Raw genomic sequence first — 43,642 nt, 5'->3', positions numbered from 1 at the left:
CGAGGCTGCGATCTTCCCAGAATCAAAAGATCGCAGCCGCGCTTCGCTCGGCAGCTCCTACAGGTCAAGTGGGAGCAAAGCCTATCGCCACAATGATCCGAGCCCTATTCCAGTCTTCCCTGACTAGTTGTACGATGACAGACGAGCCTAGATGCTCGAACTCCTGATACTTACAAAAACAAGGAAAGACCCATGAAAAAAGCATCATTGCTGATCGGTTTCGTTTGCCTGTTCAGCGCCTACGTAGCCGCCGCGCCCGCATCGGCTGAGAAGGAAGTGGCCGAAGCTGTCGACCACCTGACCCAGGCCATGCTGCACAAGGACATCCCCCAGCTCCAGGCCTTGGCCGCCGAGAACCTGACCTACGGCCACTCCAGCGGCAACATCCAGGACAAGAAAGCCTTCATCAACGACATCGAGACCGGCAAGAGCGCATTCAAGACCCTTGAAATGCAGAACCAGAAAATCACCGTCTCAGGCGACGTAGCCATGGTTCGCAACCACTTCTCCGCCCAGGCGCTCAAGGGCACCGAAGTGGTCCCGACCGAAATCGAGAACTTCCAGATCTGGCAGAAGCAGAAGAATGGCAAGTGGCTGCTGATTGGTCGGCAGGCGTTTCGGTTCTAACAGTCGGACATAAACCTCTGTGGCGAGGGAGCTTGCTCCCGCTGGGTCGGTCCGACGCTTCGGGCGCAGCGGCCCCAAGATTTTGCGGTTGCTGCGCAACCGAGCGGGAGCAAGCTCCCTCGCCACGGGGATCTGGTGAGGCGGGCCGTTACTTCAATCCGCCGCCCACTGTTGCCGATGTTCCAACAGGAAATCCACAAACGCCCGCACCCGCTGCGGCACGTACCGGCCGTGGGGATATAGCAATGTGAACGGCCGCGAGCGCCCTGCGAACGGCGCGAGCACTTCCACCAGTCGCCCGTCCGCCAATTCCTGTTCGACGATAAATCGGTAGGTCTGGAACAGCCCGGCGCCATTTTTGGCCAGCGTCACCCCGCCCAGCACATCGTCGGAGCAGCAATACCCGCCCTGCCCGAACACTTCCTTCTCCTTGCCCTCGACATTGAACAACCAGGAAATTCGACGACCACTGCTGGGCAGTTCGAACTGGATGCACTCGTGCAGGTCCAGGTCTTCCAGCGTTTGCGGCGTGCCGACCCTGCGCAGGTAGTCCAGGGAAGCGACCACCGCCAGTTTCGCGTCTTCCAGCAAACGGGCGATCATCGAGGAATCCGGCTGGGCCCTCACCCGAATCGCCAGGTCATAGCCCTCGGCAACGAAATCGATATTACGGTTGCTCAGGTGAACGTCCACGCTGACCTGCGGATAAAGCGCGCGAAATGCTGGCAGCAACGGCAGGATCCGGTGATGGCCGTAGGTGGTGGGCACACTGATGCGCAGTTGCCCGGACGGCACCGATTGCGCGCCCATGACTTCCTGCTGCGCTTCGACCAGTTGCGTCAACGCCTGGCGGCATTGCTCGAAAAAGGTCCGGCCGGCATCGGTGAGGCGAATGCTGCGGGTGGTGCGCACGAATAGCCGCGACCCCAGGCGCTCCTCCAGACGAAAGATCGAACGGCTGACCGCTGCCGGAGTGACGCCCGCTATCTGCGCCGCAGCCGTGAAACTGCCCGCCTCGGCCGCCAGGCAGAACAGTTCGATACTGCCTAACTGCAAGTCTTCGAAGTGACGCTTCATGATTCATTACACCGCGTATCAACTGAAGATTCCCGATGCCTGTTTATCAGGCCGTGGCGTATAAATACAGTGGTCCTCGATTGCGCGGAGTCTTTCCTGCGCACATTTCGTCAACTGGAGTGCAACATGCCTTTCGTCAATGTTCGTATCACCCGCGACGGCGTCACCCGCGAGCAGAAAGCCCAGGTCATTTCCGAAATCACCGAAACCCTGCAACGCGTGCTGGGCAAGGACCCGCACCTGACCCATATCGTGATCGAGGAAGTCGACACGGATAACTGGGGGTATGCGGGCATGACGACGACGGAGTACCGAAGTAAACCCAAGGAGTGACACTTCGCCTTGCCGAGCCCGGTCCGAATGACCGGGCTTTTTTCTGCCTGCCAACCTGCGGCCTCTGTGGGAGCGAGCTTGCTCGCGATAGCGGCAGGTCAGCCGGCTCACATATGGCTGATTAAATGCCATCGGGAGCAAGCTCGCTCCCACAAGGAGTTGTGTGGATTCGATGGATTGATTACACCAAGTATCAACTCAAGTACCAGACCCCCCATTTATCAAACCCAGGCGCATCAATAACCTGATCACAACCAACGCCCAGACAGGCGCAGCGGTTCCAACTCAACGTGATCAGGAGTCAACATCATGAGCAATCAGAAAACCGTCATCATCACCGGCGCTTCCAGCGGTATCGGCCTTGGCCTGGTCAAGGCGTTCCTGGCCCGCGGCTACAACGTGGTGGGCAATGCCCGCTCCCAGTCCGGCCTGGACGATGCGGCTGGCCAGCTCGGTCATCCGGCAAGCTTCGTCGGCGTGGCCGGTGACATTGCCGATCCGGCGACGTCGACCGCCCTTGTCGGCAAAGCCATCGAGGCGTTCGGCGCGGTGGATGGGCTGGTCAACAACGCCGGTTTCTTCCTGCCCAAACCCTTCGTCGAATACAGCCCCCAGGACCTGGAATCGCTGCTCGACACCAACCTCAAGGGCCTCGTCTACGCCAGCCAGGCTGCTGCCGCGCACATGATCAGCCGCCAGCAGGGTTTCATCATCAACATCTCTGCCTCGGTGGCCCTGCAACCGAACATCCAGGTGCCGGCAGCGCTGCCCGTGCTGATCAAGGGCGGCGTCAACCAGATGACCCGCGCCCTGGCGCTGGAATTGTCGCCCTTCAACATCAAGGTCAACGCCGTGGCGCCCGGCATCATCGACACGCCGATGCATGACCCGGCCCACCGCGACTTCCTCAACAACCTGGCACCTGCCGGCCGGGTGGGCACCATCGACGAGATCGCCGAAGCCGTGTTGTACCTGGCGGGTGCCGATTTCACCACTGGGGCGATCCTGCCGGTGGACGGCGGCATGAGCACCGGCAAGTGGTAAAAACACAAAACCCCGAAGGCAGGACCTTCGGGGTTTTTCATGCAGCCTTGAATCTACAGCGTGTAGGAGATCCCCGCCTGCACCGTTCGAGGTGCGCCCGGGTAGGCGTAGACGCCACCAAACGCGCCCTCTTCGTAATCGGCGTCGAACAGGTTCTTCAGGTCGAGGTTGAGGCGGATGCGCTCGTTGACCTTGTAGTAGCCGAGCAGGTCGACGACGGTGTAGTCGTCCATGGTGAAGGTCGTCGCCGCCGTGTTGCCGGCCCGCTCATCGACATATTTCGCACCGAGTCCCACGCCTAGCCCTTTCAAACCGCCATCCTGGAACTCATAGACGTTCAACAGGCTGAAGCTGTTCCTGGGCACGTTGAGCAAAGGAGTGCCGGTGGGGATGTTGGCGTCCTTGGTCACTTCGGCGTCCACATAGGCGTAGCCACCGATGACGCGCCACTCCGGCGTCAGGTTGCCCGCCACGTTCAAGTCGAAACCACGGCTGCGCACTTCGCCAGCGGCGACGTTGAAGGTCGAGTCCAGCGGATCGGGCGTCAGCACGTTGCGTTTTTCGATCTGGTACACCGCCGCATCGACGCTCAACTGGCGATCCAGCGCCTCCCACTTGACGCCCATTTCGTAGGACTTGCCTTCTTCCGGCTTGAATCCACCGCCCTCGCGGCTGGCGCCATTGTTGGGTTTGAACGAGCGGGCGGTGTTGGCGTAGACGGCCACCGTGTCGGTCAGGTCGTAGATCACGCCCAAGCGCGGGGTGACCGCGTTGTCGGTGACTTCCCAGTTCCGGCTGCCGGGGCGTGCCTGAGGCACAAAACTTTCATACTCATGCTCGAACCGCTCGAAACGCGCACCGGCCAGCACCTTCAAACGCTCGGTCAGCGCCACCTGGTCCTGGACGAATACACCGAAGGTCTTGAGATTTTCCTCGTCATCGGTCGGCGTGCGGGTCAACGCCGGGCGCGGCTGGCCATACACCGGATCGAAGATGTCGATCGGATAGGCGCTGGCGCCGGCGGCGGAGCGTCGGATGATCGACTTGTAGTCGTAGTCTTCGTACTCGACGCCGGTCAGCAGGGTGTGCTCGAACCCGCCGGTGGAGAAATGCCCAGTGAGGTTGAGCTGGGTATCACGGTCGGTCCATTCCAGCTTGCGGTAGTTGAAGTTGCGGCCCAGGGTGCGCCCGTCGGCGGCGATGCCGTTGCCCTCCACCGCGTTGCCCTGCAAGGTGCCGTCTAGCCACTGGGTGCCACCGGCCAGGGTCCAGTCGTCGTTGAGCATGTGCTCGAAACGCACCTGCAGCATGTTGTTGTCGTTGTGCAGCTTGCCGGCGTCTTTTTCACCGAAGAACGTATCGCGGGACGCGGTGCCGCGCTGGCCGGCGTAATGCGTCAGCCCACGGTCCAGCGGCGCATTGTTGCGCATGAAGTCGCCTTCGAACGTCAGGCGCGTGGTGTCGTTGACCTGCCAACTGACCACGGGAGCGACGCCATAACGCTCGGTCTCGACGTGATCGCGGAACGTATCGCCGCCCTCTCCCACCACGTTCAGGCGATAAGCCAGGCGGCCTTCTTCATCCAGCGGACCCGACGTATCCAGGGTGCCGCGACGCATGCCCTGGTCGCTGACCTGGCTGCCCAAGGTCACCGTGCGTTCGGCCAACGGTTGCTTGGACACCACGTTGAACGTGCCGCCCGGATCGCCACGGCCATAAAGCATGGTCGCCGGGCCACGCAGCACTTCCAGGCGCTCGATGGTGTTGGCATCGGGCATGTTCGGGTAACCCCGGTTGATCGGGAAACCGTTGCGGTAGAACTCACCCGTGGTAAAGCCGCGCACGGTAAACGTGGTCAGGCCCTGGCCGCCGAAATTGTTACCCCGGCCGACGCCACCGGCGTAATCGAGAGCGTCTTGCAGGCGCGTGGCGCTGAGGTCTTCGACGACGTCGCGGGACACGACCGAAATCGACTGTGGGGTTTCATGGATCGCGGTGTCGGTACGCGTGGCGCTGGCCGAGCGCGTCGCGTGATAGCCCTTCACGGGGCCCTGTGCAGTTTCGAAGTCCGAGCTGCCGACGATGTCGGTGGCCTGCAACTCCAGTGGCGCCCTGGCCGCCGTGCCGGGTTCTTCTGCCCAAGTGGAAATGGAATAAGCCTGGAGCACACACAATGAAACGAGTATCCGACGCATCGACACACAATCCTGACGAAAGAACGCCGGCCCCCGGGGCCGGCAAGAATGTGTCGCGAAAGATACAGTAACTCATTCCTATTTGACATCTATTCCCATTAGTACTGCCATTCCAACTGTGGATTCCAGGCCGATCTGCCTGAAAAATGCCTGGGCCCGTGCGTCCTGGGTAAACGCGACGTTGAGCCGCAGCCAGTCACACGCCTGCCCTTCCGGCAGGAATGTGGAACCCTGGGACAGTTGGATCTGCAACTGCTCGGCAATTTGCCGCACCCGTTCGGCCGGCACATGCCGGGGCCGGGCCCAGACGAAGAGTCCTCCACTCGGCTCGGCAAACACCTCCCAGTGAGCCGGATCAAGCAGGCGCAACGTGCTCGCCATCTGCTTGTTCAAGCGCACGCGCAAGCGCTGGAGCAGCTTGCGGTAAGCACCGTTGGCCAGCAGCGTCGCCACGACGTTTTCCGCCAGCAATGAACAGCCGATGCCGGTCACCATCTTGACTTCAGCCAGGCGCTTGATGACTTCGGGCTGCGCGACCACGTAGCCGATGCGCAACGAGCTGGACAAGGTCTTGGAAAAACTCGCCAGGTAGATCACCCGGTCCAAGGCGTCGAGGGATGCCAGGCGCGACGTCGGGCCGTTCTGGAAATCGGCGTAGATGTCATCCTCGATAAGGCGAAAGTCGTGCTGCGTCGCCAGTTGCAACAGGCGATAGGCAACGCTGGGGGCGAGGCTGGTGCCGGTGGGGTTCTGGTACATGCTGTTGATGAAGAAATAGGCCGGCTTGTGTACGCCGAGCAAGCGTTCCAGGCTGGCGATATCAGGGCCTTGGGCGGTCCTGGGCACCGCCAGGGTCTTGACCCCGTGCAGCTTCAGCAGGTTGAACAGGTTGTAGTAACCGGGGCTTTCCACCAGCACCAGGTCGCCGGGCTTGAGGAGCGTGCGTACCAACAGGTCCAGGCCGTGGCTCGCGCCCTGGGTGGTGAGGATCTGCAGCGGATCGACGTGAATGTCGATCAGGCCCAGGCGCTTCTGGATGTGCAGGCGCAGGTGAGCCGAACCCAGCGGCGTGCTGTAGTTGAACAGTGCCTGATTGTCGCTGCGCACCACCTGGCGGATCGCCTGGCCCAGGTCCGTGTCGTCGCGCCACGCGTCCGGCAGCCAGCCGCACCCCAGCTTGAGTTGCGTCGATTCGTTATCGAACAACCGCCAGCCTACCGCGTCGTCGATCTCCGGAGCCGAAGCCACGGGCATCTGCTGGGCCACGAAAAATCCCGAACCGTGCCGGGACTCCAAGACGCCACTGGCGACCAATTGGTCGTAGGCCTTGATTACGCTCGACAGGCTCAAGCCGTTTTCAGTCGCCAGTTGGCGGATCGACGGCATGCGGGCACCCGGGCGGATGCCATGGGTGTTTATCCACTCCGTCAGACTGACAACCAGTTGCCGGACCAACGAACCCGTGGCGTTGCGATCGATGTTCAGGTCCATGGCGCGGGCTCTCGGCTAAGTGTTTTCGAATTTTCGGCGAACAGTTAACCATAAAAGCCCCGCGTCTGTTCCTTGTTTGCTCTCGGCCCCACCGGGATAGTCCATCCAGACTCCACCCCCTCAAGGAACCCCTCTTGGACATACAGCAACGACACTCATGGGGATTGGCGTTCGGTCTTTGCCTGATCACCCTTGCCGTCAATCTCCAGGCGCCGCTGTATACCACCTATGCGCAGCTTTCCGGTTACGGCGCGGGCGCCACCGCAGTGGCATTTTCCGGTTATGTATTGGGCGTGTTGCCCGTGCTGCTGGCGTTCGGCGGACTGGCCGACCGGGTGGGCCGCAAACCCTTGATCGTGACGGCGCTCTGCCTGTCGATGCTGGCGACGTTGATCACGGTGATCTGGCCGAACCTGATCGCACTGGGCGTGGCGCGCCTGATGATGGGCATCGGCACCGGCTTGGCTTCGGCGACGTCCACCGCCTACATGGTGGAACTGATGCCGACATGCGATGCCAGGTCACCGGCCAACCGGGTCACGGCGAGCACCTCCCTGGGTTTCGGCCTGGGCGCGGCGTTGACCAGCCTCTTCCTGTTCCTCCACCACAGCGTCACGCCGGGCAGTTTCTGGTTGCAGTTGGCGTTGGCTGCCCTGGCGATCATCGTGGTTGCGCGACTGCCGGACCCCGCCCCCAGAATCAAGCACGCAGCGATGTTGCGCCTGCCGTTGTTCCCGGCCGGCAGCCTGCCCTACAGTTTTTCCATGCTGCTGGCCTGGGCAACTTCCGGGCTGGTGATCGCCATCCTGCCATCGGTGCTTGCCGCCCATGACTTGCAACGCTGGTCCGGCCTGTCGACCTTTACCGTCATCAGTTGTGGGCTGATCTTCCAGCCTTGGGTGAAACGCATGCAACCGGCCAGGGCCACGGGATTGGGGTTGTTGGTCTTGCCATTGAGCTACGCGCTGCTTGCCTGGGGCGCGAGCCAGGGTTCGCTGGCCGCCGTGTTGCTCGGTGCGCTGGGCGCCAGCAGTGCGTGCTACGGCTTTTTGTACCTGGGTGGATTGTCGGCGATCACCGCCATGGCCGGTGCGCAAAAAGCCCGGGTCAGCGCGGGATTCTTCCTGTTTGCCTATGTCGGGTTCAGTATCCCGGTCGTGGTGACCGGGTGGCTGGTCGACCGTTTCGGCGCTGACGTGGCGCTCGCGGTGTTTGGCCTGGCACTGCTGGCAGGCGCAACGATCACCGGGCTGCGCATCGTCCGGACAGAGGCCTTCGTCGCCCAACCTTCCCCCAGCTGACAAAGTACTTTGTGGCGAGGGGATTTATCCCCGCTGGGGCTGCGAAGCGGCCCCCAACCAGACACCTCCATATGCCAATAAGGTTGAGGTCGTTGCTTTTGGGGCTGCTGCGCAGCCCCAGCGGGGATAAATCCCCTCGCCACAACGGCAGACGTTACTCGACATCGCGATAGCCGGGTCGTATACCATATCCCCCACCTAAGCCGAACGACCCGCCACCGTGACTTTATCCAAGTTCAACCTGCCCGACCTGGGCAACACCCCGTCCACTTCGGAAATCATCACCCGTCACCTGCGCGACGCCATCGTGGCCGGGCATTTCGCCGAGGACGAGCCGATTCGCCAGGATGACATCGCCCGCCAGTTCAACGTCAGCAAGATCCCTGTGCGCGAAGCGCTCAAGCGCCTGGAAGCCGAGGGCTTGGTGATGTTCCAGCGCAATCGCGGGGCGATGGTCACGCGGATTTCCGAGGCGGAACTGGCGCAGATGTTCGAGGTGCGGATGCTGCTGGAGGACAAGGTATTGCGCTTGGCGATTCCCAACATGACCGAAGCCACCTTCGCCCGTGCCGAAAGCATCTGCCAGGAGTTCATCGGCGAGGACGACGTCGGTCGCTGGGCCGAGCTGAACTGGCAATTGCACGCCTGTCTCTATGAGCCCGCGCAACGGCCGTTCATGGTGAGCCTGATCCGCTCGGTCCACGACAAGCTCGAGCGTTACCTGCGTATGCAGATGAGCCTGTCCGCCGGCAAGGAGCGCGCCGACCATGAACACCGCGAGATTCTCGACGCCTGCCGCGCCAGGGATGTGGAGCGCGCGGTGAAATTGCTGGACGAACACATTGCCGGCGTCTGCAAGACCCTGTTCGAGTATTTGCCGTCGAGCCGGTGATTTCTTGGGACTGTGCTGATTTCGTCATCACCGACGGATAAATCCATCAAGCCGCCGGCCCCGGCGCGCGCCACGCTTGTGTCCACTTATCTGAATGGACGTGGCGCCATGAAACGCATCACCGTGATCGACTCCCACACCGGCGGCGAACCGACCCGACTGGTGACCGATGGCTTTCCCGACCTGGGCCAGGGCAGCATGGCCGAGCGCAGGCAGCGCCTGGCCGAGCAGCACGACGCCTGGCGCACCGCGTGCGTGTTGGAACCCCGCGGCAGCGATGTGCTGGTGGGCGCGTTGCTGTGCGAACCGGTGGATCCGGCCGCCTGTGCCGGCGTGATTTTCTTCAACAACAGCGGCTACCTGGGCATGTGCGGCCACGGCACCATCGGCCTGGTCGCCTCGTTGGCCCATCTGGGCCGGATCGGCCCCGGCGTGCACAACATCGAGACGCCGGTGGGCACGGTGCAAGCGACATTGCATGAGGATCGCTCGGTCAGCGTGCGCAACGTGCCTTCCTATCGCTATCGCAAGGCCCTGCGCCTCGAAGTGCCGGGCATTGGGCCTGTGTCCGGCGATGTGGCGTGGGGCGGCAATTGGTTCTTCCTGATCGCCGATCATGGCCAGCGTGTGGCGGGCGACAACCTCGACGCACTCACCGCCTACACCTTCGCCGTGCAACAGGCCTTGGAACAGCAGGGTTTTCGCGGCGAGGACGGCGGGCTGATCGATCATATCGAGCTGTTCGCCGACGATCCCCAGGCCGACAGCCGCAATTTCGTGCTCTGCCCTGGCAAGGCCTACGACCGCTCTCCCTGCGGCACCGGTACCAGCGCCAAATTGGCGTGCCTGGCGGCCGACGACAAACTGCAACCCGGGCAGATCTGGCGCCAGGCCAGTGTCATCGGCAGCGAATTCGAAGGATCTTATGAGCGTTCGGGCGAGCGCATCGTGCCGACCATTCGCGGCCGGGCCTACATCAGCGCTGAAAGCACATTGATTATCGAGCCGGACGATCCCTTCGCCTGGGGCATTTGTCCGTGAGCGAAGGCCATGTCGCAGACGTGATCGTCATTGGCGCCGGTATCATCGGCGCGGCCTGCGCCCGCAGCCTGGCTCAGCGCGGTTTGCAGGTGCTGGTGCTGGACGCTGGCTGGCACGGTGCAACGGCGGCCGGCATGGGCCACCTGCTGGTGCTTGATGACAACCCGGCGGAGCTGGCCTTGAGTCAATATTCCCTGCGACGCTGGCGAGAGTTGGCGCCTGCGCTGCCCGATGCCTGTGCCTGGCGCAACAACGGCACTTTATGGCTGGCGGCCAATGCCGAGGAAATGGCCGTCGCCCACAGCAAATACCTGAACCTGATGGCCCATGGCGAGGCCTGTGAACTGATTGGCCGCGCCACCTTGCAGCAGCGCGAACCGGAACTGCGGGCGGGCCTGGAAGGGGGGCTGCTGATCAAGGGCGACGGCATTCTCTACGCCCCCGCCGCCGCCCGCTGGATGCTCGATCACGTCAATATCAGCCAGCAACGCGCCGAGGCCAGCGAAGTGGACGGCCACCGCGTGCGCCTCGCCGACGGGCGTTGGCTCAGTGCCGAAGCTGTCGTGCTTGCCAACGGCATCCAGGCCACCGAGCTGTGCCCGGAGCTGCCGATCGAACCCAAGAAGGGCCATCTGTTGATCACCGATCGCTACCCCGCCACCGTCACTCACACCCTGGTTGAGCTGGGTTATGTCACCAGTGCCCACAACGCCAGCGGGCCGTCGGTGGCATGCAACATCCAACCGCGCCCGACCGGACAACTGTTCATCGGCGCTTCGCGGCAGTTCGGCAGCGTCGATCCAGCGGTGGAAGGCTGGATGCTGGCGAAGATGCTCAAGCGCGCCGTGGACTACATGCCTGGCCTGGCGCACCTCAACGGCATCCGCGCCTGGACCGGTTTCCGCGCGGCGAGCCCCGACGGCTTGCCGCTGGTGGGGCAACACCCGCAGCGCAAAGGCCTGTGGCTTGCGGTGGGCCATGAAGGGCTCGGCGTCACGACCGCACCGGCCACCGCTGACCTGCTGGTTGCCCAGCTCTTCAATGAAACGGCACCGCTGGCCGCGCAACCTTACCTGCCGCAGCGCTTCCTGGGAGAACCGGCCCATGCCTGAAGCCCCGCATATCACCCGGGGGGCGGGGGTGGTGGCACCGGGGGGGGCGCGAAGCGGTCCTGTTTTGGGTCTGCTGCGCAGACCAGCGGGAGCAAGCTCCCTCGCCACGGGATCGGTGCATCTTCTCGAGATCCGCTTGACCAAGGAGTATCGGACCCATGCCTGAGTTATTCCTGGATGGCCGCCCGCTCTCGGTGGCCAACGGCACCACCGTTGCAGCCGCGTTAGCGTTGGGCGCCGGCGGCTGCAGCCGAACCTCGGTGACCGGCCAGCGGCGCGCGCCTTTGTGCGGCATGGGTATCTGCCAGGAATGTCGGGTACTGATCGATGGCCGCCGGCGCCTGGCCTGCCAGACCTTGTGCCGCGACGGCATGCACGTGGACACCCGACCATGACCGAGTTTGCCGACATCCTTATCATCGGCGCCGGGCCCGCCGGCATGGCTGCGGCCCTGGCCGCAGCCAGCAGCGGCGCACGCATCGTGCTGCTGGACGACAATCCGAACCCTGGCGGACAGATCTGGCGCGATGGACCCCACGCCCACTTGCCGGCCGAGGCGCGACACATGCGAGAGCGCTTGCGCGCCTGCGCCAACGTGCACTGCCACGCAGAGACCCGGGTCATTGCGATCGCCGGCGACAAGACCTTGCTGGTGGAAAATGCCGAGCAGGGTTGGCTGATCGCTTATGACCGCCTGATCCTGTGCACCGGTGCCCGGGAATTGCTGCTGCCCTTCCCCGGCTGGACGCTGCCCGGTGTAACCGGTGCCGGCGGCTTGCAAGCACTGATCAAGGGCGGCCTGCCGGTGAGCAACGAGCGACTGGTGATTGCCGGCAGCGGTCCACTGTTGTTGGCGAGCGCAGCCACGGCAAGACGTCACGGGGCCCAAGTGCTGCGGATCGCCGAGCAGGCCAGCCGCACCGCAGTTGCCGGATTCGCTGCGCAACTGCCCCGCTGGCCGGGCAAGTTATGGCAATCCTTCGGCCTGCTCGATGCTCACTACCGCACCGGCAGCCATGTGCTGGAAGCCTTGGGAGGGGACAAGCTCGAAGGCGTGCGTCTGCTGCAACAAGGCAAGACGGTGGAGTTGGCCTGCGACCGTTTGGCCTGTGGGTTCGGGCTGATCCCCAATACCCAGCTGGGCCAGGCGCTGGGGTGCGCGCTCGACGGACAGGCGCTTGCGGTTGATGAACGCCAGGCCACCACGCGGGACGACCATTACGCCGCTGGCGAATGCACCGGTTTTGGCGGCAGTGAACTGGCCTTGGTTGAAGGCGCCATTGCTGGTCATGCCGCCGTGGGGAATACCGCTGCAGCCGAGCGCCTTTGGCCTGGCCGTGCGCGATGGCAGGGTTTCGCGCGGGCATTGAACAAGGCCTTCGCCCTGGACGGCCGTTTGAAAAGCATGGCGCGGAGCGATACGTTGGTCTGTCGCTGTGAGGATGTTCCTTACGGCGCCTTGGCCGGCCACGGAAACTGGCGTGAAGCCAAACTGGCCAGCCGCTGCGGCATGGGCGCCTGCCAGGGCCGGGTGTGCGGCGCCGCCCTGCAATACCTGCTCGGCTGGACACCACCCATACCCCGCCCGCCCTTCGGCCCGGCGCGAATCGAAACCTTGCTGAACCTGGAAGAAACCCCGCCCACCTGAACCCACAGACTCTTCTGTGGGAGCGAGCTTGCTCGCGAATGCGTCGGCACATCTGGCATTGATGCAAGCTGACCCACCACTTTCGCGAGCAGGCTCGCTCCCACAGGGATTTGAGGCGGACTTTTGAACTTTGCAGGCATCGCAGACCCCATGTGGGAGCGAGCTTGCTCGCGAATGCGTCGGCACATCTGGCATTGATGCAAGCTGACCCACCACTTTCGCGAGCAGGCTCGCTCCCACAGGGATTTGAGGCGGACTTTTGAACTTTGCAGGCACCGCAGACCCCATGTGGGAGCGAGCTTGCTCGCGATGGCGGCGTGACAGACAGCACATTTTCGACTGACACTGCGCCATCGCTCCCACACAAAAGACGACGCCGGTCATGCACCCCTCGCTCACCTCCCTCGCCCCCTGCGACCTCGACACCCTGCTGCGCAGCCTGCAAGCCATCGCGCCGTTGCTCGATACCCTCTCCGACACCGTGTTTTTCATCAAGGACAACCAAGCCCGCTACGCCTTCGTCAACCAGACCCTCGCCCGGCGTTGCGGCTTCAAGCACTGCAATGACCTTGTGGGCCTCACCGCCGAGCAGGTATTCCCCGAACGCTTCGGCCCGCTGTACACCGAACAGGATCGACGCGTGCTCGCCAGCGGACGGGAGCTGGCCGACCAGCTCGAATTGCACCTTTATTACGGCAACCAGCCGGTGTGGTGCCTGACCCACAAGCTCGCCTTGCGCGAGCCCTCGGGCCGGATCGTTGGCCTGGCCGGGATCTCCCGTGATTTGCAATCGCCACAAGCCAGCCATCCAGCCTTCCAGAAACTGGCGGCGGTGGATGCGCATATCAAGCTGCACTTCGCCCGTCCCATCAGCCTGGCGGAACTCACCGCCATTGCCGGCTTGTCGGTGGCGCAATTGGAGCGGCACTGCAAGCGCATCTTCCAACTCACGCCCCGCCAGATGATTCACAAGGCGCGCCTGGAAGAAGCCTCGCGACTGTTACTGGAACCGGATTTACCCATCACCGAAATCGCCCTGCGCTGCGGCTACACCGATCACAGTGCGTTCAGCCGCCAGTTCCGCGCGCTGACGAGCCTTTCCCCCAGCCAGTACCGAGAAAACCAGCGCTGACGTTGTTCCTTTACAGGGCAGCCTCTCACGCACTGCTCCCATCTGTAACACCGTCATTCTGCCCCGCTCGCCTGGCACCACCGGAGCAGTTCCAACAATTGCCCAATTATCAAAGCCTTACCTGAAACCGAGCTTGCAGCATAAAACAGGCACGTCGATTGCTTATCTAATATCGTATACGAAATCCTCAATACGATATCTCACCGCATTTATTCGACAGCGAGGCCTTTATGAAAAACCGTGCATTAGCCGCAGCCCTCAGCGTTGTCCTCTTTCCCCTGATTGCCCTTCCCGCCCATGCCGACAAGCTCGACGACATCATCGGCTCGGGCAAGCTGCGTTGCGCCGTCACACTGGATTTTCCGCCCATGGGCTTTCGTGATGAAAGCAACAAGCCGGCGGGGTTCGACGTCGACTATTGCAACGACCTGGCGAAAATCCTTGGCGTAGACGCCGAAGTGGTGGAAACACCGTTCTCCGACCGCATCCCCGCGCTGCTTTCCGGCCGCGCCGATGTCATCGTTGCCTCCACGTCCGACACCCTGGAGCGGGCCAAGACCGTCGGCCTGACCGTGCCCTACTTCGCCTTCCAGATGGTGGTATTGACCCGCGACGACACCGGCATCAACAGCTACGCCGACCTCAAGGGCAAGAAACTCGGCAACACCAGCAGCACCTACGAAGCGATCGCCCTGGAGAAGGACCAGAAGAGTTGGGGCAGCGGCAGTTTCCGTGCCTACCAATCCCAGAACGACACACTGCTGGCCGTGGCCCAAGGGCACATCGATGCCACCGTGGTCACCAACACCGTCGCCGCCGCCACCATCAAGTCGGGCAAATACAAGGGGCTGAAAATCGCCGGTAATGCACCTTACGTCATCGACTACGTGTCCCTCGGCGCCAAGCGCAGCGAGTATGGCCTCATCAACTACCTCAACCTGTTCGTCAACCAGCAAGTGCGCACCGGTCGGTACAACGAGCTGTTCGTCAAATGGGTCGGCACGGAAATCCCACCGGCCAACCTGACCGTGCCGCAGGTCTACTACTGAGGAGCGCGGTATGCCAAGCACGCCTATCTGCTTGCAAGGTCGTAGCCTGGTGGAGGGTGCCGCCCAGGGCACCCTGCTGTTCGCTGACGTTGGCCTGAGCTTTTGGGGCGGAGTCGATCCGGCCTCGGGCGAAGTCATCGATCGCCATCACCCCCTCAGCGGCCAGCGCCTTGCGGGTCGGGTGCTGGCGATTCCCAGCGGACGCGGTTCCTGCACCGGCAGCAGCGTGCTGATGGAGCTCATCAGCAACGGCCATGCGCCAGCCGCCCTGGTGCTGGCCGAGGCTGATGAAATCCTTGTTCTGGGCGTGCTGGTGGCCGAGGTGATTTTCCAACGTTCGCTGCCAGTGTTGTGCATCGGCCGCGAGGCATTCGAGGGCTTGCGAGGTCAAGGATTCGCGCGCATCGAGGGAAGTTGCCTGACGTTGTCCGGGCGCCGGCCCAACGATCAATGGTACGCGGCGGATATCCCCTCGCAACCGATAGCACCCTCCACCGTCCGTCTGAACGAACGGGACCAGGCGTTGCTTGACGGTGCATACGGCAAGGCTGCAAAAGTGGCAATGGGAATCGTCCTGCGCATGGCCGAGATCCAGGGCGCCGATGAACTGCTGGACATCACCCAGGCGCACATCGACGGCTGCATCTACACCGGCCCGGCCAGCCTGCGGTTTGCCGAACAGTTGGTGCAGTGGGGGGCGAAAGTGAGCGTGCCCACGACACTCAATTCGATTTCCGTGGACCAACGTCGCTGGCGCGAATTGGGTGTCGACCCGGCATTGGGCGAACCGGCCAGCGCCCTGGGCGACGCTTATATGGCCATGGGCGCGCAGTTGAGCTTCACCTGCGCGCCCTACCTGCTGAACACCGCACCCACCGTCGGCGAGCAGATCGTCTGGGCCGAATCCAACGCAGTGGTCTACGCCAACAGCGTGCTAGGTGCCCGAACGCAGAAGTACCCGGATTTTCTCGACATCTGCATCGCCCTGTGTGGCCGCGCGCCGTTGGCCGGTTGTCATCTCGATGATCAGCGCAAGGCCGGGCTGATCGTCAAAGTCCCCAGGCTCGATTCAATGGATGACAGCTTCTACCCGCTGCTGGGCTATCACATCGGCAGCCTGACGGGCCGACGCATCCCGCTGATCCAGGGGCTGGAAAACACCGCGCCCAACCTCGACGACCTGAAGGCTTTTGGCGCGGCGTTCGCCACCACCAGCGCGGCGCCGCTGTTCCACATCGCCGGGGTGACGCCGGAGGCCATGGACCCGGCCGCGGTGCTGGATCGCGACGCCGTGTTACCCACGGAAACCGTCAACATGGCGGGATTGCTCGCCAGCTGGCGCGAGCTCAACAGCGCCCGGCACAGGCATGTGGATGTGGTGTCCCTGGGCAATCCGCACTTTTCCCTCAGTGAATTCGCCGCCTTGGCAGGACTGTGTGCGGGGCGGATCAAACACCCCGACGTGGTCCTCGCGATCACCTGCGGCCGGGCCGTGCTGGAGCAGGCGCGCCAGGCCGGGTACCTGGAGGCGATCCAGGTCTTCGGCGCAACGCTGGTCACCGACACCTGCTGGTGCATGCTGGGCGAGCCGGTGATCCCGCCGGCCGCTACCACCTTGATGACCAACTCCGGCAAATACGCGCACTACGCACCAGGCCTGGTGGGACGTGGCGTGCATTTCGCCAGTTTGGCCGAGTGCGTCGAGGCCGCCTGCACCGCCACGGCCAGCGGCGAGCCACCGCAATGGCTGCAACCCTCCGCGGCCAAGGGGAACCCGAGCCATGTTTGACTACACGTTCCAATGGCGCCCGGCGCTACGCGCCCTGCCCGATATGCTCGCCGGCGCCTGGGTCACCTTCGAGACCGCCGCGTTGTCGATGATCTTCGGCGTGCTGATCGCCCTGGTCCTGACGGTGATGCGCCAGGCACGCCATCCGCTGCTACGTGGTGTCGGCAACGGCTGGGTATCGATCGCCCGTAACACGCCGTCGTTGTTCCAGATCTACATCCTCTACTTCGGCCTCGGCTCCCTCGGGCTGCACGTCAGTTCATGGTTCGCCCTGCTGGCGGGCATTACCTTCAACAATGCCGGCTACCTGGCGGAGAACTTTCGCGGCGGCCTCAAGGCCGTGCCGGGCACGCAGATGCGTGCCGCTCGCTCCCTGGGCATGAGCGCGTTCCAGGCCTACCGGATGATCATCGTCCCGCAACTGCTGCGCATCGTTTTCTACCCGCTGACCAACCAGATGGTCTGGGCGGTGCTGATGACGTCCCTCGGCGTGGTGGTCGGCCTGAACAACGACCTCACCGGGGTGACGCAGGAATACAACGTCAAGACATTCCGCACCTTCGAATATTTCGCCCTCGCGGCGGTGCTCTATTACCTGATCGCCAAGCTGATCGTCGGGCTGGCCCGACTGTTGTCCTGGCGCTTGTTTCGTTATTGAGGAGGGCTGGTCATGTTTTCTACAAGCCTTACCGTCAACGACCTGTTGTATCTGCTCGAAGGTGCCTGGGTCACGGTGCAGTTGACCGCCTGGTCGATCCTGCTCGGCACCCTCGCCGGCTTGCTGTTCGGCCTGTTGCGGGCGCTGTTGCCCCGGGCGAGCCTGCCGCTCGCGTGGGTGTTGGATGCGTTTCGCAGCGTGCCGCTGCTGATCCAGTTCGTGCTGTTCAACTCCCTGAAGAGCATCGTCGGCCTGGACCTCAGTGCCTTTGCCGTCGGTTGCATCGTGCTCGGTGTCTACGCCGCCGCGTATTTCACCGAGATCGTCCGGGGCGGCGTGCTGGCGGTGCCGCTGAGCACCCGGCGGGCCAGCCGGTCATTGGGACTGAGCTATTTGCAGGACCTGCGTTTCATCGTCCTGCCGATTGCCACCCGCGTTGCCTTTCCCGGTTGGTTGAACCTGGTCCTCGGGGTGATGAAAGACACCGCGCTGGTGATGTGGATCGGCATCGTCGAGCTGCTGCGGGCTTCGCAAACCATCGTCACGCGTATTCAGGAACCCCTGCTGGTGCTGTGCATCGCGGGCCTCATCTACTACGTCATGAGCCTGGTGGTCGCCCGCCTCGGCGCTCGCCTGGAAAGAAGGTGGCAGGAAAATGATTGAGATCGAAAACGTGCATAAATCCTTCGGCAACCTCGAAGTGGTCAAGGGCGTCAGCCTGACGGTGGACAAGGGCGAGGTCGTGTCGATCATCGGTGGCTCCGGTTCCGGTAAATCGACCCTGCTGATGTGCATCAACGGCCTGGAGCCGATCCAGAAAGGCAGCATCCGCGTAGACGGCGTGGAGGTCCACGACAGCGCCACCGACCTCAACCGGCTGCGGCAGAAAATCGGCATCGTCTTCCAGCAATGGAACGCCTTCCCCCACCTGACCGTGCTGGAAAACGTCATGCTGGCGCCGCGCAAGGTGCTGGGCAAGAGCAAGCAGGACGCCGAGGCGCTGGCGGTCAGGCAGCTTGAGCACGTGGGCCTCGGGGACAAGCTCAAGGCCTTCCCCGGCAAGCTCTCCGGCGGACAGCAGCAGCGCATGGCCATCGCCCGGGCGCTGGCGATGTCGCCGGACTACATGCTGTTCGACGAAGCCACCTCGGCCCTCGATCCGCAACTGGTCGGCGAAGTGCTCGACACCATGCGCATGCTCGCCGAAGACGGCATGACCATGGTCCTGGTGACCCACGAGATCCGCTTCGCCCGGGACGTGTCCGACCGGGTGGCGTTCTTCTGCAATGGGCGGGTCCATGAGATCGGGCCGCCGGACCAAGTGATTGGCAATCCGGTGCAGCCGGAGACGGCGGTGTTCCTTAAATCGGTGAAATAGCCAATGGCCTCATCGCGAGCAAGCTCGCTCCCACACTGTTTCGTGTGCACCACAAAAACCTTTGTGGGAGCGAGCTTGCTCCGGGCGGCGATCCGACGATGAGGCCCAACCAGACAACACAAGGATTTGACCCATGCGCTCATCCAGAATCATCCACATAGTCAGCTGCCACGCCGAAGGCGAAGTCGGTGATGTCATCGTCGGCGGCGTCGCCCCGCCACCCGGTGATACGGTCTGGGACCAGTCCCGCTGGATCGCCCAGGACCAGACCCTGCGCAACTTCGTCCTCAACGAACCCCGGGGCGGGGTGTTCCGCCACGTCAACCTGCTGGTGCCGGCCAAGGACCCACGGGCACAGATGGCCTGGATCATCATGGAGCCCGCCGACACCCCACCGATGTCCGGCTCCAACTCGCTGTGCGTCGCCACCGTGCTGCTGGACAGCGGCATCCTGCCGATGACCGAACCGCAGACGCGATTGGTCCTGGAGGCCCCGGGCGGCTTGATCGAAGCCGTGGCCGACTGCCGCGACGGCAAGGTGCAACGGGTCGAGATCAAGAACGTCCCGTCGTTTGCCGACCGCCTCGATGCCTGGATCGAAGTCGAGGGCCTGGGCTCGCTGCAAGTGGACACCGCCTATGGTGGCGACAGTTTTGTCATCGTCGACGCCCAGCGCCTGGGCTTTGCCATTCGCCCTGACGAAGCCGCCGACCTGGTGGCCTTGGGACTGAAAATCACCCGGGCCGCCAACGAACAACTGGGTTTCGTTCATCCGTTGAATCCCGACTGGTCGCACATCTCGTTCTGCCAGGTCGCCGCGCCCATTGTCCGGGAGAACGGCATCGCCACCGGGGCCAACGCTGTCGTCATCCAGCCCGGCAAGATCGACCGTTCCCCCACTGGCACCGGTTGCTCGGCACGCATGGCGGTACTGCACGCCAAGGGCCTGATGCAGGTGGGCGAGCGTTTTGTCGGCCGCTCGATCATTGGCTCCGAATTCCACTGCCGGATCGACTCACTGACCGACGTGGCCGGCCGCCCGGCGATCTACCCGTGCATCGCCGGGCGAGCGTGGATCACCGGCACGCACCAATTGCTGCTCGACCCGGCCGATCCATGGCCCCAGGGCTATCGGCTCTCGGATACCTGGCCCGGCGCATGACTTTTACCCACAACCCTCCGTGGCGAGGGGATTTATCCCCGCTGGGCTGCGCAGCAGCCCCCTGGCCCTGACTGACACACCTAATTGCCTATACCGGGGCCGCTTCGCGCCCCAACGGGGATAAATCCCCTCGCCACAAACCAAAAGGAGACACCCATGAGCAAACGCATCAACTGGAGCGGCGTATTCCCCGCCGTCACCACCCAATTCAACGATGACTTTTCCATCAACCTGGAAAAAACCCACCAAGTCATTTCCAACGTCATTCGTGATGGCGTGTCGGGCCTGGTGGTCTGCGGCTCGGTGGGGGAAAACACCTCCCTGAGCGCCGAGGAAAAAATCGCCGTGACCGAAGTCGCGGTGGACGCCTCCCGGGGCCGGGTGCCGGTGATCTGCGGCGTGGCCGAGTTCACCAGTGTGCAAGCCGCCAAGGTTGCCAACGCCGTGCGCAAGGTCGGTGTCGACGGCGTGATGCTGATGCCGGCGCTGGTCTACGGCTCCAAGCCGTTCGAGACCGCCGAACATTTCCGCTACGTCGCCCGGCATGCCGACGTGCCGCTGATGGTCTACAACAACCCGCCGATCTACAAGAACGACGTCACCCCGGACATTCTCATCTCGCTGGCCGACTGCGATAACGTGGTGTGTTTCAAGGATTCGTCCGGCGACACCCGCCGATTTATCGACGTGCGCAATGAAGTCGGCGATCGCTTCGTGCTGTTCGCCGGTCTTGACGATGTGGTGCTCGAAAGCCTGGCCGTGGGCGCCGAAGGTTGGGTGTCTGGCATGTCCAACGTGTTCCCCAAGGAAGGTGAAACCATCTTCCGCCTGGCCCACGCCGGACGTTTCGCCGAAGCCATGCCGATCTACGAATGGCTGATGCCGATCCTGCACCTCGACGCCCGCGCCGACCTGGTGCAATGCATCAAGCTGTGCGAAGCCATCGCCGGCCGCGGCAGCGCCCTCACCCGCCCACCGCGCCTGGCCCTGCCGGAAGAAGACCGGGTGTATGTGGAGCAGATCATGGCCAAGGCGCTGGCCAACCGGCCGATGCTGCCGGATGTGGGGCTTTAAGCTCGGGCGCAGAGGTTCGGGCATGTAAGAAATCCTGTGGAAGCGAGCTTGCTCGCGATAGCGGTTGTCCAGCTTGCATCCCTATTGGATGTCCCGACGCTATCGCGAGCAAGCTCGCTCCCACATGGGGTTGTGGTGCAAACGCGGGACCAACCGACCAGCAACACGGCGCCATCGCCAGTCTTTGCTACGCTTCCCCCGGCGAAACGACGCGCACGGGAGGCGTCCCATGAATTATTTCCTGGCCCAGGCCCTGAACAACCAATGGGCCAACCACAGGCTGCTGGACGCCTGCGCGCAGTTGAATACGGTGGAATACGAGGCCTACCGCACCAGTTTCTTTCCCTCCATCCAGGCCACGTTGTGCCATATCCTCGAAGTCGACCGTTATTACCTCACCGCCCTGGAAGGTGACGTGGCGGGTCAGGAACAGGATTTTTCCGCGACGCTCGCATTCGCCCAACTCAGGGAAAGCCAGGACCGCACCGACCGGCAGTTGGCGACATTCTGCGAAAACCTGAGGCACGAGGACCTCGCCCGTGCCGTTGATCTGCTGCGCGCCGACGGCCGGGTTCGCGAACGGATCGACCGTTTGCTGCTGCACCTGTTCGAGCACCAGATCCATCACCGCGGCCAGGTCCACACCATGCTCAGCGCCACCCACATCGACCCGCCGCAGCTCGACGAGTTTTTTCTCGATTGCGATCGAGCGTTTCGTCGACAAGAGGAAGCGCTGCTGCAGCTGGATGAAACCCGCGTCTGGCGGGACTATCGAGCCGACTGAAAAATCGAAAAAAATGCGATGGTCGCTGCCGACCATCGCCAAATCGCCCACCTCAGGCGCTCTCAGATCCGTGCGGGTGACACGATGATCTTCACGTTGTGTTCCTTGTTGTTCACCAGCTCCTCGAAGCCCTGCCCGACGATCTCTTCCAACTGGATACGCCCGGTCACCAGCGGCGAGATGTCCAGGCGTCCATCAGCGATGAAGGCAATCACGTCGGCGAACTCACCGTTGTAGGCCAGCGCGCCAAGCACTTGCTTCTCGGTGGAAACCAGCTCGAAGAAGTTGAATTCGCTGGGCTCTTCGAAGATGCCCACCAACACGCATTTGCCGGCCTTGCGGATCAGGTCGATGGCGAACTTGGCGGTGTGCTTGTTGCCGATGCACTCGAAGCTGACATCGGCGCCCAGACCACCGGTCAGGCGCCGAACCTCAGCCAGGGCGTCACATTCATTCGGATCGAGCACATGGCTGGCCCCGACTTCCAGGGCCTTGGCCTTGCGTGCGCCGGACATCTCCAGAGCAATGACCTGGGCCGCGCCGGCCGCCTTGGCGCACATGATCGTGCACAGGCCGATGGTCCCGGCCCCCACCACGACGACGTTCTGGCCCAACAGGCTGCCCGCTTTTTTCACCGCGTGCATGCCCACCGCCAGCGGTTCGATCAACGCGCCAGCCTCGGCGGGAAAATTGGCTGGCAGTTTGTAGAGCAAATTCGCCGGGACGTTGACCAACTCGGCGAACGCGCCGTTGTTCATCAGCCCGGTAAAGGCCAGGTTCTCGCAAATGTTGTAGAGCCCATGGGTGCAGTAATAGCAGGTGCCGCAATGTTGACAGGCATCGGCGGCCACCGGCTCGCCGACGCTGAAGCCTTCGACGCCCTCGCCCAGCTCGACGATTTCGCCGCAGAACTCATGGCCGAGGATGCACTGGCCCTTGATCCCGGTCAGCGGGTGTGGCGCCTCCACCGGGATGAACACCGGCCCGGCCACGTATTCGTGCAGGTCGGAGCCGCAGATGCCGCACCATTGCACGCGGATCTGCACCCAACCGGCGGGCGGCGATACCGGCAGCGGCACGTCTTCGACGCGGATGTCGTTGCGGCCGTGCCAGACGGCGGCGCGCATGCTGCGGGTCGGCTTGATTGAAACGTTCATAGCGTTGCCTCCAGATATTTTTGTAGGGCGACGGTTCAATCGCCGCCCGCTGGGTCAGTGCTGTCCGATGAATTCAAGGATCAATCGATTGACCTGCTCGGCCGCTTCCATCTGCACCATGTGGCCCTGGCCAGGCAGCACTTCGACCTGGGCACTCAACCCTTCGGCGTGGGCCGCCGGGATGATCGCGTCGTCGCTACCCCAGATGACCAGCGTCGGGACGTGACCGGCCTGCACGACTTCGCGCAGGTCCGCCTGCTGGCGGCCGTCCTTGAACAGGCTCCCTGCCAGTTGGCGCAGGACCGCGTCCACGCCTTCCAGGCGCTTGTACTTGAGCATGTCGTCGAGCATCTGCCGATTGACCAGCTCGGCATTCGAGAACAGTTGCACCAGCTGCGGCTTGAGCGCATTGCGGTTGGCCGCGTCGACGAAACCTTGCAAGTAGCTGCCGTTGATCTCGGCACCGAGGCCGGCGCTGCCAATCAAAGTCAGGGAGCGGAACCGTTGCGGCATCAAGCGCGCGGCATTCAGCGACACGGCCCCGCCCATGGAATGCCCCACCAGATGGGCCGCGTTGATGTCCAGGTGATCGAGCAACGCCAGCACCACGCCGCTCAGCTCGTCCAGGTCGCCGCGTTGCAGGGCCTTCGACGATTCGCCATGGCCTGGCAGGTCCAGGGCAATCACCCGACGCCCGGCGGCCAGCGCTTCATGGTTGAACAGCCAGTTGTTCAGGTCACCACCAAAACCGTGCACCAACACCAGCGGCGTGCCGCCCTCGCCGCGCTCGAAATAGCGGATCACCCGGCCGTCCACCTCGACTTTCTGTGGTTTCGGGCCACTGTCCTCATCGGCCGCGTCGCCGGGCACGAAGCTGGATTGGAACTGTTCGATGACCGCGTCGATCTCGGCATCGCTGGCCTCGCCTTCGACGACGATGCCGAGCAAGGCGCCAACCGCCAGGGTTTCATCCTGGCGAGCCACTTGCCGGCGCAACACACCGGAAAACGGCGCCTCGACGCTGCTGGAGATCTTGTCGGTCTCGACGTCCATCACCTCATCACCCTTGGTGATGGCCTGGCCCTCCTCCTTGAGCCAGGCGTCGACCCGGCCCTCGGTCATCGACAGGCCCCACTTGGGCATGGTCAGGGTAAAAATCTGGCTCATCAGCGCTTGCTCCACTCGATCACGTTGAGCACGGCTTGTTCGATTTTGGCCGCGTCAGGGATGTACAGGTCTTCCAGGGAATCGGAGAACGGCACCGGCGTGTGCGGCGCGGTCACCATTTCGATCGGTGCCTTGAGCGCGCCGAAGGCTTTTTGCGCCACCAGCGCCGAGATGTCGGTGGCCATGGAACAGCGCGGGTTGGCCTCGTCGATCACCACCAGGCGTCCGGTCTTCTCGACACTTTCCAGGATGCTGTCCTCGTCCAGCGGACTGGTGGTGCGCAGGTCGATGACTTCACAATCGATGCCACGTCCGGCCAGGTTGCGCGCCGCATCCATCGCCGTATTGACCAGTCGCCCGTAGGACACCAGCGTCACGTCCTTGCCGTCGCGCAGGAAATTGGCCTCGCCGAACGGCACGGTGTAGAGCTCTTCCGGCACCTCGCCCTGCATGCTGTAGAGCAATTTGTGCTCGCAGAAGATCACCGGGTCGTTGTCGCGTATCGCCTGGATCAACAGGCCCTTGGCGTCGTAGGGCGATGACGGGCAGACCACTTTCAAGCCCGGGATATGCGTCCACAACGAGGTGAGCATTTGTGAATGCTGGGCCGCGGCGCGCAGGCCGGCGCCGACCATGGTGCGGATGACCAGGGGCGTGGAGGCCTTGCCGCCGAACATGTAGCGGAATTTCGCCGCCTGGTTGAGGATCTGGTCCAGGCAGCAGCCGGCGAAGTCGACGAACATCAGTTCGCACACTGGCCGCACGCCGCAGGTGGCGGCGCCGACCGCTGCGCCGACATAACCGATTTCCGACAACGGCGTGTCCAGCACGCGCCCCGGGAATTGATCGTAAAGTCCCTTGGTGACGCCGAGCACGCCGCCCCAGGCATCGTTCTCACCGGGTGCGCCAGCGCCACCGGCCACGTCTTCGCCCATGATGAACACGCTGGAGTCGCGACGCATTTCCTGGGCCAGGGCTTCGTTGATTGCCTGCTGATAGCTGATTTTTCTCGCCATGATGGGATTCTCTCTTGTTGTTTTATAGGGGCGTTCAGGGGTAGCTGACGTAGACATCGGTCAGCAGGTCGGACGCCGCCGGCTTGGGATCGGACTTGGCCTTGTACACGGCGTTTTCAATCAGCATCTCCACTTCCTTGTCGATCTGGTCCAACTGCTCGACCGTGAGCAGCCCGGCCCGGGTGGTACGGTCGCGGAACTGCATCAGGCAGTCCTGGTTTTCGCGGAAATGCTTGACCTCGTCGGGTGCGCGATAGGTCTGGGCGTCGCCCTCGAAATGGCCGTAGTAACGGGTCAGCTTGACCTCGATCAGTGACGGTCCTTCCCCGGCACGGGCGCGTTCGACGGCAGCCCCGGCGGCTTCATGGACGGCGAAGAAGTCGAAGCCATCGACAGTCACGCCGGGCATGCCGAAGCCGGCGGCGCGGTCGGCGATGTGGTCGCAGGCCACCGACCAATTGGAGGCAGTGGCCTCTGCGTAACCATTGTTTTCGGCGATGAACAGGCACGGCAGGTTCCACACCGAGGCCATGTTCATGGCTTCGAACACCGCGCCCTCGTTGGAGCCGCCGTCGCCGAAAAACACCACGGCGACGCTGTCGGTGCCCTTGAGCCGCGCCGCGAGGGCTGCGCCGACCACCAGTGGCGCACCGGCGCCGACGATGCCGTTGGCGCCGAGCATGCCTTTCTCGAAATCGGCGATGTGCATCGAGCCGCCCTTGCCTTGGCAGACCCCGGTTTTCTTGCCGTAGATCTCGGCCATCATCCCGTAGACGTCCACGCCCTTGGCGATGCAATGACCGTGGCCACGGTGGTTGGAGGCGATGCAATCGTCGTCCCCGAGGTGCGCCATGACGCCAGCGGCCGAGGCTTCTTCGCCGGCATACAAGTGGACGAAACCAGGGATCTCGCCGGTGGCGAATTCCACGTGCAGGCGCTCTTCGAAGGCGCGGATGGTGCGCATGACCTGATAGGCGTGCAGCAATTGATCATGGGTGAGCGATGTCGACATTTTTATTCTCCAGGCGTGTCTTCTTGAAGGTTCAAGGGGTGTTGCGGGTGCTCGCGGCCAATGGCCAACAAGCGTTGTTGCGCGGCGTAGGTGAGCACCGCGTTGACGTCGATGCTCAGCGGGCCGCCGGCATCGAGGGTGACCGTGAGCCGGTCATGGGCGTTGAATTCGATTTCCCGCTCGCCGTCCAGGGCCAACGTGCCGGCGGACAGCGACAGACCGTGGGCGACGCCGGGTTCCAAAGGACCGGCGGCGAGCACGCCGCAGCCTTGCAGCAAGCCTGGTGCGAGCGGCACCAGCAGCGCCTCGGGAGAGTGCGGGTCCAGGCGCATCCAGGCACCGCCTGGCGCCTGGCGTGACACCGGGAACCACAAGCCGCACAGGGCCGACAAACCGATGGATTGCGGTTCGGCGAAGGTCACGAAGACTTCGGCGAGGTCCTGGGCCCGACTGATCGCCCGGGCACCGACGAAACGCAGCGGCGACACGGCAACGTCCACCAGGGCCACTTCACGCAAGCCACGTGCGGCATCGCAGACCAGCAAGCGCTTGTTGCGGCGCAAACCGATTTCGTCCGGGATGCGGCCGCAGGCGTACAACCCGCCGGCCAGCCCGGCACTGGTGGCTTCGCGTAGCTCGGGGAAGGCATTGTTGGTGCCGGTGGAAAGGGTCAAGAGAGGAATGTCGCCGACTTCGGCGGCGACCGCCTTGTGGGTGCCGTCGCCGCCGAGCACGGCGATCAACGCCACCTCGCGCTCGGCCATCAGCCGGGCGGCGCGGCGGGTGTCTTCGACGGTCTGGCGCAGGGTCAGGTCGAGAAACTCCAGGGCCGGCCAGTGGCTGCTGCGGGCCTGCCGGCTGTGGCTGTTCTTCAGCACGGCGGCGGCCATGCCGATCATGTCGGTGGGCATCAGCACCTGTTCGATGCCCGTGGCGCCGAACGCGGCCAACAGGCGCTGGATCACCGAGACCTTGTCGGTGCTGGAAAACAATCCGGCATTGGCGGTCAGGCGCCGCACGTCACGGCCCGACGCAGGGTTGGCAATGATGCCGACGGTGAGCGGACGGCGGCTCATGGCGCCACCGTGGCGGGAACGATCAACGGGCTTGGCGGGCAAGTCATAGGCACCTCTTTTTATTATTGGAAGCCCAACGGGATGGGTCCAAGGCCTAGAGCAAGGCCGGTGCCAATTACCGGAAAGTCGACGCAAAGCCGCGAGTCAGAGCGCTCGCCACGGTCCATTGGAAGCCTTGCCCACGAGCCCGGTGAGACGCCACATGCCAGCCTGCACGACGAAACCGCGAGACGCTGAGACGTCGCGTCTCACCTCCAGGCCTGCGCTCCGCCGGGCTTGTCTGCGCCCGGCGATCAGCGCTTAATGTGCCGACAACGACAAGAAGCTGAACCGGAGGCCCCTATGCTTTCCGCTCACTCCCGGGCGCATGTGGATTGCGTCAGCCGCGTGCTGAAGAACGCCGCCCGACTGCCGCAATTGCCGGTGCCGGACCTGATCCTCGACTCCTGGCGCCGCTCCATGGAGCAACATCACCTGGACCCCGGCTCGCTGCAGGGCCCGCGGATCCTGTCCCACGACGTGCTCAAGCAATGCCGCGAGCGCTCGGAACTGTTCCTCAATATCGCCAGCGACGAAGTGGCGCGCCTGCATGGCCGGGTGCGCGATGCCGACTATTGCGTGCTGCTGACCGATGCCCAGGGCCAGACCATCGACTACCGGGTGGAAACCACCCTTCGCAATGACTGCCGCAAGGCCGGGCTCTACCTGGGGACGTGCTGGTCGGAAGGCGAAGAAGGCACTTGCGGCGTGGCGGCGGTGCTCACGGCCAAGACGGCGGTGACGGTGCACAAGCGCGACCACTTCCGCGCGGCATTCATTGGCCTGACCTGCTCCGCCGCGCCGGTCTTCGATCCACAAGGGGAATTGCTCGGGGTGCTGGACGTCTCGGCGGTGCGTTCGCCGGATGATCGCCGCTCGCAGCACCTGATCCGGCAAATGGTGGTGCAGAGCGCCCGGGAAATCGAACAGGCATTTTTCATGAGCAGCGCCCAGGGTTACTGGGTGCTACGGGCCCATCGCAACGCCGGGTACGTCGACAGCCAACCGGATTTCCTGCTGGCCTGGGACGACGATGGCTGCCTGCAAGCCCTGAACCCGGCGGCGCGCCAGTTCTTGATGCAGCGTTACGGCCAGTTGCCTCAGCACATCAGCCAGATCTTCGACGCCCAATTGCTGCACCGCGCCCGTGACGAAAGCCTCTATCCGCTCGATGTCGATTTGCATGGGCGCTTGAGCGCGCCACGGCGCCGGGCCACGCCTCGCCAGCGCGCCATGACGCCGACCGAGCTCGATCCACGCCTCGCCGACAGCCTGACCCTGGCGGTGCGGGTCAAGGATCGCAACCTGCCGGTGCTGATCCAGGGCGAGACCGGTTCCGGCAAGGAGGTCTTTGCCCGCCAGTTGCACCAGGGCAGCCAGCGCCGCGACCGGCCTTTCGTGGCCTTGAACTGCGCGGCCATACCGGAAAGCCTGATCGAGAGCGAGTTGTTCGGTTATGTGGCCGGTGCCTTTACCGGCGCCTCGGCCAAGGGTATGCAGGGCCTGTTGCAGCAGGCCGATGGCGGCACGCTGTTCCTCGACGAAATCGGTGACATGCCGCTGGCCCTGCAAACCCGCCTGTTGCGGGTGCTGGCCGAGGGCGAAGTGGCGCCGTTGGGGGCATCGCGGCGCAAGGCCGTGGACATCCAGGTGATCTGCGCGACCCACCGCGACCTGGAAACCCTGGTGGCCGCCGGCGAGTTTCGCGAGGACCTGTACTTCCGTCTCGGCGGCGCCCGTTTCCAACTGCCCCCGCTGCGCGAACGCACCGACCGATTGGCGTTGATCAATCGCATTCTGGAAGAAGAGTCAGCACTGTGCGGCGGTGCGGTGCACCTGAGCGGCGCGGCGCTGGAATGCCTGCTGGGTTATCACTGGCCGGGCAATGTCCGCCAGTTGCGGCATGTGCTGCGCTATGCCTGCGCGGTCTGCGAGGCCAGCGTGATCCAGCTCAGCCACTTACCCGAGTCATTGCACAGCGCGACTACCGTCGATCATGGGCCGGAGCCCGGCGCCAGTCCTGAACGCCAGGCGTTGCTGGACGCCCTGGTGCGCCATCGCTGGAAACCCACCCCGGCGGCGCGCGCCCTGGGCATTTCCCGGGCAACGCTGTATCGACGGGTGCATCAGCATGGCATCGAAATGCCCGGCCGGAGTCCGGGCTGAAGGCTTATCGTCGCGCCAGCTCATGGCGCACGCATTGCTCGTAGTAGGTCTGCTTGACCGCCACCGGCTTTAGCCGCGAAGTGCTGTTGTAGGTCTGTTCGGTAATGCCCAGGGCGGTCATGCGCATCCAGGGCCGCGGAAACTTGCGCACCTGCAACTTCTTGCGTGCCCCGTACAGGCTGACCCCGGACAGCTTCGACGCCTGGGCGCCCGCCGCAATGTCCGAACCCCAGCGACATACTGACTGCTGGTTTGCCGTCAGCGCCCTGGCCTGGGCATCAAGCGAGACGGCGGCCATGAGCATGGCCGCCGCGATCCAGATAGAAACACGCATAGGTTTGTCGTCCAACTTTCTGAAATGAAAGGAGTTTGACGTTGGTTTGATGAGCAAGGGGCCAGCATTTCCATGCCATTCATCACCTCACGCGCTTATCTATAAAGTACATTTGAAACATATCTCAAGATACTGATATTTATGTATTTTTATTTTCCTATCAGCCCAGCAAGAGCAAGCCAATCCGCATGCAAACCCGTGGCGAGGGAGCTTGCTCCCGCTGGGTCGCGTAGCGGCCCCCTTCCCATTTTTCTGATAAAGCAAGTTGCGAATGCCTTTTAGGGCCGCTTCGCAGCCCAGCGGGAGCAAGCTCCCTCGCCACGGATCATTGGCTGGCCTTGGCTTCTTGCAGCAATTGCTGGATCACCTGCTCCTGCTCGCCATACCGCCCTTCGCCAAAATGGCTGTAGCGCACCTGCCCCTTGGCATCGACGAAGTAATGGGCCGGCCAGTACTGGTTGTTGAAGGCGCGCCAGATTGCATATTGGTTGTCGATGGCCACCGGGTACTGGATGTCCAACTTGCGCACCTGCTCGCGCACGTTGTCGATGATCTTCTCGTAGCCGTATTCCGGGGTGTGGACGCCGATGACCACCAGACCGTCCTTCGCGTATTTCTTCGCCCACTCGTTCACATACGGCAGCGTGTGCTGGCAGTTGATGCAGTCGTAGGTCCAGAAATCCACCAGCACCACCTTGCCCCGCAACGACTCGCTGCTCAGCGGCGGCGAGTTGAGCCATTGCACCGCGCCGTCCAGCGCAGGCATGGCGCCTTGGGATTCGAGCGTTGGCATAGTGCTCGCGCCGGCCTTGCTCACTACATAGTCGATGGCCTTGGGCACGTTCTCCAGCAGGCTTTTTTCCAGGCTGGCCGACTGTTGCGACGATGTCGCGGCCAGTAACCGGTCATCCGCCCCGGTGCCAATTGCCACGGCGGCCAGCAACACCAGCGCCCCGGTGGCGCGGCGCAGCCAGGCGGTGATCGGCAGCGAGAGTTTCAATCGACCGACCAAGCCGCGGCCGGCGAGGATCAAGGTTCCCAGTGACAAGGCGCTGCCCAGGCCGTAGGCGAGCAACAAAAGGCTGGTCTGGGCGCTGGCGCCTTGCAGCATCGCCCCGGTCAGGATCACGCCAAGGACAGGGCCGGCGCACGGCGCCCAGAGCAATCCGGTGGCGACGCCGATCAACACCGACGCCACAGGCCCACTCATCCGCCCGGCGCCGGCATCAAGACGATTGCCCAGGCTGACCAGCGGCCGCGCCAACCAAGTGCCCACCCGGCTGAACATCAGCGAAAAGGCAAACAGCACCATCACCACCAGGGCGACTTGTCGTCCGGCAACGCTGGCACGCAGAACCCATTCGCTGCTGGCCACAGCCAGGCTGGACACGGCGGCGAAGGTCAACACCATGCCTCCCAGCGTCAACAACACCGAGCTGCGCGATTGATTGGCCCGGGCGAACAGGAACGGCACCACGGGAAGAATACAAGGGCTGAGGATCGTCAGGATCCCGCCGAGAAATGCGATCAGAAGCATGGCAACACCTCAAATTAAAGGCTGGCGGAGAACCCGTGGCGAGGGAGCTTGCTCCCGCTGGGCGCGGAGCGCCCCCTTCGTATCTGCCTGACACACCGAATGGTCAGTGCTTTCTTGGAGCCGCTCCGCGACCTAGCGGGAGCAAGCTCCCTCGCCACGAGAAAAGGTCAATTCTGGTTGCTGCAGTTATCTGAAAACTTGCGGTAGTCCAGCTCCTGTTCATGCCCCGCCGAATCCAGGTAGGTCATGCGGGCATTCACTACGCCACAGGCCGGTTGCGGGTCTTCGCTCAGGGACAGCACTTTGCGTACATCCAGGTGGGTGCCATAGCTGTAGGTGTGCGGCTGGACGGTGCTTTCGGCCCGGGCCGACAGGGTGCAGACGTTCAGTGCGGCGAACAGGCAGGCGGCGTAGATGGCTTTGGTGTTCATGGCGGTGTCCTCGATTCAATGGATGTTTGTTCAGAGGCAGGTCGTGTTGCCTCGATGGATGCCATTGAATGCCGCCCAGGTATCACGCCTGTATCGAACCGAGTGGCTTTTTGCATCGCTGTGTATCCGCCGCGCGCCAGATACACTGCAATACAAACCGTCCCAGGCCAGGCCGGCTGCTGGCTGTAGACTCACCCACAACAAAACGCCAAGGGGCAGAACACCATGGATCATGTCGATCATGTGTTAATCGTGGATGACGATCGCGAGATCAGGGAACTGGTAGGCAACTACCTGAAAAAGAACGGCCTGCGCACCACCGTCGTGGCGGATGGCCGGCAAATGCGTGCATTCCTGGACACCACTCCGGTGGACCTGATCGTGCTGGACATCATGATGCCCGGCGACGATGGCCTGGTGTTGTGCCGCGAATTGCGCGCCGGCAAGCACAAGGCCACGCCGGTCTTGATGCTGACCGCTCGCAACGACGAGACCGACCGCATCATCGGCCTGGAAATGGGCGCCGACGATTACCTGGTCAAGCCCTTCGCCGCCCGCGAATTGCTGGCCCGGATCAACGCCGTGCTGCGGCGCACGCGCATGTTGCCGCCCAACCTGGTGGTTACCGAGAGCGGGCGCCTGCTGGCGTTTGGCCGCTGGCGGCTGGATACCACGGCCCGGCACCTGCTGGACAGCGATGGAACCATGGTGGCCTTGAGCGGCGCCGAGTACCGGTTGTTGCGGGTATTCCTCGACCATCCGCAGCGGGTGCTCAACCGCGACCAGTTGCTGAACCTGACCCAGGGCCGCGACGCCGACCTGTTCGACCGCTCCATCGACTTGCTGGTGAGTCGCCTGCGCCAGCGCCTGTTGGACGATGCTCGCGAGCCGGCGTACATCAAGACCGTGCGCAGCGAAGGTTATGTGTTCTCGCTGCCGGTGGAGATCCTCGAGGCCTCGGTATGAGTTTGCCCCTGCGTTGGCCGCGCACCCTCGCCTCGCGCCTGTCGCTGATCTTCCTGATCGGCCTGGTCCTGGCCCAGGGTTTGTCGTTCGGCGTCCAGTACTACGAACGCTACGAAAGCGCCAAGAACACCATGCTCGGCAACCTGGAGACCGACGTCTCGACATCGGTGGCGATCCTTGATCGCCTGCCTGCCGCGGAACGCCCCGCGTGGCTGCCAAAGCTTGCGCGGCGCAACTACGGCTACGTGCTCGACGAAGGCCAGCCTGGCGTGCCGATGCTTCCCGACAACGCGCCGATATCGGTCAGTTCGCTCCAGGAAGCCTTGGGCGAATCCTATGCGCTGACCTTCAACCAGATCCCAGGCCCAAAGATGCACTACCAGGCGCACCTGCGCCTGAAGGACGGCAACCCGCTGACCATCGACGTGCGTCCTGCCATGGCGCCGCTTTCACCTTGGCTGCCGATGGTCTTGCTCGGGCAACTGGCGCTGTTGATCGGCTGCACCTGGCTGGCCGTGCGCATCGCCGTCAGCCCCCTCACCCGACTGGCGCAGGCGGTGGAAACCCTCGACCCCAACGCACATGGCGTACGCCTGGACGAAAAAGGCCCGACCGAAGTGGTGCACGCGGCCAAGGCCTTCAATGCCATGCAGGACCGCATCGCCGCCTATCTGAAGGAGCGCATGCACCTGTTGGCCGCGATTTCCCATGATTTACAGACGCCCATCACCCGCATGAAGCTGCGGGCCGAGTTCATGGACGATGGAATAGAAAAAGACAAGCTCTACAGCGACCTGGGCGAAATGGAGCATCTGGTGCGTGAAGGCGTGGCCTACGCCCGCAGTATCCACGGTGCCACCGAAGCCAGTTGCCGGATCAGCTTGGATGCGTTCCTTGACAGCCTGGTGTTCGACTATCAGGACACCGGGCAGGATGTGCAATTGTCTGGCAAGAACGCCGCCGTCATCGACACCCGTCCCCATGCGTTGCGTCGGGTGCTGGTCAACCTGGTGGACAACGCCTTGAAGTTTGGTGGCGCAGCGCAGATCCAGGTCCAGCCCGCCGCCAACGGGCAATTGGCGATCCAGGTATTGGACCGAGGCCCCGGCATCAGCGAGCCGGAACTGGCCGAAGTGCTCAAGCCGTTCTACCGGGTGGAGAGCTCGCGCAACCGGGAAACCGGCGGCACGGGCCTGGGCCTGGCGATCGCCCAGCAACTGGTGAACGCCATGGGTGGGTCGCTGACCTTGAGCAATCGCGAGGGTGGCGGGTTGTGCGCTGAGTTGCGCTTGGGTTGCGATACGTCCGCCTGAATCCCACCGAATCCCTTGTGGGAGCGAGGCTCTGCCGATCTTGCTCGCGATAGCGGTGGGTCAGACAACATCAATCGACTGACCTGACGCTATCGCGAGCAAGCTCGCTCCCACAGGGTCTTGTGCAAAGGCTCGGTATCGGGTTTGTATATCAGTGTGTCAACCGCCACAGCGCATACACAAACTTGCACACCGCCCCCTTCCGGACACACCCTGCTTACACCCACTTGAAAGACTCCTCCTATCCCCGGCCACCACGATGCCGGGCCATCCAAGGAGCTTTCCCATGCCTAACGCCACCGCAACGCCGCCTGCTTTCCGTTACCAGGGCTGGTCGCTGTTCAGCCTGCTTGCCGCCCTGGTGCTGCTGATGACCGTAATGATCCTGATCATCAACCCCGACCTGACCGAAGGCGTGCGCAGCGCCATCCGCGCCACTGCCCGTTCATCCTTCGCCCTGTTCCTGCTGGCTTTCACGGCCTCGGCGTTTGCCGTGCTGGTGCCCTCGCCCCTGAGCAAATCCCTGGTGCGCGAGCGGCGCTTCATCGGGTTGGCCTTTGCCTTTTCCCATCTGATCCATGCGGTGCTCATCTACTGGTACGGCCAACTCAACACCGAGTTCTGGCCCGGGCGCACTGCCCTGGGCAACGTGCCCGGCACCGTGGGTTATGTATTTGTCCTGCTACTGGCCCTGACCTCGTTCAAAAGCACTACGCGGCTGATCGGCGCCACGGCCTGGAAGCGCCTGCACACGACCGGCATGTGGGTATTGGCGGCGATCTTTGCCTACTCGAACTTCAAGCGTATTCCAATGAGTGACTGGTACGTGCTGCCGTTCGGCCTGATCTGCGCCGCCACCGCAATCCGCCTGATGGGCAAGCTGGCCCAGGCCAACAAACGCCAATCCCTGCAACGCGCGGCCTGAGCGAAGGAGAACGATCATGTACACGACTGTCTCGAAAACCTTGAACAGCCTGCACCTCAACCTCGATCACGCCGGCTCGTGGCTCGCACCGCTGGGGCTGCGCCTGTTGCTGGCCTGGGAGTTCTTCGAATCCGGCCTGGAAAAATGGAACGGCGAGAACTGGTTCGCCGAGATCCAGTCGGCCTTTCCCTTCCCGTTCAACCATGTGCCGGCCAGTTGGAACTGGGAACTGTCGATGTGGGCGGAACTGATCTGCGCCATCGCCCTGTTGATCGGCCTGGGTACGCGCGCCTCGGCGCTGGTGTTGATGGTCGTTACCGTGGTCGCCACCGCAGCCGTGCATTGGCCGGCGGACTGGTCGAGCCTGAGCGAGCTGGCCCAAGGGTACGCGATCACCAACAAGGGTTATGGCAACTTCAAGTTGCCGTTGATTTACCTGGTCGCATTGCTGCCGTTGCTGTTGCAGGGTGCCGGCCAGTTGAGCGTGGATGCGCTGCTCAAGTCGCTGCTCTGGACAAAAAAATCGAAACCTTGAAGGACTCGCGTCGGTCCAGTCCTGTATGAGCCAACGCGCTGCGTATCGCTGTCATGGCGGTCGCAGCGCATCAAGACAGCCCATCAGGACGAGGAACAGACATGAGCATGACCGTCGGTGATTTTCTGGTTGAGCGCCTTTATGAATGGGGCGTACGTCGCATCTACGGCTATCCGGGCGACGGCATCAACGGTGTATTCGGGGCCTTGAACCGGGCCAAGGGCAAGATCCGTTTCATCCAGGCTCGTCATGAGGAAATGGCCGCGTTCATGGCCTGCGCCCATGCCAAGTTCACCGGCGAACTGGGAGTCTGCATCGCAACGTCTGGCCCTGGGGCGTCGCACCTGATCACTGGCCTGTATGACGCACGCATGGACCACATGCCCGTCCTCGCAATCAGCGGACAGCAGGCGCGCAACGCGTTGGGTGGGCATTACCAGCAGGAATTGGACCTGGTGAGCCTGTTCAAGGACGTTGCCGGCGCGTTCGTCGAGCAAGCCAGCGCCCCAGCCCAGGTCCGCCATCTGCTTGACCGTGCGGTACGCACGGCGGTGGGCGAGCGCCGAGTCACTGCGCTGATCCTGCCCAACGATCTCCAGGACCTGGAATACACGCCGCCGCCCCACAAGCACGGCACGCTGCACTCAGGCGTCGGCTACCGCAAACCCAAGGTCGTGCCCTACGAGGAAGACCTGCGCCGGGCCGCCGACGTGCTCAATGCCGGCAAGAAAGTCGCCATCCTGGTGGGTGCCGGGGCCCTGCACGCAACGGACGAAGTGATTGCCATCGCCGACAAACTCGGTGCCGGCGTCGCCAAGGCCCTGCTCGGCAAAGCGGTGGTGCCTGACGAATTGCCATGGGTCACCGGCTCCATCGGCCTGCTGGGCACCGAGCCCAGCGACAACCTCATGGCCGGTTGCGACACCCTGCTGATGATCGGCTCCGGCTTCCCCTATGCCGAATTCCTGCCCGGCGAGGGCCAGGCACGTGGTGTGCAGATCGACCTACAGTCCGACATGCTCAGCCTGCGCTACCCCATGGAGGTCAATCTGCAAGGCGACAGCGCCGACACCCTGCGGGCCTTGCTGCCGTTGATCGAAGAAAAGACCGACCGCGCCTGGCGCAAGAAAATCGAAGGCTGGCGGGCGGACTGGGACAAGACCCTGGAAAAACGCGCCCTGGTGTCGGCCAAGCCGATCAATCCGCAACGCGTCACCTACGAGCTGTCCCCCCGACTGCCGGACCGCGCCATCATCACCAGCGACTCCGGTTCGTGCGCCAACTGGTATGCGCGGGACGTCCAGATCCGTCGCGGCATGATGTGCTCGCTTTCCGGCGGACTCGCCTCCATGGGCGCCGCCGTGCCCTACGCCATCGCCGCCAAGTTCTGCCACCCGGATCGTCCGGTCATCGCGCTGGTGGGCGATGGCGCGATGCAAATGAACAACATGGCCGAGCTGATCACCGTCGCCAAGTATTGGCGCACCTGGACCAACACCACCTGGATCTGCGCGGTATTCAACAACCAGGACCTGAACCAGGTGACCTGGGAACAGCGGGTCATGGAAGGCGACCCGAAATTCGAGGCGTCCCAGGACATTCCCGACGTGCCGTATCATCTCTTCGCCGAGTCCATTGGCTTGAAGGGCATCCTCGTCGATCAGGAAAGCGACGTGGCTGGCGCCTGGGAACAGGCCTTCGCCGCCGAACGCCCGGTGCTGATCGAGTTCCGCACCGACCCCGACGTGCCACCCTTGCCGCCGCATATCAAGTTGGAACAGGCGAAGAAATTTGCCTCCACCCTGCTCCATGGCGATCCGAACGAGGGTGGCATTGTCGTCGAGACGGCCAAGCAGGTGCTCGGCGCGTTGCTGCCGGGCCATCGCAAGGACAAAGAGTGATCATGCAGACCCGAGCGAGCCGTTATGAGCTGATATTGCTGGGAAGCTTCATCGCCCTGTGGGCGTGGCTGGCCATCGCCCCGATGAAACGCAGCGACTGGCTGGCGGAGAACCTGCTGGTCGTCGCGCTGCTGGTGGTTCTGGTGGCGGTCCATCGCCGGTTCAGCTTCTCCCGGCTGTCCGCCTCGCTGGTGTTCGTGTTCCTCTGCATCCACGAGGTCGGTGCCCACTACACCTACGCCAAAGTCCCTTACAACGAATGGTGGCAGGCCCTGACCGGCGGCCCGGCGCTGGACCAACTCCTGGGTTTCCAGCGCAACCAGTTCGACCGGCTGGTGCACTTCAGCTATGGCCTGCTGCTGGCCTACCCGGTGCGCGAGGCGCTGTTGCGGGTCATCCCCGCCCGGGGATTCACCGGTTACTTCCTGGCTTGGAACCTGATCCTGTCGTCCTCGGCCATTTATGAGCTGATCGAATGGATCGGCGGCGCCTACATGGGCGGCGATACCGCCAAGGCATTCGTCGGCGCACAACAAGACCCGTGGGATTCGCAAAAGGACATGGCCCTGGCGGCATTGGCAGCGGGCGTGGCGTTGGTTGCAGCCGCCGGGGTCAATTATTTCCAACAGCGGGACTTTGCCTTGGAATGGGCCCGGCGCGGCAAAGCCAGCACATGAGGGTGATCGCCGGCAAAAAAATGGTGCAACTGGTCAGCAAATTTCTACTTTTATTAAGCTAATCAGACAGTCAGCCGATACAAGGTGAGTGCGGGGTATCTCGCGTTTAGCTGATGGCTTGTTTTTATGATTGAAGATGCTGGCAATGGCTCCACGGTGGCTTCCGGCGAGCGACCAACCCGAAGTTTCACCCGCCGCACCTTTCCGGCCATCATGCTGTTGCTGTTCATCATGTCTGCGCTGGCCATCGCGGTGCTGCTCAACATCACCCAGACCCAGGACGAACAGGCCCGTGAACAGAGCCTGTTCTTTGCCCAGCGGGCCATCGACGGCATGCGTACCGGCATCGGCCGCGACCTGAGCGATTACTCGAAATGGAGCGACGCCTACCGCCACCTGCACTTGGAAGTCGATAAAGACTGGGCCTATGACCAGGAAAACGTCGGCAGCAGCGTGTTCTCGCTTTATGGCTACCAGGCGGTGTTCGTCATTTCCCCTGCTGGCAAGACGGTTTACTCGGTGATCAATGGCGAAATGAGCGAAGTGGCCGCCGACACCTGGCTCACCGGCGACTTGCGGGCAATCGCCAAGAAGGCCAGGGCCGCGGAAAATCGTGACGAGGTGATCGTCGAACTGCTGCATCACGAGGACGCGCCGGCCTTCGTCGCCGTCTCGGCGATTACCACCGGCACCGACAATAGCGTGCGCGAGATTCCCGGCCCGTCCAGCCTGATGCTGTTTGTCAAAGTCCTCGACGCCGGTGCGCTGCAGAACCTGTCCCGGGACTTCGCCCTGCCCGGTGCGCATATCGCCCACACGCCCGGCCCGAAAGACACCGCCCAGGTATTGCTCGACAGCCTGACACGCGAAGCCTTGGCCTGGCACCCTGCTACCCCCGGCAAGGATTTGCGCAAGGTCCTGCTGCCCTTGCTCGGATTGGCGTTGTTGGTCCTCGCGATCATGGCCCTGGCGGTGTTGCGCCATGCGCTGATCATGCTCCGCGCCCAGGAGCGCCAGTACGTCAGTCTCCTGGCCCATCGCAAAGCGCTGGAACGCAGCGAAGAACGTTTCCGGGACATTGCCGAGGTATCGTCCGACTGGCTGTGGGAAGTCGACTCGAACGGAACATTGACCTATTTGTCCGAGCGCTTCGAACAGGTCACCGGGTTCAGCCCCTCCGAGTGGCTGGGCAAACCGCTGCACAGGCTGTTGCACCCTCACAACGGCTCGATCTCGATTGCCCATTGGCTGCTCGGCGGCGCCAACAGTGCATGCGCTACGCCGCTCCTGTGCGAATACACCGCGCGCAACCAACGCATACGCACCTGCAAGCTGTCGGTACGGGCCATCGAGGCCGGCGCGCAGGGCTTTCGCGGCACCGCCACCGATATCACCGAAGAGCTGCGGGCGCTGGCGCAGATCAAGCACCTCTCCCTGCACGACCCCCTCACCGGCCTGGCCAACCGCAACCGCTTGTTCGATTGCCTCAGCGAGCACCTGGACCAAGCGCACGGAACGCCGCTGGCGGTCCTGAACCTGGACATGGATAGATTCAAGCCGGTCAACGACTCCCTCGGCCATGCCGTGGGCGACAAGGTGCTGAAGGAAGTTGCCCATATCCTCCAGCAGAACGTGCGCGGCACTGACCTGGTGGCCCGCCTCGGTGGCGATGAATTTGTCATCGTCATGCCCAACCCGGGTGGCGCGAGCGATCTCGACCAACTGTGCGGGCGCCTGATCGAATGCATGCAGCGCCCGATGCACCTGGACGGCAATACGCTGTACCTGGGCATGAGTATCGGCGTCGCCTGGTCGCACCCCGCTGAACAGCGTGCCGAAGAGCTGTTGCGCCAGGCAGACATCGCCTTGTACGCGGCCAAGGCCGCCGGTCGCAATACCTGGCGCGTCTACGAAGAAGCCATGGGCAACGTGGCCCGCGACCGCCGACGCTATGAGCAGCAATTGCGCGATGCAATGCAACAAGACCAGCTTGAATTGCGCTACCTGCCGCGTTTCGACGTGAATGCCGAACAGTTGCATGGCTTCGAAGCCCAGGCCTTCTGGCACCATCCCGAGCGAGGTGAGCTGGGTGGCATCGATTTCATTCCGGTCGCCGAAGCGTCCGGTCAACTGGAAGAACTTGGCAGTTGGATGTTGATCCACGCCTGCGAAGAGGCAACGACCTGGCCCAACGCCCTGAACGTGTCCGTCGCGGTATCGCCGCGCTGGTTCAGCAGCAGTTTCCTCTTCAACCAGGTGCACAAAGCCCTGGAAACGAGCGGCCTGCCTGCCCAGCGCCTGACGCTGGAAGTGGCCGAAGGGGTGCTGCTGACCGATCACAAGACCCTTGCCAATACGTTGCATGCGCTCAAGGCCCTGGGTGTGCGGATCAATATCGACAAGTTCGGCACCAATATTGCGTCTCTACGGGAAGTCCTTGACCAGCCGTTCGATGGCATTCGCTTTGATCGCAATATCCTTGCACAGTTGGGCCTGGAGCATGATCAGGAGGGTGTGCTGGCGATGATTCGGTTGAGCCGCAGCGTCGGGCTGATGGTAACGGCCGAGGGTATCGAGAATGCGCTGCAGTTCAGTCAATTGCGCAGTGTGGCGTGTGATCAGGTGCAAGGGCCGTACTTCGGCGCGGCGTTGGCTCGCTCGGAAATGGCTTCGTTCTTTACCACGCCGCGGTGGCTTTAGCCTTCAGAAAGCTTTTTGTGGGAGCGAGCTTGCTCGCTCCCACAGGGGAAATGCGATCATCAAGTCGGCTCCCAGACCGCCGCGCAAGAACAACCTAGCCCCCCGGACTCTGTCGAAAACTCACCGCCAACCGATTCCAGCTATTGATAGTGCTGATCGCCATAGTCAGGTCCACCAGTTCCTCTTCACTAAAACTGCCACAGGCCAACGTATAGACGTCATCCGGCACCTGGCTCTCAGCCAACAGCGTGACGGCTTCAGTCCAGGCCAGCGCGGCCCGTTCGCGCTCGCTGAAAAAGCCACTGTCGCGCCACACCGCCACCGCAAACAGACGCCGCTCCGTCTCGCCCTGGCGGCGCGCATCCACCGAGTGCATGTCGGTACAAAAGGCGCAGCCGTTGAGTTGCGAGGCGCGGATCCTGATCAGGTTCAGCAATGCCGGCTCGATGCTCAGGCGACTGGTCAGCGCCTCCAGACCGATCATCGCCCGCATCGCCCCCGGGGATGCGCTGTAGTAATCGAGACGCGGGCTCATGGCGGGCTCCGTAGTGGTTGATAAATCCACGGTAAAACCTTGAGGCCACCCGCGACAGATCCAATCCGTCGATAAACGCCCACGCAACTTCTCTGCTCCGGCGCATTGCGGGTAATCTTGCGGCCTCGGCCCTTGCCGCAATCGATCATCCCAGGAGCCCGCAGGTATGGAACTTCATGTCGTCATCAACGGCCGCAAGGACCTGACGGGCCAGTTGTATCGACAATTGCGCAGCGCCATCGAAAGCGGTCGACTGGCCGCCGGCACGCAACTGCCGCCCAGTCGCCTGCTGGCCGAGCAGTTGGGCATATCGCGCAAGACCGTTTCCGACACCTACGCGCAACTGACCTACGAAAACCTCCTCACCGGCGTCATCGGCAAGGGCACCTATGTCAATGCGCGCCCGGCCAGCATCGTGCGCAAGCAAAGCCATCGCGAGCTCGCCGGCGCCGATGTGGTCGAGACCTGGCGCAACATGCCGGACTTGCTGCGCCATCCGCCACCCGAGAGCGCGCTGCGCTATGACTTCATCGGCGGCGCGACCGGCAAGGGCCAGTTTCCGCTGGATGACTGGCGTCGCTGCACCGCCCATGCCCTGCGCCAGATCGCCAATGCCAAGGGTTTCTACAGCCAGCCCGAGGGCTTGCCGGCGCTGCGCAACGCCATCGCCCGGCACATCGCGTTTTCCCGCGGGGTCAACTGCCAGGACGACGACGTGGTGGTGTGCAACGGGGCGCAACAGGCCCTTGATCTGATTTCCCGGGTACTGACCCGCCCCGGCAGCCTGGTCGCCATGGAAGACCCCGGCTATCCGCCGGCACGCCTGCTGTTCGGTTCCCATGGCGCGACGGTGGCCGGAGTGCCGGTGGATGAGCAAGGCATGTGCGTCGACTTGATTCCGGACGGCACACGGCTGATCTACGTGACGCCGTCACATCAATTCCCCTTGGGCATGCCCATGAGCCAGCCCCGGCGCGAGGCCCTGCTGGCGCGAGCCTATGAACTCGGGGCGATCATTATCGAAGACGACTATGACAGTGAGTTCCGCTATGAAGGCCGACCCGCCGACTCGTTGCAGAGCATGGACGAGCGCGGGATCGTGGCGTACGTAGGGACCTTTTCCAAGACCTTGCTGCCGGAACTGCGCCTCGGCTACGCGATCCTGCCACCGGCGATTCTCGAGGCGGTGATCCTGGCCAAGCGCCTTACCGACCAGCACACCTCCACCCTGCCCCAATGGGCGCTGGCGAAATTCATTGCCGAGGGCTGCCTGCTCAAGCACATCCGCCGCTGCCACGCGCTGTATGCCGGCCGGCGCGAGCGAATCCTGGCGCGCATGGGCGATGACCTGTCACCCTGGTTCGAGGCCGTGCCCACCACGGCGGGTTTCCATATGGCTGTGCTGTGCAAGGTACCGTTCGACCTGTCTTTGGTGATCGAATTGGCGAAGAAAGCCGAAGTCGGGCTCTACAGCCTCGACGGCTTCTTTAACGAGGCGCCGGTGCGTCCAGGCCTGATCCTGGGTTTTGGCGCCATTGAACTGCTCGACATCGATATCGCCCTGGACCGTCTGCGAGACATCCTGCAGCAGGTTGCCTGACCGATTGGACTGGGCGTTTATCCGCCCATTGGCTGTTTTAGCCTTGTCCCGTCGGGCCTATCCTGCTTGGGTGTGATCAGATCCCGTTCGACTTGATTCAGGAGCCAGGACAATGTCTCGCCAAGTGATCAACACCGTTCAAGTGCAGGCCGCCGCCGGGCGCTCGGAAGAGCTGGGCCGGCAGTTGCAGCAAATCGTCGAAACCCTGCGAGCCTTGCCAGGCTGCGACGCCTACATGGTCGACCGCTGCCCTGAAGACAATGAGCGCTGGAACGTCAGCGCCCGCTGGCGATCGGAAGCGGACATGCAGGCCCACTTCAACTGCCCCGAAGTGCAGGGCTTCATCAGCTTGCTGGAAAGCCGCCTGGCCCGAAGCGTGGACTTCAACAGCTTTCCGGTGATGTGAGTGAGCTCTTCTTTTGCGTGGCGAGGGAGCTTGCTCCCTCGCCACGGTGGTCTACCCATCTTTCAAAAAATTGGACGTTTGTCCCCAGTACCTTGGGGCTTAGGGTGAAGGCGAACTCACTCCACGCCACAAAGGTCCCCCCCCCATGAAAACCCTCTACCTGATCGCCGCCCTGAGCCTGCTTCCCATTGCCCCGCTCTACGCCCACGAAACCGGGCCGTCGGAGAAGGTCCAGGTGCTGCAAGAGAAGCTGCTGAAAAACCTGCCCGGCAAAAAGGCCATGATGCTGACCGTCGATTATGCGCCGGGCCAGTCGTCCATCGCCCACAAGCACGACGGCACCGCAATGGCCTACGTGCTCG

At 63.1% G+C, this 43,642-nt stretch carries 41 protein-coding genes (1 of these 41 only partly in view); 29 read left to right on the top strand and 12 right to left on the bottom strand.

Annotation, left to right across the window (positions count from 1 at the left end; translation table 11 throughout):
* The first annotated feature begins 192 nt into the window (after window positions 1–192).
* Window positions 193–627 (top strand): nuclear transport factor 2 family protein, encoded by a 435-nt coding sequence (locus JMN22_RS21230; RefSeq protein ID WP_198796447.1) that lies wholly within the window; start codon window positions 193–195, stop codon window positions 625–627.
* 153 nt (window positions 628–780) lie between these two features.
* On the opposite strand, the gene JMN22_RS21225 is transcribed toward JMN22_RS21230, so the two are convergent.
* Window positions 781–1,704, bottom strand: a complete 924-nt coding sequence (locus JMN22_RS21225) for a LysR family transcriptional regulator (RefSeq protein WP_198796446.1) — start codon at window positions 1,702–1,704, stop codon at window positions 781–783.
* Between the two features lie 126 nt (window positions 1,705–1,830).
* Here JMN22_RS21225 and JMN22_RS21220 point away from each other — a divergent pair, with 126 nt between their 5' ends.
* Both JMN22_RS21220 and JMN22_RS21215 read left to right on the top strand, forming a co-directional pair.
* Window positions 1,831–2,037: a tautomerase family protein gene (locus tag JMN22_RS21220; RefSeq protein WP_030140737.1), complete on the top strand. Its 207-nt coding sequence runs from the start codon at window positions 1,831–1,833 to the stop codon at window positions 2,035–2,037.
* A 309-nt stretch (window positions 2,038–2,346) separates the two neighbouring features.
* Window positions 2,347–3,081, top strand: a complete 735-nt coding sequence (locus tag JMN22_RS21215) for an SDR family NAD(P)-dependent oxidoreductase (protein WP_030140736.1) — start codon at window positions 2,347–2,349, stop codon at window positions 3,079–3,081.
* 53 nt (window positions 3,082–3,134) lie between these two features.
* Here the strand turns inward: JMN22_RS21215 and JMN22_RS21210 are convergent, their stop codons facing one another.
* Together JMN22_RS21210 and JMN22_RS21205 are read right to left on the bottom strand one after the other, a co-directional pair.
* A complete protein-coding gene (locus tag JMN22_RS21210; protein WP_198796445.1) occupies window positions 3,135–5,276 on the bottom strand; it encodes a TonB-dependent siderophore receptor in 2,142 nt (713 codons plus the stop codon).
* A 78-nt stretch (window positions 5,277–5,354) separates the two neighbouring features.
* A complete protein-coding gene (locus tag JMN22_RS21205) occupies window positions 5,355–6,767 on the bottom strand; it encodes an aminotransferase-like domain-containing protein (RefSeq protein ID WP_198796444.1) in 1,413 nt (470 codons plus the stop codon).
* A 134-nt stretch (window positions 6,768–6,901) separates the two neighbouring features.
* Between JMN22_RS21205 and JMN22_RS21200 the strand changes: the two genes are divergently transcribed.
* The 15 genes from JMN22_RS21200 to JMN22_RS21130 all read left to right on the top strand — a co-directional run bounded on the left by JMN22_RS21200 (window position 6,902) and on the right by JMN22_RS21130 (window position 21,787).
* Entirely contained in the window at window positions 6,902–8,068 is a 1,167-nt protein-coding gene (locus JMN22_RS21200; protein WP_198796443.1) for an MFS transporter, read from the top strand.
* Between the two features lie 220 nt (window positions 8,069–8,288).
* Window positions 8,289–8,960 (top strand): GntR family transcriptional regulator, encoded by a 672-nt coding sequence (locus JMN22_RS21195; RefSeq protein WP_030140732.1) that lies wholly within the window; start codon window positions 8,289–8,291, stop codon window positions 8,958–8,960.
* 108 nt (window positions 8,961–9,068) lie between these two features.
* On the top strand, window positions 9,069–10,001 hold the full coding sequence (locus JMN22_RS21190) for a 4-hydroxyproline epimerase (RefSeq protein ID WP_198796442.1): 933 nt from the start codon (window positions 9,069–9,071) through the stop codon (window positions 9,999–10,001).
* Entirely contained in the window at window positions 9,998–11,113 is a 1,116-nt protein-coding gene (locus JMN22_RS21185) for an FAD-dependent oxidoreductase (RefSeq protein ID WP_198796441.1), read from the top strand. The genes JMN22_RS21190 and JMN22_RS21185 overlap by 4 nt, the downstream gene beginning before the upstream one ends.
* Before the next feature lie 158 nt (window positions 11,114–11,271).
* Entirely contained in the window at window positions 11,272–11,508 is a 237-nt protein-coding gene (locus JMN22_RS21180; RefSeq protein ID WP_198796440.1) for a 2Fe-2S iron-sulfur cluster-binding protein, read from the top strand.
* Window positions 11,505–12,761 carry an NAD(P)/FAD-dependent oxidoreductase gene (locus JMN22_RS21175; RefSeq protein WP_198796439.1) on the top strand — a complete coding sequence of 419 codons (1,257 nt, stop codon included), beginning with the start codon at window positions 11,505–11,507 and terminating at the stop codon, window positions 12,759–12,761. The genes JMN22_RS21180 and JMN22_RS21175 overlap by 4 nt, the downstream gene beginning before the upstream one ends.
* Window positions 12,762–13,143: 382 nt before the next feature.
* Entirely contained in the window at window positions 13,144–13,893 is a 750-nt protein-coding gene (locus tag JMN22_RS21170; protein ID WP_198796438.1) for an AraC family transcriptional regulator, read from the top strand.
* A gap of 230 nt (window positions 13,894–14,123) precedes the next feature.
* On the top strand, window positions 14,124–14,942 hold the full coding sequence (locus JMN22_RS21165; protein WP_030140726.1) for an ABC transporter substrate-binding protein: 819 nt from the start codon (window positions 14,124–14,126) through the stop codon (window positions 14,940–14,942).
* Between the two features lie 10 nt (window positions 14,943–14,952).
* Entirely contained in the window at window positions 14,953–16,731 is a 1,779-nt protein-coding gene (gene lhpI, locus JMN22_RS21160; RefSeq protein ID WP_198796437.1) for a cis-3-hydroxy-L-proline dehydratase, read from the top strand.
* Complete coding sequence (locus tag JMN22_RS21155; RefSeq protein ID WP_198796436.1) at window positions 16,724–17,389, top strand: amino acid ABC transporter permease; 666 nt, start codon at window positions 16,724–16,726, stop codon at window positions 17,387–17,389. The genes lhpI and JMN22_RS21155 overlap by 8 nt, the downstream gene beginning before the upstream one ends.
* A gap of 12 nt (window positions 17,390–17,401) precedes the next feature.
* Window positions 17,402–18,052 carry an amino acid ABC transporter permease gene (locus JMN22_RS21150; RefSeq protein WP_198796435.1) on the top strand — a complete coding sequence of 217 codons (651 nt, stop codon included), beginning with the start codon at window positions 17,402–17,404 and terminating at the stop codon, window positions 18,050–18,052.
* Complete coding sequence (locus JMN22_RS21145) at window positions 18,045–18,767, top strand: amino acid ABC transporter ATP-binding protein (protein ID WP_030140722.1); 723 nt, start codon at window positions 18,045–18,047, stop codon at window positions 18,765–18,767. Before JMN22_RS21150 ends, JMN22_RS21145 begins: the two co-directional genes overlap by 8 nt.
* Window positions 18,768–18,900: 133 nt before the next feature.
* Complete coding sequence (locus JMN22_RS21140; protein ID WP_198796434.1) at window positions 18,901–19,929, top strand: trans-3-hydroxy-L-proline dehydratase; 1,029 nt, start codon at window positions 18,901–18,903, stop codon at window positions 19,927–19,929.
* 156 nt (window positions 19,930–20,085) lie between these two features.
* Window positions 20,086–21,003: a dihydrodipicolinate synthase family protein gene (locus tag JMN22_RS21135; protein ID WP_030140720.1), complete on the top strand. Its 918-nt coding sequence runs from the start codon at window positions 20,086–20,088 to the stop codon at window positions 21,001–21,003.
* A gap of 229 nt (window positions 21,004–21,232) precedes the next feature.
* Entirely contained in the window at window positions 21,233–21,787 is a 555-nt protein-coding gene (locus JMN22_RS21130; protein WP_030140719.1) for a DinB family protein, read from the top strand.
* Window positions 21,788–21,849: 62 nt separating this feature from the next.
* Here the strand turns inward: JMN22_RS21130 and JMN22_RS21125 are convergent, their stop codons facing one another.
* The 5 genes from JMN22_RS21125 to JMN22_RS21105 all read right to left on the bottom strand — a co-directional run bounded on the left by JMN22_RS21125 (window position 21,850) and on the right by JMN22_RS21105 (window position 27,215).
* Entirely contained in the window at window positions 21,850–22,914 is a 1,065-nt protein-coding gene (locus JMN22_RS21125) for a 2,3-butanediol dehydrogenase (RefSeq protein ID WP_236010302.1), read from the bottom strand.
* 84 nt (window positions 22,915–22,998) lie between these two features.
* Window positions 22,999–24,111 (bottom strand): acetoin dehydrogenase dihydrolipoyllysine-residue acetyltransferase subunit, encoded by a 1,113-nt coding sequence (locus JMN22_RS21120; RefSeq protein WP_198796433.1) that lies wholly within the window; start codon window positions 24,109–24,111, stop codon window positions 22,999–23,001.
* Window positions 24,111–25,127, bottom strand: coding sequence for an alpha-ketoacid dehydrogenase subunit beta (locus JMN22_RS21115; protein ID WP_039588736.1), 1,017 nt, complete (start codon window positions 25,125–25,127; stop codon window positions 24,111–24,113). Before JMN22_RS21115 ends, JMN22_RS21120 begins: the two co-directional genes overlap by 1 nt.
* A gap of 34 nt (window positions 25,128–25,161) precedes the next feature.
* Window positions 25,162–26,139 carry a thiamine pyrophosphate-dependent dehydrogenase E1 component subunit alpha gene (locus tag JMN22_RS21110; RefSeq protein ID WP_030140715.1) on the bottom strand — a complete coding sequence of 326 codons (978 nt, stop codon included), beginning with the start codon at window positions 26,137–26,139 and terminating at the stop codon, window positions 25,162–25,164.
* Between the two features lie 2 nt (window positions 26,140–26,141).
* Window positions 26,142–27,215, bottom strand: a complete 1,074-nt coding sequence (locus JMN22_RS21105; RefSeq protein ID WP_198796432.1) for an ATP-NAD kinase family protein — start codon at window positions 27,213–27,215, stop codon at window positions 26,142–26,144.
* A 342-nt stretch (window positions 27,216–27,557) separates the two neighbouring features.
* Here JMN22_RS21105 and JMN22_RS21100 point away from each other — a divergent pair, with 342 nt between their 5' ends.
* On the top strand, window positions 27,558–29,420 hold the full coding sequence (locus JMN22_RS21100; RefSeq protein WP_198796431.1) for a sigma-54-dependent Fis family transcriptional regulator: 1,863 nt from the start codon (window positions 27,558–27,560) through the stop codon (window positions 29,418–29,420).
* Window positions 29,421–29,424: 4 nt separating this feature from the next.
* On the opposite strand, the gene JMN22_RS21095 is transcribed toward JMN22_RS21100, so the two are convergent.
* The 3 genes from JMN22_RS21095 to JMN22_RS21085 form a co-directional block, all read right to left on the bottom strand.
* Window positions 29,425–29,718: a hypothetical protein gene (locus JMN22_RS21095; RefSeq protein ID WP_437127684.1), complete on the bottom strand. Its 294-nt coding sequence runs from the start codon at window positions 29,716–29,718 to the stop codon at window positions 29,425–29,427.
* A gap of 361 nt (window positions 29,719–30,079) precedes the next feature.
* Complete coding sequence (locus tag JMN22_RS21090; RefSeq protein WP_198796429.1) at window positions 30,080–31,291, bottom strand: cytochrome c biogenesis protein DipZ; 1,212 nt, start codon at window positions 31,289–31,291, stop codon at window positions 30,080–30,082.
* Between the two features lie 167 nt (window positions 31,292–31,458).
* Window positions 31,459–31,722: a DUF2790 domain-containing protein gene (locus JMN22_RS21085; RefSeq protein WP_030140710.1), complete on the bottom strand. Its 264-nt coding sequence runs from the start codon at window positions 31,720–31,722 to the stop codon at window positions 31,459–31,461.
* A gap of 225 nt (window positions 31,723–31,947) precedes the next feature.
* Between JMN22_RS21085 and JMN22_RS21080 the strand changes: the two genes are divergently transcribed.
* From JMN22_RS21080 to JMN22_RS21050, 7 genes are all read left to right on the top strand, one after another.
* Window positions 31,948–32,688, top strand: coding sequence for a response regulator (locus tag JMN22_RS21080; RefSeq protein WP_030140709.1), 741 nt, complete (start codon window positions 31,948–31,950; stop codon window positions 32,686–32,688).
* Window positions 32,685–34,001: an ATP-binding protein gene (locus tag JMN22_RS21075; RefSeq protein ID WP_198796428.1), complete on the top strand. Its 1,317-nt coding sequence runs from the start codon at window positions 32,685–32,687 to the stop codon at window positions 33,999–34,001. Before JMN22_RS21080 ends, JMN22_RS21075 begins: the two co-directional genes overlap by 4 nt.
* 286 nt (window positions 34,002–34,287) lie before the next feature.
* The gene (locus JMN22_RS21070) at window positions 34,288–34,926 is read left to right on the top strand and encodes a ferric reductase-like transmembrane domain-containing protein (protein ID WP_030140707.1); all 639 of its coding nucleotides are present in this window, start codon (window positions 34,288–34,290) and stop codon (window positions 34,924–34,926) included.
* Window positions 34,927–34,942: 16 nt separating this feature from the next.
* Complete coding sequence (locus JMN22_RS21065; protein WP_030140706.1) at window positions 34,943–35,461, top strand: HvfX family Cu-binding RiPP maturation protein; 519 nt, start codon at window positions 34,943–34,945, stop codon at window positions 35,459–35,461.
* A 101-nt stretch (window positions 35,462–35,562) separates the two neighbouring features.
* Window positions 35,563–37,362: a thiamine pyrophosphate-requiring protein gene (locus JMN22_RS21060; protein ID WP_198796427.1), complete on the top strand. Its 1,800-nt coding sequence runs from the start codon at window positions 35,563–35,565 to the stop codon at window positions 37,360–37,362.
* Window positions 37,363–37,364: 2 nt separating this feature from the next.
* Window positions 37,365–38,039 (top strand): DUF2238 domain-containing protein, encoded by a 675-nt coding sequence (locus tag JMN22_RS21055; protein ID WP_030140704.1) that lies wholly within the window; start codon window positions 37,365–37,367, stop codon window positions 38,037–38,039.
* Between the two features lie 126 nt (window positions 38,040–38,165).
* Window positions 38,166–40,739: a bifunctional diguanylate cyclase/phosphodiesterase gene (locus JMN22_RS21050; RefSeq protein ID WP_030140703.1), complete on the top strand. Its 2,574-nt coding sequence runs from the start codon at window positions 38,166–38,168 to the stop codon at window positions 40,737–40,739.
* Window positions 40,740–40,833: 94 nt separating this feature from the next.
* Here JMN22_RS21050 and JMN22_RS21045 read toward each other — a convergent pair whose 3' ends face one another.
* Window positions 40,834–41,274: a carboxymuconolactone decarboxylase family protein gene (locus JMN22_RS21045; protein WP_198796426.1), complete on the bottom strand. Its 441-nt coding sequence runs from the start codon at window positions 41,272–41,274 to the stop codon at window positions 40,834–40,836.
* A gap of 166 nt (window positions 41,275–41,440) precedes the next feature.
* Between JMN22_RS21045 and pdxR the strand changes: the two genes are divergently transcribed.
* The 3 genes from pdxR to JMN22_RS21030 form a co-directional block, all read left to right on the top strand.
* Window positions 41,441–42,874: a MocR-like pyridoxine biosynthesis transcription factor PdxR gene (gene pdxR, locus JMN22_RS21040; RefSeq protein ID WP_198796425.1), complete on the top strand. Its 1,434-nt coding sequence runs from the start codon at window positions 41,441–41,443 to the stop codon at window positions 42,872–42,874.
* A gap of 112 nt (window positions 42,875–42,986) precedes the next feature.
* On the top strand, window positions 42,987–43,280 hold the full coding sequence (locus tag JMN22_RS21035; RefSeq protein ID WP_030140700.1) for a putative quinol monooxygenase: 294 nt from the start codon (window positions 42,987–42,989) through the stop codon (window positions 43,278–43,280).
* A gap of 145 nt (window positions 43,281–43,425) precedes the next feature.
* Window positions 43,426–43,642: the 5' portion of a cupin domain-containing protein gene (locus JMN22_RS21030; RefSeq protein ID WP_030140699.1), read on the top strand. 188 nt of this gene lie beyond the right edge of the window; 217 of the gene's 405 nt are visible here — the first part of the coding sequence; its start codon is at window positions 43,426–43,428; its stop codon lies beyond the right edge, outside the window.

This window comes from Pseudomonas sp. HB05 (assembly GCF_016756915.1).
In the GTDB taxonomy this organism is placed as follows: Bacteria; Pseudomonadota; Gammaproteobacteria; order Pseudomonadales; family Pseudomonadaceae; genus Aquipseudomonas; species Aquipseudomonas alvandae.
This window is presented reverse-complemented; position numbering and strand designations above follow the sequence as displayed.

Excerpts from the sequence above, each read along its gene's own strand:
- JMN22_RS21050 (WP_030140703.1), top strand. The coding sequence starts at position 38,166 with ATGATTGAAGATGCTGGCAATGGCTCCACGGTGGCTTCCGGCGAGCGA.
- JMN22_RS21065 (WP_030140706.1), top strand. The coding sequence starts at position 34,943 with ATGTACACGACTGTCTCGAAAACCTTGAACAGCCTGCACCTCAACCTC.
- JMN22_RS21175 (WP_198796439.1), top strand. The coding sequence starts at position 11,505 with ATGACCGAGTTTGCCGACATCCTTATCATCGGCGCCGGGCCCGCCGGC.
- JMN22_RS21220 (WP_030140737.1), top strand. The coding sequence starts at position 1,831 with ATGCCTTTCGTCAATGTTCGTATCACCCGCGACGGCGTCACCCGCGAG.
- JMN22_RS21130 (WP_030140719.1), top strand. The coding sequence starts at position 21,233 with ATGAATTATTTCCTGGCCCAGGCCCTGAACAACCAATGGGCCAACCAC.
- JMN22_RS21055 (WP_030140704.1), top strand. The coding sequence starts at position 37,365 with ATGCAGACCCGAGCGAGCCGTTATGAGCTGATATTGCTGGGAAGCTTC.
- JMN22_RS21140 (WP_198796434.1), top strand. The coding sequence starts at position 18,901 with ATGCGCTCATCCAGAATCATCCACATAGTCAGCTGCCACGCCGAAGGC.
- JMN22_RS21080 (WP_030140709.1), top strand. The coding sequence starts at position 31,948 with ATGGATCATGTCGATCATGTGTTAATCGTGGATGACGATCGCGAGATC.
- JMN22_RS21085 (WP_030140710.1), bottom strand. The coding sequence starts at position 31,722 with ATGAACACCAAAGCCATCTACGCCGCCTGCCTGTTCGCCGCACTGAAC.
- JMN22_RS21075 (WP_198796428.1), top strand. The coding sequence starts at position 32,685 with ATGAGTTTGCCCCTGCGTTGGCCGCGCACCCTCGCCTCGCGCCTGTCG.
- JMN22_RS21150 (WP_198796435.1), top strand. The coding sequence starts at position 17,402 with ATGTTTTCTACAAGCCTTACCGTCAACGACCTGTTGTATCTGCTCGAA.
- JMN22_RS21190 (WP_198796442.1), top strand. The coding sequence starts at position 9,069 with ATGAAACGCATCACCGTGATCGACTCCCACACCGGCGGCGAACCGACC.
- JMN22_RS21215 (WP_030140736.1), top strand. The coding sequence starts at position 2,347 with ATGAGCAATCAGAAAACCGTCATCATCACCGGCGCTTCCAGCGGTATC.
- JMN22_RS21115 (WP_039588736.1), bottom strand. The coding sequence starts at position 25,127 with ATGGCGAGAAAAATCAGCTATCAGCAGGCAATCAACGAAGCCCTGGCC.
- JMN22_RS21155 (WP_198796436.1), top strand. The coding sequence starts at position 16,724 with ATGTTTGACTACACGTTCCAATGGCGCCCGGCGCTACGCGCCCTGCCC.
- lhpI (WP_198796437.1), top strand. The coding sequence starts at position 14,953 with ATGCCAAGCACGCCTATCTGCTTGCAAGGTCGTAGCCTGGTGGAGGGT.
- JMN22_RS21180 (WP_198796440.1), top strand. The coding sequence starts at position 11,272 with ATGCCTGAGTTATTCCTGGATGGCCGCCCGCTCTCGGTGGCCAACGGC.
- JMN22_RS21170 (WP_198796438.1), top strand. The coding sequence starts at position 13,144 with ATGCACCCCTCGCTCACCTCCCTCGCCCCCTGCGACCTCGACACCCTG.
- JMN22_RS21045 (WP_198796426.1), bottom strand. The coding sequence starts at position 41,274 with ATGAGCCCGCGTCTCGATTACTACAGCGCATCCCCGGGGGCGATGCGG.
- JMN22_RS21090 (WP_198796429.1), bottom strand. The coding sequence starts at position 31,291 with ATGCTTCTGATCGCATTTCTCGGCGGGATCCTGACGATCCTCAGCCCT.
- JMN22_RS21205 (WP_198796444.1), bottom strand. The coding sequence starts at position 6,767 with ATGGACCTGAACATCGATCGCAACGCCACGGGTTCGTTGGTCCGGCAA.
- JMN22_RS21100 (WP_198796431.1), top strand. The coding sequence starts at position 27,558 with ATGCTTTCCGCTCACTCCCGGGCGCATGTGGATTGCGTCAGCCGCGTG.
- JMN22_RS21095 (WP_437127684.1), bottom strand. The coding sequence starts at position 29,718 with ATGGCCGCCGTCTCGCTTGATGCCCAGGCCAGGGCGCTGACGGCAAAC.
- JMN22_RS21125 (WP_236010302.1), bottom strand. The coding sequence starts at position 22,914 with ATGCGCGCCGCCGTCTGGCACGGCCGCAACGACATCCGCGTCGAAGAC.
- JMN22_RS21120 (WP_198796433.1), bottom strand. The coding sequence starts at position 24,111 with ATGAGCCAGATTTTTACCCTGACCATGCCCAAGTGGGGCCTGTCGATG.
- JMN22_RS21230 (WP_198796447.1), top strand. The coding sequence starts at position 193 with ATGAAAAAAGCATCATTGCTGATCGGTTTCGTTTGCCTGTTCAGCGCC.
- JMN22_RS21110 (WP_030140715.1), bottom strand. The coding sequence starts at position 26,139 with ATGTCGACATCGCTCACCCATGATCAATTGCTGCACGCCTATCAGGTC.
- JMN22_RS21135 (WP_030140720.1), top strand. The coding sequence starts at position 20,086 with ATGAGCAAACGCATCAACTGGAGCGGCGTATTCCCCGCCGTCACCACC.
- JMN22_RS21210 (WP_198796445.1), bottom strand. The coding sequence starts at position 5,276 with ATGCGTCGGATACTCGTTTCATTGTGTGTGCTCCAGGCTTATTCCATT.
- JMN22_RS21105 (WP_198796432.1), bottom strand. The coding sequence starts at position 27,215 with ATGAGCCGCCGTCCGCTCACCGTCGGCATCATTGCCAACCCTGCGTCG.
- JMN22_RS21035 (WP_030140700.1), top strand. The coding sequence starts at position 42,987 with ATGTCTCGCCAAGTGATCAACACCGTTCAAGTGCAGGCCGCCGCCGGG.
- JMN22_RS21225 (WP_198796446.1), bottom strand. The coding sequence starts at position 1,704 with ATGAAGCGTCACTTCGAAGACTTGCAGTTAGGCAGTATCGAACTGTTC.
- JMN22_RS21145 (WP_030140722.1), top strand. The coding sequence starts at position 18,045 with ATGATTGAGATCGAAAACGTGCATAAATCCTTCGGCAACCTCGAAGTG.
- pdxR (WP_198796425.1), top strand. The coding sequence starts at position 41,441 with ATGGAACTTCATGTCGTCATCAACGGCCGCAAGGACCTGACGGGCCAG.
- JMN22_RS21165 (WP_030140726.1), top strand. The coding sequence starts at position 14,124 with ATGAAAAACCGTGCATTAGCCGCAGCCCTCAGCGTTGTCCTCTTTCCC.
- JMN22_RS21060 (WP_198796427.1), top strand. The coding sequence starts at position 35,563 with ATGAGCATGACCGTCGGTGATTTTCTGGTTGAGCGCCTTTATGAATGG.
- JMN22_RS21070 (WP_030140707.1), top strand. The coding sequence starts at position 34,288 with ATGCCTAACGCCACCGCAACGCCGCCTGCTTTCCGTTACCAGGGCTGG.